Genomic DNA, 57,671 nt, shown 5'->3' with positions numbered 1-57,671 from the left:
ATGCACCGCCATCCGTTCGGAGCTGACGCTAGCTTCAAGTGGTTGGACGTCAACTAATCAGCAAGCCCTGTCACTCCTGTGGCAGGGCTTGTTTGTGCATCGACACCTATGCCAATACAAAAAAGAGGCGTGCCACGAGCGGTGGCACGCCTTTAATCTAGATGAATTACGCTTCGCGTTCAGCGCGCATATCAGCTGGCACGCGTCCGCGTTTAGAAATGATTTGCGCGATGACAAGGACCACGACAAACGTCGCGAATGCCGCGAAGAAGCCGATCCACATCGAGCCTGTGATCCCGAGGACCAAATACCCGACCGCTGACACACCAGCCGCAATCAACGCGTATGGAAGTTGTGTCAACACGTGGTCGATATGGTGCGATCCGGCACCCGTCGAACTGAGGATCGTCGTATCCGAAATCGGTGAGCAGTGGTCACCGAACACCGCACCAGCGAGCACCGCCGCGAGTGTCGGGAGCAACAGTTCCGGATCGACGGCCATAATCAAGTCTGCCCCGATTGGAAGCATGAGACCGAACGTCCCCCAGCTCGTCCCTGTCGAGAACGCCATCAGACCAGCGATCGCGAACAAGATGAGCGGCAAGTAAGACGCTGCAATCGAATCTGTGACGAAACTTGCCAAGTAATCACCCGTTCTCATATCTCCGATGACGGCAATGATCGTCCAGGCAAAGAGCAAGATGAGTACAGCGGGCCACATGGCACGGATACCGGCCCACGTCGCATGACCGTAGTCTTTAGCTGGAATTTTACGACCAATCAAGAGCAAGAGCGCAACGAGCAAGCTGATGACGGCACCGGTCACAAGTGACCGTGTCACATCTGTCGACTCGAACGCACCGAGAAGCGAGAAGCTTTGACCATCGGCAGCAAGCGCTTGTCCGCCTGTGTACAACATGGCTGAAACAGTGGCAATGATCAACACGATGATTGGGACAATCAAGTCGCGGACTTTCCCGCCATCGTGTTCTTTAATATCTTCACTCATCCCCATCGGTGCGCCTTTCGATGAATCGTAGAGTTCACCTTGAAGGGCACGTAGCTCATGTGTACGCATCGGTCCGATTGCGAGTCCCGTGTAAGCGACATATGCCGTCAACATAAGTGCGAAGATGGCATAGAAGTTCATCGGGATGATTTGGATGAACGCTGAGAATGACGAGTAGCTGTCGATTGAGTACTTCGCAAGAATTCCTGCGATGATGGCGATGATGTACGCTCCCCAACTCGAGAGCGGGCTGATGACACAGACCGGTGCGGCCGTCGAATCGATCGTATAAGCGAGTTTCGCGCGTGATACTTTTTTTCGGTCCGTCAGCGGTCGGCTAATGTTTCCGACTGCTAGGCTGTTGAAATAATCATCGATGAAAATCAAGATCCCAAGACCGAACGAGACGAGGCGAGCGCCACGAGCCGTTTTGACGTTAGAGGCCGCCCACTCTCCGAACGCACGGGCCCCGCCCGACGTTTGGATGATGGACGACAAGATGCCAAGCAAAAGCAAGAACGCGATCAACAGCACGTTCCATTCATTGATGGCCCCATCCGCCCAAAATAACGCGACGATGTTAGACCATAAATATTGAATCGATTCGAGCAGATTGAAATTGTGTAGCAGTAGCACCCCTGCGATAATCCCGACACCGAGTGATGGAATGACTTTCCGTGTTGTGATGGCCATTATGATGGCCAGTAAAGCCGGTACGAGTGAGAGTACCGATGTTGAATAATCTACCATGTTGATTTCCTCCTCTTTTGTTAGAGATGAGGCCCCCCTATGCTTAAAAAAACGCAAAGCGAGGGCATCGGCAACAAAGCCGACACCCTCGCTGGATGTTCCGTCTTTCTTAGCCGACTTGGAGCGCTCCATACGTAAATATGTATGGCAGTCTGACGGGTATTTCCCGTCAGCCCAGCACAAAGTCAGAGACATGACTTTACACTTCGGCGATCTTGCCTTTCTGTAGTCTTCACCGTTGTCATCCTCGGACTACTTACTCATCAGCATCGCACCTCTACCTCATCGATAGCACGAATATTCATTTAAAGTTACGTCTAAACTATCATAGGTCGTACTGACTAATCAATAGTTTTTTTCATCTCGGATGATTTGTTTTAACACCGCGAGCGCTGCTTGGTCGTCTGACTCGACCGCTTTAAAGAAATCACTAAAGAAATGATACAAGATGAATCGTTCCGCATGCGACGATGTATGGTCTTTAATCGTCAGCAAGACGAGACGACGCAACCGTCGTTTCGTCCGCGTCTCGTCGGGCAATTCTTGACATCGGTCTTGAAAGGCACGATATACAGAATTGATCAAATCCCCATGTTCATCATATGACCGCTTGTAAGCAACTTGTTCCATCTGTTATATCCCCCCTTTCCATTTGTACCGATGAAACTTGTCGTAACTATACCAACTTAACCAAGAGCGTTCAATGGTTTCGGGTCGTTCTTAACAAAAATCATACGTTAGACTGACTTACGACTCGATGAATGAGAACGTCGTCACATCGAATAGTCCCATATCGGTCAACTTCAAATCCGGGATGACCGGGAGCGCAAGGAATGACATCGTCAAATAGGGATTGAAATGACGATGGGCGCCGACGACGTCGAGCGCATCGTTCAACTGTTCGAGCACGTCCGCCACTTCCGCATACGGACGTTTCGTCATGAGTCCTCCAATTTCGAGCGGCAAGACCGCCAGCACCTTCCCTTCTGACACCGCGACGACACCACCGCCCACTTTTTCAAGTGTTTCGGCAGCGAGCAACATGTCGTCCGGGCTCACCCCGGCGATGACGAGGTTGTGGCTATCATGGGCGACCGTCGCCGCGAGCGCACCCCGCTTCAAGCCAAACCCTGTCACCGGGGCCAGGGCCATGTGACCCGTCCCGTGATGGCGTTCGATGACGGCGAGCGTGGCAATGTCTTGGGCGAGGTCGGCTCCGGACGCGTCAGGTGTGAAGACAAGACGCTGTCGCTTCGTCAAGAGACTGTTCGGCAATACTTGAATCACATCGACCGCTTCTTCTTTCACGGCTAGACGGAACGAGTCCGCCGTCAAATCGGGTAGTTCGAGCTCACCTTTCATCGGTTTCGGCACTTCAATCCCGTCGGCTTCGAACGTCGCCTTGCCTTCTTTGGCGACGACTTCCCCGTTCACGTAGACGGTTTCGATTTTTACCGATTGGACGTCTGACAAGATCACAAAGTTTGCTCGTTTGCCCGGAGCGACGGCACCCACATCTTTGAGTCCGTATGCCTCGGCCGCGTGCAGACTAGCGATGGCATAGGCCGTTTCTGGTTTGACACCTTGTTTGATCGCCATGCGAATGTTGTAGTCGATCCCGCCTTCGGCGACGAGGTCGTCCAAGTGTTTATCGTCCGTACAGAACAGGAAACGGTGAGCGTTGCTTTCCGTGATGGCCTGGCTGACTTTCTCCACGTTCCGCGCGACCGACCCTTCACGAATTTGAACGTAAAAGCCGCGCCGGACCCGTTCGAGCGCTTCTTCGGCCGTCGTGCATTCGTGATCGGTCATGATCCCTGCCGTCCGGTATACGTTCAGCTGGTCCGGACCGAGGCCCGAAGCATGGCCGTCGACGACTTTCCCGACGTGTTCGGTTTGTGCGATTTTTTGAAACATATCCGCACTTCCGGACTCGACAGACGGATAGTCCATCACCTCGCCGAGACCGTGGACGCCCGGGTCCCCTAAAAACGGCGCCAAGTCCTCGGCGTATAGCTTCGCCCCGGCGTGCTCGAACGGCGTCGCCGGCACACAGCTCGGGAGCATCATCCGCACGTCGAGCGGCAACCCTTTAGCGTCGGCGAGCATATACTCGATGCCGAGTGCCCCGTTCACGTTCGCAATCTCGTGCGGATCGGCGATGACCGTCGTCACCCCGAGCGGAAGCACCGCTTTGGCGAACTCGTGAGGAGGTACCATCGACGACTCGATGTGGACATGCGCATCGATGAATGACGGTGCGAGCGTCCAAGACGGGTCATGGTATTCGGTCTCCCCTTCGTAGCCGTCCCCGATGGCCATGATGTATCCCGCATCGATAGCGACATCCGTGCGAATCGTCTCACGACTGTAGACGTCGATGACCGCCACATCTTTAAAGACGACCGCTGCTTTCTTTTTCTTCGCCGCGATGTCGATCAAATGTTGTTTCTCCATCTGTGTGTCTCCTTTTTCCTACGTATTTTTACTATCTTAACAAGAATAATCTTTCAGGCGCAATTTCTTTTTCAACTTATGCGACAATGAAAGCATATCTGTTTGAAAGGGGTTACACTTATGCAGTACAAATTAGGCAAATTGATGCCGCAAGTTGACGAGACGGTTTTTCTCGCACCTGGATCCCACGTGATCGGCGATGTCACGATTGGCGCTCATTCCGGCGTCTGGTTCAACACGGTCATTCGAGGCGATGAGGGACCGATTCAAATTGGTTCTTACGTGAATATCCAAGACGGATCGATGGTCCATCAATATGAAGGGTCCCCGACCATCATCCGTGACCGGGTGTCGATTGGACACATGGCGATGATTCACGGATGCGAAATTGAAGAAGGGTGTCTCATCGGCATGCATGCGACCGTCCTCGACGGAGCCAAAATCGGCAAAGGTTCATTCATCGCAGCCGGTGCACTCGTCACACCGAACATGCAAATCCCGGAAGGCGTCATGGTCATGGGCGTGCCCGCCAAAGTCGTCCGTCCGCTCAATGACGAGGATCGCTTCATCATGGAACGGACCGTCAACAAATACGCGAAACGGGCTGAGCAGTACTTGACGACATGCGAGCCACTCACATCGACACAAAGATTGTGAAAGCGTTAACAAGATTCATAAATTGTTAACGATAATCCCGATTTTTCTTCATGTTTCCTTTGTATACTGAGGATGTAGTCAAGCCGACGTGTCGAAAGGGGCCAATTGTAATGTATCCAAACCATGCCGAACTCATGTTAGACTTGTACGCCTCGTCCGTTAACCCAAGCTATTGCCTGCATATCGAGGATTCGTTCGACGATACGCTGCAAGGAACACATCGAGAGGTTTGGGAACGATTGCAATCGGATAATACTAAAGGGGAAGAAACTAAAGTTAAGGGAACGTGAACAAAATGATTCCAACGAATGTCATTCAAGACTGGCTCGCAGCCAAGTTAAAAAAATAAACTGAGCGCTCACATGAACGGCTCAGTCGCATTGACCTATAAATACTGGTCCGATCGTAGTCACCTACGCTCGGACCTTTTCGTTCACTCAAAAATCGTCAAGCAAGCGTCAATCGATTGACGTTGCTTCGTCGGCGGTACATCTTCGTAACGACCGAGCTGGAGCAGTCCGACAAACGTCTCACCCTCAGCCCCAATCATCTCTTGAAGCCTGGCATCCTCAAAAATACCGCCCGTCCGCCAGACGAGGCCGATCTGTTGCTCACTACACAATAAATGAAAGTTTTGAATCATCGTCGCCGTCGCGAGCAGCGCATCTTTCTTCCCTTTGTCCGTCTCGAAATGCTTCGTCGTCACGTAGACGCAAGCTGCGGCGTTCCGGATGCGTCCCGCGATTTTCTCGCGCTTCGCCTCTGGTCCATCTTGAAACGCCGGTTCGAGCGCCTGAAGCAAGACGTCTTTTCCATCCCCGTTGAACAAATAAAGATTCCACGGTTCAACTTTGTTATGAAACGGTGCCTGATGCGCCGATGCCAACAACTCATAGAGTACTTTCGTCGCAATCGGTTCTTCAGTGAACATCCGAATCGTCCGCCGCGACTCAATTAACTGTTGTCCTGCTGTCTTTTCCATTGAAGTCACTTCCCCCTCTGTTATCTATTCCATCATAATTGAAAACATTTCTCATTTGAAGGAGAATGACTTCGACAAAAAGAACGCATCCCTGAGTTAGGAATGCGTTCGTTCTATCATGTCGATTGCCCAACGACCTCACAGGCGACCAAGTCTTCGAGCGTCTGTCTGCGGACGACGAGACGATGGTTGCCATCTTTCACGAAGACGACGGCCGGGCGGAGCATCTGGTTATAGTTGCTCGCCATCGAGAAATTGTACGCTCCCGTCGCTTTGACGAGGAGGAGATCGCCAGCTTCGACCGGCGGGATGAGCGAACGGTTCGAGATGATGTCTCCCGACTCGCAACACGCCCCGACGATTTTTGCTTCAATCGTCTTCGGTTCATCCATCCGTGTCGCCGCAATCACATCATACTCGGCATCATAGAGGGCGGGACGAATGTTATCCGTCATGCCTCCGTCGACCGAGACATACGTGCGGACACCGCTCACTTCTTTCACCGTCCCGACTTCATAGAGCGTCGCACCGGCGTTGGCGACGAGCCAACGGCCTGGTTCGATCCCAATTTTCAGGAGCGGCAAGCCGAAGCGTTCCACTTCCGCGACGAGCGTGTCCATCACTTGTGTCATCGTGTCGGCGAAGTCGAGCGGGTCGTCCGACTCGAGATAGGCGACACCGAAGCCGCCACCGATATTCAAGACGTCGGCCGTGTATCCTGTCTCTTGACGGATCGTCTCGATGAAGTTGACCATCGTCTTGACGGTATTGATGAACAACGTCGGTTCTTGAATCTGCGAGCCGACGTGACAGTGGATGCCTTGCAAATGCAGACGTTCCGCCTGCAGCGTCGCCTTGATCGCTTCGAGATACGTGTCGTCGTGGGTCGGGAAGCCGAACTTCGTGTCGACCCCACCCGTCTGAATCGCCTCATGGGCGCCTCCGACGACTTGTGGGACGATGCGGAGCAGGACGTCGACGTCGACATCGTGTTCGACCGCGAGGCCCGACAACAGTCCGATTTCGCGCATATTGTCAATCGTGAAATGGGTGATGCCGTTCTCGAGTGCGAACGTGATGTCCTGCACCGTCTTGTTCGACCCGTGGACGTGTATCCGGTCAGCCGGGACACCTGCGTGGAGCGCGACGAACATCTCACCGCGTGAGACGACGTCGATGCTTAAGCCCGCTGCCATCACTTTATCGTACACGGCCGCGATCGACATCGCTTTTGATGCGTAGAGCGCATATGTGTTCGGATACTTGTCGAGGAACGCGTTACGGACGAGGCCGAGGCGACGCTCGAGTTCAGGCTCGCTCATGATATAGAGCGGTGTCCCGTACGTCGCTTGAAGTTCACGGACGGACACGCCTTCGATCATACAAACTGATTGGTTGGTGGTGTACATACATTGCCTCCTTCAAAGCGATGCGGGACACGCCATGAGCGTGCGCATAATTGTTCTGAATTGTTGGCGTGCCCGGTGCGGGTCACGTCATCTATTTTTGTCGTATAGCCATAGAGCTCGACCACGTCTCCGACTTGTACGGTGTCATCGACGCGTAAAAAACTGTGGCTCATGAAGATGTTGCTGATGAACGGATAGGCCCGTCCTTCGATGTGGGCCGGTAAGAAGCGCCGGGCTCGCATAAGTCCGTCGCCATAACCGACCGAGAGCACAGCGATGCGTTCATTCGTCTCGGCCGTGTAGCCCGTACCGTAACCGACGTGGGCACCGGCCTCGATGTCATGGACGGCGACGACTTCCGCATCCCAGTGAAACGCCGGGATGAGCCAATCGACCGGTTCGACCGAAGAGTAACCATAAAGGAAGATTCCCACGCGCACATGGGTGCAATGCCCGAGGCGCGGATCCGCTTGTAGTGTCGCGGCGCTATTGGCCGCATGCACGATGTCGAACGAATGCCGTTCGATGAGACGATTCGACCAGTCGGCGAACCGTTCCACGTGCACACTGTGTTCGATTTCCGCTTTGTCGGCGTCAGCGAGCGGGAAATGAGTACATAACCCGACGAGGTCGAGCCCCTCGTCTTGGCAAAACGCGACGATGGCCAGCGCTTCTTTGAACGTCTTGGCACCGAATCGGTTCATCCCGACGTCGAGCTTTAAATGAAGGCGGACACCGTCCAACTGATCCCGTTGCGAGACGAGCCAGTCATAGGAACCGATGGCGACGTCAAGATGGTCACGATGGACGGTTGCCCAGTCATAGACCGGGTTCATGACGAGGACGCGCGCTTCCGGAGCTGATGCCCGGACCTCGCTCGCCTCGTCCAGCGTCGTCACCATGAAGTGACGCACCCCTTCTTCGTACAGTGTCGTCACAACTGGCTCCATCCCTAAGTTATAGGCGTTGTTTTTCACGACGGCGAACACCGGTCGGCCAAGCGCTTCAATCCGACGTTTGTTTTCGCGAATCGCATTCAAGTCAATTGTGACTCCCATACAAAAAACTCCTTTATTCTTTGACTCCAGCTTTGACGAACGTGATCCAATCGCGGTGTGTCGGAATTTGTCCCGTCACAGCCTCACGGTAACGCGCGAGCATGTTCGTCGCGACCGTCTGGACGCCGCCGCCGATTGAGATGTTGTCGATTTCGATGACGCTCGTCACTTCAGCCGCCGTCCCCGTTAAGAAGATTTCATCTGCGACATATAGTTCGTCACGTCCGATGTGGCGTTCGATGACCTCGAATCCTTCCTCACGGGCGAGTTCGATCACCGTTTGACGCGTGATGCCGTCGAGCACCGAGCAATCGAGTGACGGTGTGAAGATTTTGTTTCCTTTGACGAGGAAGATGTTGGCGACGCTCGCCTCGCTGACGTTTCCGTTCATGTCGAGGGCGATCGCTTCATCATATCCATCGCGCACCGCTTCTCCTTTAAGGAGTTGCGAGTTCATATAGTTCGCCGCCGCTTTCGCTTGCATCGGCATCATCGTCGAAGAAACACGACGATACGAGGCGACTTTCGCGCGGATCCCGACCGTCTTGCTGAAATATTCGCCGAGCGGCCAGCACGAGATCGCGACGTGTACTTTCGTTTCCTGCGTCGGCATGAGTGCCTGCCAAGGTGTGCCGAGGAAAACGAATGGGCGGATGTAACAAGCCTCGAAGCCGTTGCGTTCAATCAATTCGATTGTCGCTTGTTCGAGCTCATCGACCGTGTACGGCAAGTCGACGTGATAGTATGCACACGAACGAACGAGTCGCTCCAAGTGTTCACGGAGTCGGAAGATGGCCGGGCCTTCCTCTGTGTGGTATGCCCGAATCCCTTCGAAGAACCCGCTACCGTAGTGAATCGCGTGCGTCATGATACTCGTGTTCGCGTCACTCGGCTCGATCCAAGCCCCGTCTTGCCACATCCATTGTCCATACTGTTCCATTGTTCAACTCTCCCATTCATTGTTTATATTTTCTGTCTATTATACGTTACAGGGAGCGTAAGTCATCAACAAGTTGTGTTTTTTCTGCGGTTTTTTCATCTTTTTGCTTAATGACACGGGCTGGTGTTCCGGCGACGACGCTTCCTGCTGGGACGTCTTGCGTGACGACACTCCCTGCTGCGACGACTGCGTTTTCACCGACACGGACGCCTTCCAAGATGACGGCGTTCGCACCGACCATGACGCCGTCTTCGATGATGACCGGGTCTTTTGAAGGTGGCTCAAGGACACCGGCGACAACCGCGCCGGCTCCAAGATGGACGTTCTTCCCGAGCGTTCCACGGGCACCGATGACCGCGTTCATGTCGACCATCGATCCGTCACCGATGACGGCACCGATATTGATGACGGCACCCATCATGACGACGACGTTATTGCCGATTTGAACGTGGTCCCGGATGAACGAACCTGGTTCGATGCGCGCGTTCAATTTCGTCGTGTCGAGCATCGGCACGGCGCTGTTCCGGCGGTCGTATTCGAGATGCGTATCTGTGATGACCGCTGCGTTCGCTTCAACGAAAGCGGCTGCGCGTTCGGCCGTCGTGAGGAATAATTTCGATTCGTCGGTCCCGAATGCTTTCGCCCCTTCGATGTCTAGACCGGCCAACTGACCGTTGACGTATAGTTTGACAGGCGTTTCTTTCTTGGCATCTTTAATGTATTGCGCGATTTCATAAGCGTTTGTGAGTAACATGAGTGGCCTCCTCGTATAGGTTTGTTAAATTGTATAATCCGGCCGGGCGGTCGAGAATCGTTGCCGCCGCGGCGAGTGCCCCGTTCGCGAAGACGCGTTTGGACAGGGCCGTATGTTTCAATTCAAGCATTTCGTCGTCTCCGGCAAAGAGGACGGTATGTTCTCCAAAAATCGTCCCCCCGCGTACCGAATGCATGCCGAGTTCATCGGCTGCACGCGCTTCGCGGCGCGGTGTCCGGTCATATACCGGTGTCACATCGCGTTTGGCTTCGATGGCACGGGCGAGCAGTTCTGCCGTGCCGCTCGGTGCGTCGACTTTTTTACGGTGGTGCGCCTCAATCACTTCGATGTCATAACCGATCGTGAGCGGGACGAGTTGGTCGAGCAGCTGTTTCAGGAGCGCGATCCCATAAGACGTATTATACGACTGGAAAATCGGGATCTCCTGAGACGCCGCTTCAATTTTGGCAAGTTCCGCTTCCGAGAAACCCGTCGTCGCGATGACGAGCGGGATTTGCTTGGCTTTCCCGAAAGCGAGCACATCATCTAACAGTGCCGGGTTCGAGAAGTCGATGACGACATCGACGTCGGCCTCGACGTCTTGCAACGAGACGGGATGCTCTCCTCCGGCCGGTGAGACGATGGCCGCAACGTTCAAGTTTTGTGTCCGGGCGACTTCTTCGACGATCTGTCCCATCGCTCCGTAGCCATGAATGAGTAAGTTCACTGTCTCACCTCATTGAACTGCTCCATTGCCGACAACAAGCGGGCCTCGGCCGTCGCGCTCATCGGGACGAGCGGGAGACGTGGTGCACCGAACTCGAAGCCGCGTGCATTGAGTGCCGCTTTGACCGGAATCGGGTTCACTTCCGCGAACAATTCGTCGATGACCGGGAGCAGTCGGAGCTGCCATGTGCGGGCCGTCTCTAAATCTCCAGCGAGGAGCGCTTCGGTTAAAGCGACCGTCGCACCCGGATAGACGTTCGAGAGGACCGAGACGACACCTTGCGCGCCCCAAGCCATATAAGGAAGGATTTGATCGTCGTTCCCGCAATAGACTGGGAAGCCTTCCGGCACGTGCGCCATCATTTGAGCCATCACCGAGATATCCCCACTCGCTTCCTTGAGCGCAGCGATGCGTGGGTGATCGGCGAGTTCCCCAACCGTCGCCGGATCAAGGGCGACACCCGTGCGTGACGGTACGTTGTAGAGCATGAGCGGAATCGGTGACGCGTCGGCGATTGCTGTGAAGTGGGCAATCAGACCTGCTTGCGTCGACTTGTTGTAATAAGGCGTGACGACCATCGCCATCTCGGCTCCGAGTTCGGCGGCCCGTTTCGTCTTTTGGATGCTGAGCGCCGTGTTGTTCGACCCGGTTCCGGCGATGATAACGGCGCGACCGGCCGCGACTTCAATCGCTTTGACGAGAAGCGTCTCGAACTCGTCGTCCGTGATGGTCATGCCTTCACCGGTCGTTCCCCCGATCACGAGACCGCTGACACCTTCTTTAATTTGATCTTCAATCAATGCTTCCCACGCTGTGAGATTTAGCTGACCGTCTGCTTGAAACGGTGTAGCGAGTGCGGTTGCGACTCCTGTGAACATATAATCTCCCCCTTATTTCGTAGCAGTCTGCCCAATCATGCATTGGGCGATTTGGACGGCGTTCGCTGCCGCGCCTTTTCGAACGTTATCAGCGACACACCAGAGATGGAACGTGTTCGGCTGTGACTCGTCGACACGGACACGACCGACGTACACGTCGTCTGTCCCGTTCGCATCGAGCGGTGTCGGATAGACGAGTTCGCCCGGGTTGTCCATGAGGACGACACCTGGCGCGTCCGCGAGCACGGCTTTCACTTCGGCTAGCGTCGCCTCGCGGTCGAGCGTGACCGTGATGGAGACGGCGTGGCTGTTGCGGACCGGGACACGGACACATGTTGCGGTGACACCGAGGTTCGGCGCGTTTAAAATCTTGCGTGTCTCTTCAATCATCTTCTGTTCTTCTTTCGTATAACCGTTCTCTAAGAACACATCGATGTGCGGCAAGACGTTATCGTAAATCGGATACGGATAGTTTTTCGGTTCCTCGCCGCGCGCTCCGCGTTCCAAGTCTTCAATCCCTTTTTGACCCGACCCGGAGACGGCTTGATACGATGTGTAAGCGACGCGCGTCAACCCGTATACTTCCGCAAGCGGTGCGAGTGCGACGACCGATTGAATCGTCGAGCAGTTCGGATTGGCGATGAGTGTCTTGTCCGGGCTCAGTTCGACTCGGTTCACTTCCGGGACGATGAGCGGGATGTCCGCTTGCATCCGGAACGCGCTCGAGTTATCGATGACGATGACCCCTTGCTCACTCAGACGAGGTGCATATTGTTCACTGAGGCTCCCCCCGGCTGAGAAAAGCGCGATATCGATCGGGTCGGCATAAATCGTGTCCGACAGTTCCCGGATGACGACATCTTTTCCGTTCACGTTCACGGTCTTTCCGGCTGAACGGGCTGAAGCGTAAAGCAATAATTCGTTGATTGGAAACTCGTATTCGGTCAAGACTTCAATCATTTTTTGACCGACGGCTCCGGTCGCGCCGACGACGGCTACGTTATACATGGTGACTCCCCCTTATAAATGGAAACGTTCGGCGATGGCTGCGACCGCCGTTTCAACGTCTTGATCGTTAATCGTGTACGAGATGCTGATCTCGGATGTCGTGACTTGATAGAATGGGATCCCGCTCTCACGGAATGTGGCGAACAGCTCAGCGGCGACGCCGGTCGCGTCACGCATCCCGATGCCGACGACCGAAATTTTCGCATGCTCGGTATGACGGTCGATTTTGATTTGCGGGAACGTCTCGGTCAATTCCGCGAGCGCTTCTTCGAGGAACGCCTCTTCATCGAGCGGACACGTGAACGATAAGAACACTTCTCCATCGAACGCCGTCTGACTGATCATATCGATATTGACATGACGCTGTGACAACTTCTCGAAAATGTCGGCAACTCCTGCCACCGAATGTGGAATGTGTTTGATTGAGACACTGAGCACGTTTTTCACGACGCTCACGCTCGTCACCGCTTTTTGTTCCATCGCCTGTGTCATATCCATGATCCATGTTCCTCCTTCGCTTGCAAGCGTCTTCCCTACAAAGATGTTCACATCAAATTTTTTCGCGAGCTCTACGCTGCGCATCTCCATCACTTTCGACCCGAGCGCGCTCATCTCCATCATCTCGTCATACGAGACGGTATCTAATCGGCGGGCCGTCGGATGGATGCGCGGGTCAGCCGTATAGACCCCGGCGACGTCTGTATAGATTTCACAACGTTTGCTGAGCACGGCGGCCAAGGCGACGGCCGTCGTATCCGACCCACCCCGTCCGAGCGTCGTCACATCACCGAACTCGTTGACACCTTGGAAACCGGCGACGATGACGACGTCATACGTCCGAAGTTTTTCTTCTAACACTTCTTTTCGAATCGCTTTGATTTTACTTTTCGTGTGAATGCCCATCGTGTCGATGCCGGCTTGTTGTCCGGTGAGCGAGATGGCGGCCACGCCCCGAGAGTTCAAAGCGATGCTGAGCAGGCTGATCGTCTGCTCCTCACCGACCGCGAGCAAGCGGTCAAGTTCACGAATCATCGGACGTTCCGTGATTTGTTTGGCGAGTGACAAGAGTGAGTCAGTCGTTTTCCCCATCGCGGAAACGACGACGACGAGCTTTTCACCGGCGGCGGCCCGAGTCTGTAAATATTCAGCAATAGCCTGGATTTGTTCAATCGTGGCAACGGAGCTGCCTCCGAATTTCAATACGGTTGTCATCAGGTTCCCCACTTTCATGATGTCCACCAACAGAAAAAGCGGCAGACCGGTAGGAAGCACTCTCCCTACGGTCTGCCGCTTGTACGCGCAGTTGAAAAACGATTAAAGAATCGTTCCGTAGATAGCGCTCCATGGCATTTCATCCATGGCAGTGTAGGCGTTATTCACGACTACCCCAGCCTTCGTTCGTACGCATGCGAACGTCGACTTCGGCGAATTTCCCCTTTCGGCTCGATCCGGAATGCGTCCGTGTCGATCAAGCTTACTCATGTCATTCGCAACCTCTATCTGTCAGTTGTTAGTTTTAGTTATAACAAATGCTTCCCGGCTTGCCAACCTTTTTTTAGAAAAAAGGAAAATTTCAAACAATGGTCACCACGCCTTGTGCATCATCCGGTGTGGAATGTCAGCATCTAAAAATTCATCGCCGTACGCCTCGTACCCGAGTCGTTCATAGAACGGAAGTGCCGTCAGTTGCGCCCCTAGTTTGAGCTCGTGTAACTCCCTCGCCCGCGCGACAGATTCAATCGAGAGCATGATCTCCTTGGCATACCCGTTACCGCGTTTCGCGGCAAGTGTGGCGACCCGTTCGACTTTCCCGACCCCGTCACCGATTGGGCGCAGACGTGCCGTCGTGACAGGCTCAGCGTCCACCATTCCGACAAAATGGATACAGTCCGGGTCGAGTTCATCATACTCAAGTTCCGGCGCGATCCCTTGTTCGCCAATAAACACCGTTTGCCGCACAGACCGGGCCAGTTCAATCAGTTTCGAGTCGTTCCCGTGTTCAATCTTCAACATGATACCATTCCTTCCTGTAGCCGCTTCACAATCTCCGCTGTCGCTCGTTCTAACTCGAGGACAGACTCGAAGCGGGCTTGCGCTTGTTTGTGACTGCCGCCCCCTCGACCGATGCCGAGGTCGTCGAGCGTCCGTTTCAAAAACTTACCGATGGCGATGTCGTGTGTCCCGTCATGCATGAGCCACAGCTTTTGACCCGTATGATTGGCTCCGACGGCAATCCGTCCGGTCGCGGCGATCCGTTCGACGATCGTCGTCGTGAGCGTCTCTGCTTCCGTCTTGCCGATGTGGGTGATGACATAATTGTCTTCTTGCAAGAAGGCAGCGACTTTCGCTTTCGCGACGCGGGCCTCGAGCGCCTTCACTTCTTTGTCCCGCTCGAGCCGAAGATTCCGTTCTTCGATGACACGGGCGGCGACCGTCTCGTTCGTCGTCGACAACGTTTGATGAATCGTCCGTAGCGCGGTCCGGGACGAATGGACCTCGGCCAAGGCCCGAAGACCGGCGACGTACGTCAAACGGACATTACCGCGAACTTTCTTCATCGAGGTCACATGGACGATTCCGAGTTGACCCGTTGAATCCGCATGGGTCCCGCCACAGGCGTTGTAATCGAGGCCGTCGATGGCGACGATGCGGACGGTTCCGGTGCGGTCGGTCGCTTTTCGTAAACGGTCTTGTTCGACTTCTTCGGCTGGGAATTCACGCACATGGACCGGACGGTTTTCAAAGATGATGCGTTGCACGTCCCGTTCTAGCGACTCGATTTGATCCCAATCGAATGTATCCGTATCGATTTCAAGCGAAGACTCGGCTGGCCCAATCCCGAAACTGAGCGTCTGAATACCGTACTCATCCTCTAGCAAAGCCGTCAACACGTGCTGGGCCGTATGTTGAATCGAATGGTCGCGTCGGACAGCGTCGTTGACGATGCCGGTCACAAGCGTTCCAGGTTCAAGCGCACGTTCGATCAAGTGCCAGACGATCTCGTCGACCCGTTGCACATCGAGCACGGGCTCTCCGTTGAGTGTCCCGGCATCCGGTGGTTGTCCCCCGCCTTCTGCATAAAATAATGTGGATTCAAGCGAGATCCATGTCCCGCGCGCATCGGCGCGAGTCTCGGTCACCGTCGTTTCAAATTGCCATGAATTCATTACTGTCGCCGCCTTTTCTGTAGGATATGTTCAGACAACTAGTCTAATTTGGTCTATAATAAGAAACACTTACTTTCGAGGTCAGGAGCGATATGCATGTTACAGATTGATAAACAATCACCGCTACCTATTTATTATCAAATCGAAGCCTATTTAAAGCAACAAATAGATGCCGGCGAGCTTCAACCCGGAGAATCGATCCCATCCGAACGGGAGTTTTCCGAGCGCTATAATGTCAGTCGGATGACGGTCCGACAAGCGATCACGAACTTGGTCAACGCCGGTTACTTAAGTCGGCAAAAAGGCCGGGGAACGTTCGTCGCCAACAAGAAAATCACGATGGCACTGTCTGGATTGACGAGTTTCTCAGAAGAAATCAAACATCGAGGCATGCGACCGTTCAGCCGCCTGTTATCGTTCCAGACGATTCCAGCCCCAGCGAAAATCGCTCAAAAGTTGAGCGTGTCCCTCGATACCCCCGTCTATGAGATGCGACGGTTGCGTCTCGCCGATGAGAACGTGCTCGCCCTCGAGACCGCGTATATTCCGGTCGCCTTGTTGCCAGAACTGACCGAGACGGTTGCCGTCGGTTCAATCTATGAGTTTGCCGAGCAGTCCGGCCTTCGATTAAAGAACGCGACCCAAACGCTCGAGGCACGGAGTGCGGGGCCGGAAGAAGCGAAGCTGTTGACGATTTCTCCGAACGCCCCTGTCCTTTTGATTGATCAACGAACGTATCTCGAAAACGGAGACATGTTCGAATATAGCCGTTCCTTGTTCCGTGGTGACGCCTACTCGTTCACCGTCTCCATGGATCGGACGTAAAAAAATGGTTTGCCGCGGACGGCAAACCATTTTTTATTGTGCTTCGTACGTGATGCCGGCAGGGTCATACATATACGTTTCGAGCTCTGTATCGGTCATCGGCTCCACTTCATTGCCCGCATCGGCCTGTTGGACACGATAACGGACTTCTTCGAGTAACGGCTCGTTCAAGAAGTAATAGAAATGGCCGTCGTTGCCACGGGCCCCTTCACCGGTCAACTGATACTGGACCGTGTTGTTGAGGGCACCGACGTCTTCGATCAGGCGCATATAGTCGTTTGGACCGAGCGTCGTCTGCATGTTGTCACCGACCGCCCTCAACACCTTGTCATAGTTGTTGATGAGTGATGTGCCGAGCGCTTGGTCAAGGACCGCGTTGATCACTTCCATCTGGCGCTGTCCGCGTCCGATGTCACCGCGTGGGTCGTCATAGCGGTTCCGGACGTAAGCGAGTGCCTCTTCACCTGACAACTGTTGCAATCCTTCTTCGACTTGGACGACTTCACGGGAAGCGTCATAACTCTTCTGTTCCGACGAGAACGGGACATCGATTTCGACGCCGCCGACGGCATCGATGAAGTCGACGAACCCTTGGAAGTTGAGCGAGACGACGTGATCGATGTCGATGCCGACCAAGTCTTCAATTGTGTTTGTCGCTACTCGCATCCCGTTATTCGGGTTCGATTCATCCATTGAGCCGAAATAATACGCATGCGTGATCTTGTCTTGATCGAGTCCGGTCTTGCCGTACGGGATGTTGAAGCCCGTGTAATCGATGTTGACGTACGAATCACGCGGGATGCTGAGCATCGTCGTCTGCTTGTTCTTCTTGTTCAAAATGACGACGATCATGACGTCTGAACGACCGTATTCACCACGAGCTTTCTTCTGCGGGGACAAGTCCGTCCCGAGCACGAGGAAGCTCTCGGTATCCTCTTTATCGAATCGCGTCGGTTCGAGGGTCGGATCATCCTCAAGTGTCACTTGCGTACCGGACAACATGTTATGTGCTTTATAAAACGTTGTCCCATACATGCTCGAGCCAACGATGACGGCGATCAATACGAGGGCGCTGAACAGCTTATAAAACGCAGACGGGCCTTTGCGACGTCTACGAGCCTGGGTTCTTGAATTCATGAGTTTCTCCTTCACGGTCGATTGATATGAGCTTCACCTATTATAGAGGAATCCTCGACTTTTGTCGAAAACGTTTTGATTACAAATCCATTTCCATACAATTTCCCACAGTTGGCCATAAAAAAACCTGGAGACACTTGTCTCCAGGTCGTTAAGCTCGGATGGAAAAGAATCGGTCGGCCGCTTCGCTGCCACGTGCCTGTAACACGTCACTGCATCCTGAAGCCGCTTCGGCGTCGAGAACGATGGTGACGCTTGGATGCGCCTGTAAGATGGAAGCCGGCCACTCGATCGTCGGTACGCTCTCAATCATGTGGTGCACGGCTTCCGCTTTACGAGCACCTGTTGCGACGAGTACAATTTCTCGCGCGTTCATGATCGTATCGAGCCCCATCGTGATGGCATGTGTCGGCACTTCTTCAATCGTGTCAAAGAAACGACGGTTCGCTTCCCGCGTCGACTCGGTCAGTTCGGTCACGTGCGTCTTCGCATCGAGCGCGGTACCCGGCTCATTGAAGGCGATATGTCCGTTCTCTCCGATGCCAAGCAATTGAAGATCGACCCCGATCGACCGGACGAGCTGTTCGTATCGTGCCGCTTCCGCTTCCGGATTTTCCGCGTCACCACGAGGCACATGGCTCTCTTTGAACGGGACGTCATTGAACAGGCGCTCTTCCATGAAGTGATGATAACTTTGCGGATGACTCGGTGCGAGTCCGATGTACTCATCTAAATTGACGCTTGTGACATGACTGCAGTCAAGCTTGTCACGTTTGAACATCTGATACATGCCGACCGGCGTGCTCCCCGTCGCCAGCCCGAGCACGAACTCTCGTTTCCCGGCCAATCGTTCAGTGATGAGTGTATAAGCGATCGTTTCTGCATCTGTCGGTGTTTTCGCAACTAGTATGTTCATTCCATATCCTCCTTCGAATAAGCGATACGTCCTTGAAGAATCGTTGTCGTGACCGACAGCGCATCGTCCCAAATGACGAGGTCCGCATCAAAGCCGGCCGCAATCGATCCTTTGTTCGTCAATCTGAATTCACGCGCTTGGTTCGTCGACGTCATCTTCACCGCTTCAGGTAATGTGCATCCTGTGAACGTGACCACGTTTCGGAACGCAGCGTCCATCGCCAAGACGCTACCGGCCAAATTTCCGGCTTCAAGGCAGGCTGCCCCGTCCGCAACGATGACCGGTTGGCCTCCGAGTTCATAGCGACCGTCCGGAAGCCCTTTCGCCCGCATTGCGTCCGTAATGACGACGAGCCCGTCCGCCCCTTTCATGCGATAGGCGAAGTCGACCATCTCGTGACGGCTGTGAATCCCGTCTGGAATTATTTCGACCATGACGTCCCGCTCCAATAAACAATAGCCGACCGTTCCCGGCTCCCGATGGTGAAGTCCGCGCATCTGATTGTATAAGTGCGTCGCATGTTTGACGTTCGCTTCCTTGTTCTCGGCGAACGTGGCGTTCGTGTGCCCGGTCGACCCGACCGCCCCGGTCTCAAGCATCGCTCGTTCGAGTTCACGTGCCCCTGGACGTTCCGGCGCATACGTGACGAGACGGATGTGCCCGCCGGCCTCTTGTTGCCATGTCCGGAACTGCTCCGCGTCGGGGTCGATAATATATTCTGCCGGTTGCGCCCCCGCGTTATCGACGTTGACGAACGGTCCTTCTAGATGGATGCCGACGAGCGACGTGTCTCCAGCCTCGATGACAGTCCGGGCTGATTGTAGCGCCTTCGTGATGGCAGTCGGTGACTGCGTGATCGTCGTCGCAAAGAATGATGTCACCCCTTCAGCGAGCATCGACTTGGCGAGATGACGCAATCGGTCTTCATCCGCATCCATCGTGTCGACGTCATACCCGCCGTGGATATGAACGTCGATCATGCCCGGCGTCACAAGCGCCCCGTCCACATCGAGCTCCGTCTCACCTTCTGCTCTATACTCATCCATCGAACCGACGCTCTCAATCGTCGCTCCGTCGAACCGGATATATCCTCGTTCCCATGTCTTGTCCCCCGAAACGATCTGTGCGTTGATGATCACCATGATTGGTCATCCACCTTTCCTCAAGTAGCTTCATCGTCATCATAACAAAAATCAGTATAGTTGTATAGACCAATTTTGTTTTATAAAAAGGATTGATTCCCTCAATCCTTTGCCCGACTTATTCATGCCTAAAACAACAAAAGTTGACGTCAGTGACGTCAACTTTTGCAGGTTATGAGGTCTCGTTCATGAGCGGTTTCCCCTCATACCGTTTGACGATATGAATGAGACGCATGAACAACAAGACGGCGCCTGCCGCAAGACCTGCGATCAACCCGATCCAGTAACCATCCGGTCCGAAGCCGAACTGTTCGGCGAGTGTATAGCCGAGCGGGAGACCAATCACCCAATAGGCGATAAGCGACAAGACGAGCGTCACGTTCACGTCTTTGAAGCCACGCAAAATCCCTTGAATCGGTGCGGCGACCGCATCCGACAGTTGGAAAAAGACCGCGAAGATCATGAAGTGGGCCGCGAGTTCCACGACGGCCGCGTCGTTCGTATAAATCGCGGCTACCCGTTCATTTTGCCAGAACAAAAGACCACCCGAGAAGAGCGAGACGGCCAGACAGAGTACGATCCCGATTTTAGCATAGCGCACCGCATCCTTGAGTCGCCCTGCCCCGAGTTCGTACCCGACGACGATGGTGAGCGCGCTCGATGCCGACAACGGCAACATATAGACGAACGAGGCGAAGTTGATGGCCGCTTGGTGGGCCGCGACGATATTGTCACCATAGGCGCTAAGGAGCAATGTCACTGCCGCGAAGATGCTGACTTCGGCAAAAATGGCGAGACCGATCGGCGTGCCGAGCTTGAGCAACTCTTTTTGTCTCGGCCACATAAGACGTTCCACCGAGCGCAGGAAGCGATATTCGAGGAACGGTTTTCCGTTCCGGACGAACGCGAACGCCATAAAGAACAGCAACCAGTAGGTGATCGCCGAGGCAATCCCGGCCCCGACACCGCCGTATGCCGGCACACCAAGTTTTCCAAAGATGAAGATGTAGTTTAACCCGACGTTAATGGGTAACCCTAATAATATAAGCAGCATCGAAATTCGTGTTTTGCCGAGCGAGTCCATGAGTGTGCGCAGCACGTTGAACAAAAACATCGGCAATACTCCGAATCCGAGTGCGAGCAAATACCCTTTGGCAATCCGTTTGCCTTCTTCACTCAGCCCCATGCCGTCGACAGCGCTTGGGACGAGAAAGAAGCCGAGAACGAGCGTCGCGACGCTCAACCCGATCGCTAAGTAAACACCTTGATACAGCGTCCGTTGAATCTGTTGGACGTTGCGTGCCCCGAGCGCCTGCGCGACGATTGGTGCGACAGCGAGCAAAATCCCGCTTAACCCCGTATAGACGGGCATCCATAGACTCGACCCGACGCCGACGCCTGCCAAATCGACGGCACCGGCACGGCCTGACATGACCGTGTCAAAAAAGCTGATTAAGTAAAAGGACACTTGCGTCACCAAAATCGGGAAGAAGATGGTGAAGAACAGTTTAATTTTTTCATTAAGTGAATGTGTTTGATACATGGACAACCTCATCTCATTTCAGAAAGGAAAAATTAGAATGAATCAACGGAATGCGGAGAAATTAAAATACGAGCTTTTGGAGACGTGGAACACGTTCAATCATTATATGACCGAGGCGCTCACGTTCCAAAACAGCGAAGACATCCACCAAGCGCGGGTCCATCTTCGGAAACTATTGACGTTCATGCAACTGTACGACACGAAACCTTCCACGTATCGTCAGTTGAAACAGTTGATGGAGGCGCTCGGTGCAGTGCGTGACGGGGACGTTCTTCTCGAAGGGCTCGCTGTCGAGACCGAGCTCGAGCAGGCTTTCGCCGATCACGTCGAAGCGAGCCGCGCCAAAGACCGCACGATTTTAAATACGCGCGTCACGGAGAAGATGACCCCATCGCTCGACCAACAAGTTCGCCGCTTTATCGGAGGACAGTTGTTCCGTGCCTTCAAAAAGCAGGACGCCTCGTCATTTATCGATAAAGCGAGGAGCGACCGCAAACGACGGATCGACGCCCATCACGATGCGACGGAGATGTCCGACCGGCTCGAGACGCTCCACAAGGTCAGGCTCGCCGTGAAACGAGAGCGCTATTTGAACGAGTACTTATTGAACTATGAGACGAAAGCCTCAAAAGATCAAATTCAAAAACTGAAGCGGCTCCAGACCGAGCTTGGCGACATGAACGACCGACATCAACTGTTATTGCGTTGGAGCGATTTCACACCGCCCGCCGCCTTGGCCGACGATTACGAACAAGTCGTGCACGAGCTGCAATCTCGGCTCGACGAATCGGTCGACGCCATCCAGCTTTAGCGGGACGTGTAGCGTTCGACGAGCAGTTCGAGCAGTTTCATCCCGGCAATTGAGTTCCCTTTCGAGTCGAGCGCCGGTCCGAAAATCCCGAAGCCGACATCGCTCAGTCCGAGCTCGTGTTTACCGGTCGCAAGGATGGCCCCGGACACCCCGCTCTTTCCCGGGAGACCGACACGGACGGCAAATTCCCCAGACGCATCGTACATGCCGCACGTCGTCATGATCGCTTTGACGATTCGGACGACGCGACGCGGGATCAGCTCTTCGCCCGTGACCGGGTCTTCCCCGTTGCCCGACAAAATTCGGCCAATGCGGGCCAAGTCAAAGCAATCGATTTCAATCGCACACTGCTTTGTGTACACGTCGATGATTTCATCGACATCACCCTCGACAATCCCGTGATGGCGCATGAAATAGAGCAAGGCCCGGTTCAAGTCGGTCGTCTCGTATTCCGAGCGGGCGACTTTTTCGTTATACGTGATTTCCTCCACCGGCACGTCGAGCAACGTCGCCAAAAACTGGCGGAACTGATAGATTTTCAGTTCCGCCGTGTCCCCTAAAATCATGCTCGTGACAGCGAGCGCCCCTGCATTGATCATCGGATTGAGCGGCTTTGACGGCACCGTCTCTTCAAGCTTGGCAATCGAGTTGAACGCGTCGCCGGTCGGCTCCATCCCGACTTTCGAGAACACGTAATCTTCTCCAAACTCCATCAAGACGTAACAGAGCGTCAACGCCTTCGAGACGCTTTGGATTGTGAACTTATGGTGGACGTCCCCCGCATGAATATATGAACCATCAGGCAAACAAATCGCCACGCCGAGCAAATCATCCTGTACATGCGCGAGCTCAGGAATATAGTCGGCGACTTTCCCTTGTGCTGTGTACGGACGACACTCATCGACCAAATGCGCCAACTGTTGTTCCAATACGTTCATCTAATCACCCCATGTCCGATAGTTTTCAACCGGGTCATCTTATCATATTCGAAGACGGTTAACCATCAAGTGGTCCGTCTTCCTTTTCTGGCTTATACCATTCCTCATCAGCCCAAAGGACCGACGGGCTGTCTTCATCTCCGTCGAGCTTCTCCCCGTACCGATTCATCGATGCGATGAAGGCGATAATGCCGACCACGACGACTGTCGCCGTTATGCCGAACCAAACCATATGGACCCTCTCCTTCCCAATCGTGACGAATATGTCTAGAACCATGTGAGACTTATCCTATGTCTACGTCAATATTCTCGGTACCGTTAGGAAGAACACTACATAGAAATGGGTGAATGGATTGAACAAAATTGCAATTATCGGTGGAGGAATTACAGGCATGGCCTCCGCCTATTACGCGAAACAAGCCGGGGCGCACGTCACCATGTACGAAGCGAGCAATCGAATCGGTGGAAAAATCAAGACCGTCTATCAAGACGGCTTCGTCTTAGAATGCGGACCGGACGGATACATGGCCCGAAAACCGACATTGACCGAACTGATCACCGAGCTCGGACTCGACGACCATCTCGTCCGGTCGATGACCGGGACATCGTACATTTATGTCCGCCAACAGCTTCGACAAATGCCGGACGGATCGGTCATGGGCATCCCGACCAAGTTTTGGCCGATGGTCAAGACCGATTTGTTCACGTGGCGCGGTAAACTTCGGGCCGGGATGGACCTCGTGCTGCCACGCGTCTATACGGGGACAGACATCTCGCTCGACAAATTCTTCCGGACCCGGCTCGGATCAGAAGTCGTCGATGCGATGATTGAACCGCTTCTCTCGGGAATCTACAACGGGACGCTCGACGATATGAGCATCGAGTCTACTTTCCCTCAGTTTATCACGATTGAACAAAAAACACGCAGCCTGATTCTCGGTATGAAAGCATTGACACCACCTGTTCAAGCCGGCGTCAAGCCACATGAAGCCGGGAAGTTTCTATCCCTTCAGCAAGGTCTCGGTGTCCTCATCGAGGCGCTTCGCCCGTCGATTGACCGCCTCTATACAGAGACGAAAGTCGCGGCGGTCCGGCCCCATGAAGTCACCCTCGTCGACGGGACGTCCGAGTCGTTCGACGGTATCATTTTGGCCACTTCGCCGAATGCGCTCGGTCCGATCCTCGGTCTCCCGGAAGCAGAAAAATTGTCCGAGTTGAAACGGACGTCTTCCATCACCGTGCTCGCGGCGTTCGATGAAAAAGAGGTCGCGTCACTCGACGGGACCGGTTACGTCATCGCCAAAGCGGAAGGGAACGCCTTGACGGCCTGCAGTTGGATGCATAAGAAGTGGCCCCACATGGCACCAAAACATAAGGCGCTCTTACGCGTCTACATCGGATCTGAGTTCGTTCCCGATTTGTTGACGGAATCCGACGAGGCCATCGCCGACTTCGCGCTGCGTGAACTGCGGAAGATTCAACACGTCGGTACCCCGATTTTTACAAAAGTCGAACGGCACATCGATACGATGCCGCAATATGAGGTCGGTCACAAACAATACGTGCGCGCTTTCGAAGAGCAGCTGTCTACACTCGACGGGATCGAGGCATGTGGTGCCATCTTGCATGGCGTCGGTCTCCCCGACTGCGTCGACTCGGCCAAACAGGCCGTCTCCCGGGTGATGGCGAGACAGGCGGTGTCCGTATGAAACGAGTCGACTACAACGAAAATCCATTCATCGTCATCTGGGAAGTAACACGTGCCTGTGCGCTATCGTGCGTCCATTGCCGAGCCGAGGCCCAGTTCCATCGCTATCCGGGTGAACTCGATACCGAGCAAGGCAAGGCACTCATCCGAGACATCCAGGCGATGGATAATCCGATTCTCGTCTTCACCGGGGGCGATCCGCTCATGCGTGAGGACTTGTTCGAACTGACCGAATATGCCGCTTCGCTCGGCATGCGTGTGTCGATGACCCCGTCGGCGACACCTCGTGTGACCCATGACGCCGTCAAACGGGCGAAAGACGCCGGCTTGACGCGCTGGGCGTTCTCACTCGACGGTCCGGACGCCAAATCACACGACTACTTCCGCGGTACGCGTGGCAGTTTCGAACGGACGCTGCGTGGCATCTCTTACTTCCGAGAAGAAGGGATGTCATTCCAAATCAATACGACGGTCACGGAGTATAACGTCGACCAACTCCCGGAAATCGCCAAACTCGTCGGTGAACTCGGCGTCTCGGTATGGACATTGTTCTTCCTCGTGCCGACCGGTCGCGGGTCACTCCTCCAGCCAATCTCGCCAGAACGGCATGAAGATGTACTCCGTTGGGCGTTCGCGTTGCAAGAGCACGTCCCGTTCATCATCTCGACGACCGAGGCACAGTTTTATCGGCGCATCGCCCGGCAAGAGAATTTGAAACGAAAACAAGTTGGATTGCCGCCTATCGGCCATCCGCATGACGACCTCGCCAAGGCGCCTCGCGGCACGAATGACGGGAACGGCTTCGTGTTCATCTCGCATACGGGCGACGTCCAGCCGTCCGGCTTTTTGCCGATCACGTGCGGCAACGTGAAAGAGACACCGCTCGCTGAGATTTATCGGCACCACCCGGTCTTCAAATCGCTGCGTGACCCTGATACACACCACGGGAAATGCGGCTACTGTGAATATCGATACGTCTGCGGAGGGTCTCGGGCCCGCGCTTATGCCGTCACCGGCGACTATAAGGCCGAGGAACCGTACTGCGTCTATCAACCCGAACCGATTGCATAAACAAAGAGCGCCGGCGTCAGCCAGCGCTCTTTTGTTATTCAGTGAGTGACCGTCGCGGGACGAAGCGTCAACTCGTCGTTCTCGACGTCGATGACGACCGTCTGGCCGTCCTCGATGTCTCCGGCGAGAATGCTACGGGCGAGTTTCGTCTCAATCGTCCGTTGTACGTACCGGTTGATTGGACGGGCCCCGAACTGTGGCTCATACGCCTCGTCGGCGATGAATACCTTCGCGGCATCCGTGATCTCGATTTGAATCGAGCGCGCCGTCAAGCGACTGCCCATGCGTGCGACCGCTTTTTTGACGATTTGGCCGATTTGAGCCCGCGTGAGCGGATGGAACAAAATCGTCTCATCGACCCGGTTCAAAAACTCGGGACGGAAGTGGCGGCGGAGCCGCTCGATGACTTGGCGTTCTTCCGCCTCATCGATGACGCCATCTTTCGCCGCTTCGAGCAAGATGTCGGCCCCGATATTCGACGTCATGATGACGATCGTGTTTTTGAAGTCGACGACACGCCCGTGCGAGTCGGTCAAGCGACCATCATCGAGCAGTTGCAACAAGATGTTGAACACATCGGCGTGCGCTTTCTCGACCTCGTCGAGCAGGAGCACCGAGTACGGGTTGCGGCGGACCGCTTCCGTCAACTGGCCGCCTTCTTCATAGCCGATATAACCCGGAGGTGCCCCGACGAGACGCGACACGGCGTGTTTCTCCATATACTCGCTCATGTCGAGGCGAACGATATGGTCCTCCGAGTCGAACATCGCCTCGGCGAGCGCTTTCCCGAGCTCGGTCTTCCCGACACCGGTCGGTCCGAGGAACAAGAACGAGCCGATCGGACGGTTCGGATCTTTGATGCCGGCCCGAGCCCGAATGACGGCGTCGCTGACGAGCCGAATCGCATCGTCTTGTCCGAAGACGCGTTGATGGAGCACCGTCTCGAGGTTGAGCAACTTATCTCGTTCTCCTTCGGTCAATTTCGTCACAGGGATGCCCGTCCATTTCGAGACGACCTCGGCGATTTCTTCCTCGGTCACTTCTTCCCGGACGAGTTCACGTGTCACCGAACCAGCGAGCCGCTCTGCTTCTGCAAGCTCGCGCTCGAGTTCCGGGATGCGGCCATATTTGAGCTCAGAGGCCCGGTTCAAATCGTAACGGCTCTCGGCTTCTTGCAGTTCAAGTTTCACTTTTTCTAAATCCCCACGGATATGTTGGACACGATGGGTCGACTCTTTCTCGTTTTCCCAGCGGAGTCGGAGCGCGTCCGACTGTTCGCGGATCGAGGCGAGCTCTTGCTGCAACGCATCGAGTCGTTTCTTCGAGGCGTCATCGCTCTCTTTCTTCAAAGCCGCCTCTTCGATCTCGAGTTGCATGACGCGGCGCACGAGTTCATCGAGCTCGGCCGGCATCGATTCCATCTCCGTCCGAATCATCGCACACGATTCGTCGACGAGGTCGATTGCCTTGTCCGGCATGAACCGATCGGTGATATAGCGGTTCGATAACACGGCCGCTGCGACGAGCGCGTTGTCGTGAATGCGGACACCGTGGTGAATCTCGAAGCGCTCTTTTAATCCACGCAAGATCGACACCGTGTCTTCGACGTCCGGTTCGTCGACGAGCACTTGTTGGAAGCGGCGCTCGAGCGCTGGATCTTTCTCGATATATTGCCGATATTCATCGAGTGTCGTCGCACCGATACAGTGGAGTTCACCGCGGGCGAGCATCGGTTTGAGCATGTTCCCGGCGTCCATCGCGCCTTCGGACTTACCAGCCCCGACGATCGTGTGCAGTTCATCGATGAAGAGGATGATTTTCCCTTCCGCTTCTTTCACTTCGTTCAAGACGGCTTGAAGCCGCTCTTCGAACTCGCCGCGATATTTGGCCCCGGCGACGAGCGAACTCATATCGAGACTGAAAATCGTCTTGTCTTTCAAGCTCTCCGGCACGTCGCCGCGGACGATGCGTTGGGCGAGCCCTTCGACGATCGCCGTTTTCCCGACGCCTGGTTCCCCGATCAAGACCGGGTTGTTTTTCGTCTTCCGGCTCAAGATGCGGATGACACGCCGAATCTCGCTATCGCGCCCGATGACGGGATCGATTTTTCCGGTCTTCACTTCTTGGATCAAGTCGCGTCCATACTTCGTCAAGACGTCATACGTCGCTTCCGGTGATTTCGACGTAATCCGTCGATTGCCCCGGACGGCGACGAGTGCCTCACGCAATCTCTCCTCGGTCACACCTTTGCGTTCGAGCATGTTCTGTGCTTGACTCTTGTTCATGATGATCCCAAGCAGAATATGTTCGACCGAGACGTATTCATCACTCATCCCTGTCGCTTCACGTTCCGCCGTCGTCAACACGTTCAACAGCGAGGCCGAGATCATCGGCGTCGTCGGCGTTTGAAGTTTCGGTGCGTTCTTAAGCGCCATCGCGACCTCGGCCTCGATATCGGCGACGCTCAGTTCCATTTTTTGCAGTAAGAGCGGCGCGATGCCGTCCGTTTGTGAGATCATCGACGCCAAGACGTGCCATTCGTTCATCTCGCTATGGTGGTACTGTTTCGCAAGTGCCTGCGAGCTGACGATGCCTTCATGTGCTTTATCGGTAAATCGATTGAAATCCATTCTGCTTCCTCCTTAGGCTCATCGTTCGAGTTGTTCGTAAACAGATCGGTGGGCGGCGTCTAGCGGCAAATCGACTTCAAGTTGGACGAATAGATCCGATCGGACTTTCGAAGCGGTCATGAATCCACGTCCCGGGATGCGCATCCGTTGACCAGGCCGCGACCCCGGTTTGACTTTCAGCTTGACCCGACCACCATCGAGTGTCGCCACGACGACTTTCCCGCCGTCGAGGAAAGCGAGCGGACGCAACCGTTTGACGGTGATGACGTTCGCCCCTTCACGCCGGTACGTGTCGTCATCGGTGAAGTGGAGCTCGACGTACACATCGCCTCGATCGCCCGACTGTCCGACTTTACTGCTCTTGCCTTTGAGCCGCAGCTTTTGTCCTTCATGGGCGCCTTGCGGGATTTTGACGTTGACCGTCCCCGTCTGTAGGCGCAGGCTCACTTTGGCATCACTCGTCAACTGACTGAGTGGGACATTGACTCGGACCGTCTCATCGAGGTCTTCTTCGACCGCCTGGTCAAAGAAGCTGCCGAACATATCCTCAAAACCGAATGTGCGCGACGTCGTTCGTGACCCACCGCCGAATTGACGGAACAAGTCCTCGAATTGGGCCGATCCTTCCCCGTACCCATCACCACTGTACCCTCCACCGAACGTCGGCCCTTCCGGACTTCCGTAACGGTCATAGTTCGCTTTTTTGTCAGGATCGCTCAACACGTCGAAAGCCTCTTGGATTGCTTTGAACTTGTCTTGGGCACCCGGGTCTTTATTCACGTCCGGATGGTATTGTTTTGCCAACTTTCGATACGCTCGTTTTATGTCTTGGTCGGATGCCTGCTTCGGCACGCCAAGGACGTCATAATAGTTTTTTGCCATCTCGTTTCACCTCACCTATCCCTTTCCCGATTCTGTTAAGTCTATTCTACCGATTTGGTCAAAGAAGGTCAAAGAATTTCCTCGTTACTTGTCATACGAAAAAAAGAAGGCATTCGTTTCATCACGATGCCTTCTTATCGGTTAGAAATATACTTTCGGACTATCCATGCCCTCTTCAAACACGATCGTCACTTCTTGTTCGCCACCGAGCGAGGTGACGTTGATTCGGACGGGTACGTTCCGGTTGTATTCCCAGCGGTTCTCGAGCAGGCCGACGACGTGCTGCGTGAAGCCGACGAGTTCGGCCCGGCTATAGTACTGGATCGGAATATCGATCTCAATCCGTGACAATTCCCCGTTCTGATAAAAACCTTTCCCGATCATCCCGCTGAAATCTGGGAACACATCAGCGATTCGGTCGCTGAAGAGGGAGAATTTTTGAGCGTCATCGCGCACTTCCGTCGTCGCTTTGGCGGACGGGAAGTAATAATACGTCTCGTCGACATCTTTCCAATCACTCGCCGTCACCTCGCCAGCCGTGCCAACGAATGCCGATTTGACATAGTTCCCCGGCGTCGGTGACCCTTGCGACGCTTTCATATACAATGCGACGTTGATATCGAGATCTTTGAAGTCCTCGCGCTTGCGCAGTTGGGCGACGAGTTCATTCGCCATGCGCTCTCCTTCGGCGATGACTTTCTTCTCGTCAAGCTTCTCCGTATACGTCGGACCGAAGTTCGGTGCTTGGAACACGTACTCCCGGTTCAAAATCAAAGCGAACGAAACACCGCCGAGTTGATAGCCGTTATCCGTTTTCGTCATATAGTTCTGTTCGACGAGCGACGCCAAATAGAGTGGCGACTTTTTATTCTCCTCGACGAATTGGTCTTCGGCCACTTCGGCCGTGCCGTTCGCATACGCCGGGTTGAGCGGGACGAGACCTTCTGACGTTTTGTCTTTACGGCCAAGCAGACGCGAGACATCTTCACTCGTCAATAGCTGTCCTTCTTGATACGCATAGTTTTCCGGTTTGAACGCGCCGGTCGAATGGCGCATGAGGCCGAGCTCCACTTCTTCGAGCTCGAGCGACGAGCTCACTTGTCGCTGGGCCAACCCTCGGGCTGCCGCCGGTTTAAATGGAATGACCATCTGGTAATATGAATCACGCGCTTGAATCGCTTCTGTGACGCCTTCGGCTGCCGTCTCTTCACCCGTCGGTGTGACTTCCTCTTCCCCCATCGGGATTTTCATCGAGCACCCGCCGAGGAAAACCGTCGCGGCGAGAGTTGGGATAATCAATTGTTTCCATTTCATCTATGTCTGAACTCCTTTGATGATTCGATTCGTTACACTTCGTCCATTATAACAAAATCGTCCGTCGAAAAAAGTGTCGAAGCGGAATCAGTCCCGATTCAAAGAAAAGCACCCCCGACTCGTGTCGGAGGACGCCTGCGATCATACTTTTGTGGATGGACGGCGCCGATGCGTCACGAACAAGAGCCCGAGCACGATTAAAACGAGACCAATGACCGTCCCCCACGTTTCCGTCGAACCTGTCATCGGTAGCGTCGCTTGGTCAGGTGTCACCGGGGTCGTCGGTTCAGGCACATACACAGATTCGTCGCGTTCAGGTTCCGGGATGGCTTGTTTCACATGCACCGTCGCCTCGGCCGTTCGGGACACACGCGCCTCACGATTGACCTCGAACGTGAACGTCGTCCGGTTCGTCAGTACTGCGCCCGCTCGCACATCATAGGATGGTAACAACACTTTCTCCACTTCAAGCACGACTTCCTCACCTGGGATGAGTCCGTTCTCGACTTCAGCGAAAGCCTGCATGCCGTCTCGAAGCGTCTCGGTCGTCTCGCGCTGTTCTTTGGTCGTCAACGCCCCGCTCGTCCATTCATCGATGACATCGACAAAGTACAAGGTGACATTCGACGTGTTTGTGATTGTATACGTATAGCGAATCGCCTCGCCCGGGTGCACCGTCCCTGGGCTCGCCACTTTCGTGACCGTGAAATCAGCTTGGTTCAATAAGACGATTTGTTGACTCTCGGCATCGACGACCCGTCCATAGGAATCGGTCGCGCCGACCCGGAACACGTTCCCGATCTCGGGAGCGTTCGTCCGGTCATAGTCGCTCGGGATTGTTAAGTTGACCGTCGCCTCGACGCGTTCACCTGCCGCGAGGCCGTTCTCCCCGATGAGCGCCATCAACTGCTCACGCACGTCGGCATTGAATGCTTCGACCTTATCAGCATCGATGTCGCCGCTAAAGAACTCATCTTCGATGGAGGTGATCGTGAGCGCCGTCTCGCCTGTGTTCTCGATGACGAACGTATACGGAATCACTCCGCCGACGACGGCTTGATCAATATTTGCCTCTTTACCGACCTCGAGGCCAATCGTCTCATTCGGTACGACCGTGACGGTCGCCTCGGCACATTCGGCCGGAATCAATTCATCTGCTCCTTCAACACCGATACAAAACGTATTCGTCACCACCGTCTCATCTGTCACGTCTGGTGCGAACACATCGAACTGGATTGTCGTCGTCCCGACCGGTATCGTCGGAAACGTCCAATCGAAGGCGGGTGGTCCACTCACGGTCGTCGGGGGTACCGAACCTTCCGGACCGAGAACTTCAACCGAGTCCGCGACGACGGTCAACGCTTCCGGGACCGTGTTGGATACGGAAAAATTCTCGACAGGGGCGCCCTTCACATCGATGACGAGCCGATGCGTCACTAAATCTCCGCCTAACACACGCTCGATTGGCCCGTCGGCACCGAGCACCAATTGATCGATGGCAACTACTGGGGTGGCGGAGGGTGCGGTCACTTCTTCTGTGACAGGTTCTTCTGGCGATGGCTCTGATTCAACGAGCGGAGGCTCGACCGGTGTTTCAACGTCTGGAACTGTCTCTGTCCCGTCATCACCCGGCTCAGTCGACTCGCCCGCAAGTTCCTCAACATGAAATGCATAGACCGCGTCCGGGAACGAATAAGGAACGCCCTCACCATTATATAACGTGACTTGATCGATGGTCGTAACGTCAATGTCGGCCGCATCCACCATGAACCGCCAAATCGTTGACGATTCACGCGCCCCGTAGTACGTCACGTCGTCGTAAATCAGGCTTGCGTCGTCGTACGCTTCGATTTCTTCAAGGCTCAAATCAATTTGTGCATAAATTGGCGTTGGTGTCATTGTCGTGTTCGCGTAAACGCCATTCGGTGCCCACATGCCAATCAATACGAGGACGAATGTGATGAGTGCAAAGATGCGTCGGTTAGTGTTTCGCATGATGGTCCCCTCCTCTAAGGTGTCTGCCAAACTGTGACGAATGTCTGCGATGACACGCTCCGGCACGGGAGAGGGATAGAGGATGATTGTGCGCGAGTCGTGGTGTGAGTGCTTGGTGTCAAAAAGTATTTGTAGATACTATTCATTACCCTTCGCACGTTCCCACGAACCCGCCGTCATCCTAAAACAGTTGAAAATTAGGTCAATGAAAAAAGGCCTTCCACACGGAAGACCTTTCCTTCAAGATTGTTCTGCCAAGAAGGCGAGCAACGCCGCCTCGTCCCACACTTCGATACCAAGCGATTCGGCTTTCGTCAGTTTCGACCCGGCTTTCTCGCCGGCGACGAGAAGGTCGGTGTTCTTGCTGACGCTTCCCGTGACACTCGCACCGAGCAATTCGAGCTGCTTACCGGCTTCTCCGCGCGTCATCTCATGCAGTTTCCCGGTCAAAACGACTGTCTTCCCGGCGAGCGGCGCATCCGTATCGACCGGTCGTTTCGTACCTTTGAACGTCAGGTTGACACCTGCCGCGCCGAGGTCACGGACGAGGTCACGAGCTTCCGGCTTCTCAAAGTATAAGCCGATCGATTCAGCCATCTTCGTACCGATACCATCGATTGACGTCAAGTCGTCGATCGAGGCTTCCATGACCGCTTCCATCGTCTCGAACCGTTCCGCAATCAACGCGGCCGCTTTTTGTCCGACGAGGCGGATACCGAGCGCGAACAAGACGCGCTCGAGCGAGTTCTGTTTCGACTGCTCAATCGCCGCGAGCAAGTTCGTCACCGACGTTTCGCCCATCCGGTCGAGCTCGAGGAGCGCGTCCCGGTCGAGACGGTACAGGTCGGCCACGTTATGAACGAGCCCGGACGCGTGGAGTTGTGTGATCACTTTCTCGCCGAGCCCATCGATGTTCATCGCCGGGCGTGACACGAAATGAATCAACCCTTCGAGCAGTTGGGCCGGGCATTCCGGATTGACGCAGCGGTGGTCCGCCTCTCCTTCTAACCGTACGAGTTCAGATTCACAAGCTGGACAATGCGTCGGGAAGACGATTTCCGTCTCCTCCCCGGTCCGCTCACTGACGAGCGCCGAGACGACGGCTGGAATCACATCGCCGGCTTTCTTGATGACGACACGGTCCCCGATGTGAAGGTCCTTCTCTACAATGAAGTCCTCGTTATGGAGCGTCGCATACGTCACGGTCGACCCGGCGACCGAGACTGGTGCGAACCGTGCGCGTGGCGTGACTTTTCCCGTCCGCCCGACACTGAAATCGACGTCTTCAATCGTCGTCACGACTTCTTCAGCCGGGAACTTATACGCGACGGCCCAACGCGGGCTTTTCGCCGTGAAGCCGAGCTGTTCTTGCTCTTCGTAAGCTGCGACTTTGATGACGATGCCGTCAATCTCATATGGTAGCTCCGACCGCTTCGTCACATACGTTTCGATATAGTCCCATAACTCATCGGCCGTACGACATGTCGTGTATTCTTGACTGACGGCGATGCCGAGACGGCGCAAATACGCGAGCGACTCGTCATGCGAGGCGACGAGGTCGTCCGTCGAGACGAGCCCGTAGGCGAAGAACGCCAAATTCCGCGACGCCGCGATTTTCGAGTCGAGCTGCCGGAGCGAACCTGCCGCCGCATTGCGCGGGTTGGCGAATAAAGGTTCCCCAAGACGTTCTCGCTCGTCGTTCAAATGTTCGAACGACCGTTTCGGCATATATGCCTCACCGCGCACCTCGAACGTGACGTCCTCGTTCAACCGGAGCGGAATCGAGCGGATCGTCTTCAAGTTTTGCGTGATGTCTTCTCCGGTCGTCCCGTCACCGCGCGTCGCGCCACGGACGAGCCGACCGTCTTCGTATTTCAGTGACACGGCGAGCCCGTCAAACTTGAGCTCGGCGACGAAGAGCGGACTGTAACCGAGATCTTTCTCGATGCGTTCGACCCATTCGACGAGCTCTTCTTTAGAAAACACGTTCCCGAGCGAGAGCATCGGCGTATCATGCGTCACTTTGACGAACGCATCGAGCGGGGCACCGCCGACCCGTTGCGTCGGAGAGTCTGGACTCCGAAGTTCCGGATAGTCCGTCTCGATTTCAATCAATTCGTTCATGAGGCGGTCGTATTCAGAATCCGGGACACTCGGGCGGTCGAGCACATAATATTCATATCCGTATTGGTTTAACTTTTGACGAATCGCTTCAACACGTTCTGCCATCTCCATGTGATCACCTCACGCTTTTTCGATTGGGGCAAACTTGGCGAGCAGGCGCTTGATGCCGACTGCAGGGAAAGCGATATCGAGTTCGAGCTGATCGCCTTCGCCACGCGTCTGGACGACCGTGCCTTGACCCCATTTTTTATGATTGGCCTTATCCCCAACGTTCCAACCGATCGATTCGGCGCCGGACGACTGGGCGAGCTTCGGTTTTGGTTTCGAGCTGAAGCCGTTCACCGGAAGTTTCCCCGGCGACTCGACCGGATTCCATGGCATCGCCTTTTTCGCTTTGCCCGAACGCTCCAAGAGCGTCTCTGGCAACTCGTGCAAGAAGCGCGATTCCGGGTTGTTTTGGAAACGACCGTACAACATCCGAGACTGGGCCCGCGTCAAATAGAGACGTTTCTCGGCCCGTGTGATCCCGACGTAGGCGAGACGACGTTCTTCTTCCATCTCTTCCGGGTCGTTCAAGGCACGGCTGTGCGGGAACAACCCTTCTTCCATCCCAATCAAGAAGACGACTGGGAACTCGAGCCCTTTGGCCGAGTGGAGCGTCATGAGCGTCACTTGGTGCGACTCGTCGACTTCTTCGAGCGTGTCGAGGTCCGAGACGAGCGTCAAGTCGGTCAGGAAAGCGACGAGCGTTTCTTCATCGCTCTCTTTCTCGAAGTTTTGCGCGACCGAGAGGAACTCTTGCAAGTTCTCGAGGCGGCTCTCGGCTTCAAGCGTCTTCTCGATTTTGAGCATCTCTTCGTAGCCTGACTTCTTCAGCACTTCTTCAATCAATTCGGAAATCGACAAGTAGTCGGCCATTTGACGCAAATCGACCATCAATTGACGGAACTCGGCAAGCTTCGTCGCTGTGCGTGGGGCAATGCCCGACAGCTCGATGTCACGAATCGCTTCCATGAGCGACACACCCTGCATCCCGGCGAAGTTGCCGAGCTTATCGACCGTCGCGGCGCCGATGCCGCGCTTCGGTTCGTTGACGACACGGACGAATGAGATGTCCTCGTCTGGGTTGGCGATTAAGCGCAAATACGCCAAGATATCCTTGATTTCTTTTCGTTCATAGAACTTCGTCCCGCCGACCATCTTATACGGGATGTTCGACTTGAGGAGCATTTCCTCGAGTCCGCGCGATTGGGCGTTCGTCCGGTACAGGACGGCCATCTCGCCGTAATCGATACCTTCTTGGCGGAGCTCCTTCATCTGATTGATGATGAAGAACGCTTCATCCCGGTCATCCGAGGCGACATGCAAGAGGAGTTTCTCGCCTTCGACGTTCTCGGTCCATAGCTTCTTATCTTTTCGACCCGAGTTGTTTTGAATGACACCGTTCGCCGCTTCCAAAATCCGCTTCGTCGACCGATAGTTTTGTTCGAGCAAGATGACGTGCGCGCTCGGATAATCTTTCTCAAACGTCAAGATATTGGCGATGTCGGCGCCGCGCCAGCGATAAATCGACTGATCCGAGTCACCGACGACACACAGGTTCTCATGCGCCTGCGCGAGCAGCTTGACGAGCGTGTATTGGGCCCGGTTCGTATCTTGATACTCGTCGACGTGGATGTATTGGAACTTCTTCTGATAAAACGCGAGCACGTCCGGCGCTTCTTGGAACAACTGAATCGCCTTCATGATCAAGTCGTCAAAGTCGAGCACGTTGTTCTGCTTCAATTTCTTCTCATACGCCGTGTAGACGTCCGAGATGACTTTCTCGTACGGGTTGTTGCCGACGAGTGCGGCCGCATCTTGCGGCGTGCGGAGCTCGTTCTTATGGTTCGAAATCATACCGAGGAGCGTCCGCGGCTCATATTTTTTCGGGTCAAGGTTCAACTCTTTAAGCACTTGTTTGATGGCCGTCAACTGATCGGACGAGTCGAGAATCGAGAAGTTCCGGTCATAACGGATTCGATCGATGTCACGCCGCAAAATCCGGACACACATCGAGTGGAACGTCGAAATCCAAATATCGTCCGCGACGCCACCGACGAGGCGGGCGATCCGGTCTTTCATCTCGCGAGCCGCTTTGTTCGTGAACGTAATGGCGAGAATGTTCCACGGCGCGATTTGTTTCGACGCCATCAAGTAGGCGACGCGATGCGTCAAGACACGTGTTTTCCCAGACCCTGCCCCGGCCATGATGAGCAACGGGCCGTCCGTATATTTGACCGCCTCCGCTTGCGGAGGGTTCATGCCTTTGACTAATTCTTCACTCAAGTTATACATAATCGTTTCCTTTCCCTATCCAAACATTTGTTCTTATTTTATCGGAGTGCCGCGACAGTCGCAAGCGCTCCTTCGAAATTGTCATAAATCACATTGCCGACGACGATCGTATCCACGTGTTCAGCCATCACCTGGGCCGACTCGTATCCGGTGATACCGCCCCCATAAAACAGGTGGGCGTCCGGCACGGCCAGCCGCACTTCTTGGACGAGCTCGACCGATCCGAACGTGCCGCTATACTCTACATACAAGGAAGGCAGGCGGAACAAGCGATGACCGGCTTCTGCGTAAGCGACCGCCTCTTCGATGGAAAGGTCGGTTTTCGCCTCGGTCACGTGGGCCACTTTCGCATCTGGATTCAAGACGATATACCCTTGTCCGGTCACATCAGCATGAAACAAGTGTCCGTATCGTTCGAACGCCCTCGTTTGATGACCGATGATCCAGTCCACGGTGCCCGCGTTCAAGACGGTCGGAATGAAATAGTGGTCGAAGCCTCGAATCACTTGCTCGGGATGGCTCATCTCGAGCGCGAGCGGGATGCCGCATCGTTCGAGACGAGTATAGAGCGCGAACGTGTTTTCCGCGTCGACCCCGTCCGTCCCACCGATGAGGAAAGCGTCCGTGCCCGAACGGATGAGCGCTGCGAGCGCCGAATCATCGAGCGGTTTATTCGGATCAAGTTTAAAGACGTGGCGCCACGATTGAAAATCCATTCGGCTTCCCTCCCATTCGATACCTTCTCTAGTGTAGCGATTTTTCCCGTCGCTTGCATCTGTTGAACAAAAAAAGACTTGCCGAGGCAAGTCTCAAGCACGTCTGGCGTGCGTCTTTTGTTCGCGGGCCGTCATCCATTTGGCGACGACGAGTGCGAACAGCCCGTAAACCGGGATGAACCAGAGCGGATTGGCCAAAAAGAAGCCGAGCACTGGAATCTCGAGTAACGGTGAATCTGGCGAGCAGAGCGCTGTTCCGTTCACGACCGCGATGAACGGTAAGACCGGGACGGCGAACACGTAACCGAAATTGATCCAAAAAGCTTTCATATTCTGATCTCCTTATCCTAAGATGATCGATTCTTTCGGATAGTTGTACATCCGTTTCGGCTGTCTCCGCTGCAAAATCAAGATGAAGGCGATGACACCGATTCGACCGATGAACATTAAAATCGTGAGTACCCATTTTCCGACGTTACTGAACTCTGCCGACAGACCGACCGACAAGCCGGTCGTTCCGAACGCCGAGCACGCCTCGAACAAGATGCGGGTAAGCGATGCGTCTTCAAAGAAGGTGAGCACCATGACCCCCGTGAGCAGGACAGCGAGTGACACCGTGATGATAACGAACGCTTTCCAAATATCCTCGAGCACAATCTCGCGCCCGAAAATTTTGATGGACGAGTCCCCGCGAATGAATGCGACGACCCCGAGCACGGCGACGGCGAACGTCGTCGTCCGAATCCCCCCGCCGACCGAGGACGGGGACGCCCCGATGAACATCAGAATCGACAAGAGCAACATACTGCCTTCTGAGAACAAGTTGACGTCTACCGTCGTCAAGCCCCCGTTTCGCGTCGTCACGGACTGGAACAAGGAATCCGAGAGCGCGAGCCAGAGCGGTAATTCTTTGAAGGCGTTATTGTATTCAAATAGAAACAAGCCGACGGTCCCGACCGCAATCAAGATGAAAAACGTCGATACCGTCAATTTCGTAAACAACGAGAAGCGGCGCGGGAAATTCTCGCGCTTCCGAATGATTCGGTTCGTCAAATACGTGCGAATCTCGACGAGGACCGGGAACCCGATGGCACCGCCGGTCATGAGCGCGATTTGGGTGAAGATGACGAACGGGTCTTCCCGGAATGGTGCGAGCGAGCTGCCGGTGATGTCGAAGCCGGCGTTCGTCGTCGCACTGATCGAACCGAACAGGCCTTGCAGGAACGCCTCGCTGGCCGTATCGAAGTAATTTAAGTAATGGACCCCAAGCAACACCGCACCGACCGCTTCAATCGCGATAACGGTGATGACGATCTCGGTGATGTACTTGACGATCCCAGACATCGACGTCTGGTTTTGGTCACGTAAAATCAGCTGGCGCTCGCGAAAACCGATGCGCTTGCCAAGCAAGATCCACATGATGACGTGAAGACTGATCAACCCGACCCCGCTCACTTGAACGATGAACAAGATAATAAATAATCCGAACGTCGAGAACGTATCGGTCACGACGATCGGGGTCAATCCGGTAACGCTGACACAGCTGACCGCGAAAAAGACGAGATCGGTGAACGTGATCGAGACGCCCGGTTGTCGCGCAATCGGTAAAGCGAGCAAAATGACGGCCAACACGACCGCCGCGCTATAAATCAACACGAGTGTCTGGACCGGTGTCAGCTTCCGAAAGAACAGCTGTAAATTTCGCTTCATAAACTTGTCTTGCATCTCGCCCCTCCTCTCCCATCAAAAACAAGATGACTCTTACGAGTCACCTTCTGATTGTTTTAGACGTTCAAGGGCAAGATCATAACCGCCAGACCCGTAGTTCAAGCAACGCTTGACACGGGAGATGGTGGCTGTCGAAGCACCTGTCGCTTCTTCAATTTTATGATATGTGCTACCTTCACGAATTTGGCGGGCCACTTCAAGCCGTTGGGCGAGCGCCTGCACTTCGTTCACGGTCGCTAAATCTTCAAATAGTTGATAACAGTCTTCGAGTGTATCGAGCTTCAAAATCGCCTCAAACAGCTGATCGAGCTCTCGTCCTCGTAATTTATCGAGTTGCATCCGCAAGCATCCTCTCTCATCGTACTTCTTTATCATTCTAAAGCACGACCGGCTCGGACTCAACTGTTCATCGTAAAATTGCCGGAAATAGTATTTGTTTCTTCATCACTTCGTAAATCCCGAGCGGTGTGGCCCGCACATATGGCAAGTGCGTCGACGCCAAGAACAAGAGCGTATAGATTGGGTCTTCAAACTTATACCCGCGCGTGAGCAGTTCGGACCGCAACACTTCTTCTTGGACGATCAACTGTTCAATCGGCTCCTTCGACGTCATGCCACAGAGCGGGAGCGGAATTTCCGCGATAATCTCACCACGGTTGACGAGGACGATACCGCCGCCGAGCTGTTTCATCCGTTCGAACGCCGTCAGCATGTCTTGTTTGCATTTCCCTAAGATCAAGTAGTCGCCACTAATCGAATACGAGCTGACGAGCCCGCCAAAGTCGTTGGCAAATCCTTTCAGTACCGTGTTGAGGCGCCACTTTCCTTCTTTATCAAGCAACATGAGGAACGACTCGTCCCCGTCACGCGGCAATTCGTCTTGACCGGTGTCGTGCGAGATTTTGAACAGTTTCATGATGACCGAGTTGACCATGTCGAGCCCGACAGGCATGCTGAACGACAGATCGTTCGGCGTCAGTTCGATGTCGACGTCCGTCGACGGCATGAGCGCGAGCGCCGCATCGATGAGCTCGTTCGGGAACAACGATGCCCCGTCCCGGTAAATCCATTGTCCTTTGGCGATGACGGCGGACGGGCGCGGCTCGTCGATCGCATCAAGAATATTGAGATGGGCGATGCGTCCCGGCGCAATCGAACCGAGGACGTGATCGAGCCCGAAGTGTCGCGCCACGTTCAAGGTGACGATGCGGTATGCTTCAATTGGTGGCAAACCCGCCTCAATCATGATCTTGATAAGCGCGTCTTGCAGCCCGTCTTGATAAAATCCTGGCGTCGATCCGTCTGTCGTGACCATCACATGATCGAACGCCTCGAGTCCGGCGTCGAGCAGGCCACGGATGAGTCCCGGAAGGTCAGGACGAATCGAAGAATGACGGAGTGTCGTCGTATAGCCGTGTTCGAGCCGGCAGAGCGCTTCTTCGGCCGTCATCGCTTCATGGTCGCTGTGAACACCCATCAGCGCCATCTTCGTCAACGTCTTCGCCGAGGCACCCGGGAAATGTCCTTCGACCGGGAGCCCGCACGTCTCCGCGTCGAGCATCCACTGCAACATCTCGTCATCGCCTTTCAACGTGCGCGGCCATGCCGTCAATTCACCGGCCATGATGACGTCCGGATGATTGAACCAGTCGTGAATCCGCTCGGAATCGACAAGGACACTGTCCCGGTCGAGCTCGGTCTGTGTATCGAGACGCGCCCACCAATATGTGCTCGTCGGAAGCTGTTGGATCGCATCGAGTTGCGCAAACGCTTGCTCCTTGTTTTGTAAAAAAAGAAGCATGTTGTCATTCACGAGCGTCGTCGTCCCCCGCTCGCCTGCATACTTCGACAGCGTCGCCGGATTATAAAGTTGGAATGGATGCGCATGTGGCTCGATATAGCCAGGCACGATATATTTTCCGGATACGTCCACCGTCTCGACGGCCGCTTTCGGTACATCTGGCCCGACATAGACAATCCGGTCATGCTCGATCCAAATATTTGCTTGTTTCCACTGCTTCACGTACATATTCAAGTACGTGGCATTCGTCAATACGAGCGAAGGTGGCCTGACTTGGCTCACGACTTCTAGTTGTGACCGAATCATCGCTTTAGACCACGGTGCCCGCGCCGATCGTTTTGTTGGCATCGAACCCAATCCTCCCTTAATCGCCTCGCCATTATTATCAGACAATAATTTTGTAAGCGTTTTCTTTCATCTGTTTCAAGTTTACATTTTCTATGAAAGGGTCGCAAGTTATGTTGCTAATTGTAACGGAATTCACATGAAATTCACACAAATAAAGACACCTCCCGCAGGAAGTGTCTTCACCAGTCATACATCGTGACCGTTTTCTTCAAGTAATGCTCAAGTTGTGCCAGCGGAACCGGTTTGCTGTAATGGTAACCTTGGATGAGCGAACTGCTATGTTCGAGCACGAACGCGAGCTGCTCCGGACGCTCCACACCTTCCGTGACGATATCGAGACCGAGTGTATGGAACGTTTGATATAACCCTTCAAGCAAGGCCCGGTCGAACGTGTTCTCGGGAATCCCTTTGACAAAGTTTTGATCGATTTTAATAATATCGAGTTGAAGCGACTGCAAGAACGAGAGCGACGATGTCCCGACACCAAAGTCATCGAGCGAGATTTTGACGCCGATCGCTTTGAGCGCGTGAATGAACTGCTGAAGCTCATACAGATTCCCGCCGACCTCACTCTCGGTGATTTCGACATGAAGGCGATGAGGGTCAAATCCCGTTTCGGTCAGCACGTGTTCCAATGAAGCTAAAAACGACCCGTCGGCGATTTGGCGTTTCGATACGTTGATCGAGAGGAACAAGTGATGTCGTTCCACATGATCCTTCATCTCCGTGACTGCCTGTACGAGCACCCAGCGTCCCAAGTCCGAGATAAGGCCGAGCTGCTCGGCGACTGGGATGAACAGGCCAGGGGAAATCTGACCTTTGCCCGGATGATTCCAGCGAATGAGCGCCTCGACTCCCCGTACTGCAAACGGCCGTGGCGATACGATCGGCTGATAATACAGTTCAAACTCATCATGTTCGAGCGCATGGCGCAAATCGCGTTCCACCTCGAGCGTCTGCAAATAATGGCTCCCGTCCTCGATTTCTTGGAACGTCAAGACACGGTTCTTCCCTGACAGTTTCGCTTCGTGAATGACCACGTCGAGCCGCCCCATCATGACCTCATACGTGTGTTGCGGCTCGGCATAGGTGAACACATCGATGCCGATTGTCGCCGCCATCCCTTTCACACCGTTGACATGGGCCCAGTCCTTCAAGTCTTTCGTCAAGTGCCGGGCGACCGGTTGGAGCTGGTCAAGTGTCCAGCCCGGATGGACGAGCATGAACTCATCGGCACCGATGCGAGCGACGAACCCGTCTTCTTTATAGAAGTTGAGCCGTGAGGCGAGATAGATGAGAACAGAATCACCCGTCCGATGTCCGTATTGGTCGTTGATTCGTCGGAAGTCATCCAAATCCAATCCGAGCACTCCGATCCGTTCCTGCTTTCCACGCACGGTCGAGAAATAATCTTCTAGCGCGAGCCGGTTCGGAAGAAGCGTCAATGCGTCTCGGAACGCCCGGTCGATCACTTCGGCGCGCGTATCTTCGAGTGCCGCGAGCACCTCGTTCATACTCGTCGCCATCTGTTCGATTTCGTCGTGGCTGTGCGCGTCCCGACTGAGGCGGAGTCGGCTGTCCCGCTCTAGTGTGATGATCTTCAACCCACTCACGATCTCCATCAGCCGCCGAATCACGACCCGGTGAATCGTCCATAACAAAGAGAAGAACAGACCGAACCCGAGGATGACGAGCGCGAGCATGCCGAGCCGCAACATCGTGACCGTATTTTCGTAGTGCGTTTGCGCGACGGTGAACCCGACTTCATAATCGGATTGCTGAAACACCGTGTCGAGTGGGATCACCACATCGGTCCCGTCCGTCCCGCTCTTGATGATTGTCTCTTCTCGACGAACCGGCTGAATCGTCAATGGTATCTTCGTTTGGGCACTTATATCTGCCATGACCGTCGAATCGACGAACTCGAGCATGATGAGCGTTCCTTGTCGTGGTCCACTACTGTCACTTCGTAGAATCGGATGGCTGACATATAACATCGGGCCAAAATCACTCGCGTATATGCCGTTCTGTGCATCGCTCCGATTGGTCGTGCGAGAGGTGACCGCCTTGATGAGCGCTTGTTGTTCGGCTGTCGATAACGTCGTCCCCGATGAACGAAACGCCGAGTAGAACGCTTCTCCGTCCCGATTCAAATAGACGATTGCGTTGACGCTCAAGTTCTCGAGCGATTCCTCGCTAATGTTACTTTGAACATAGGAGGCGTTCCGTTTTTGCACGAACGTATACGTGTCATTCCAGACGGCCCAATCGACGAGTGTGCGCTCAAGCGTATGCTTCCGATTGGCGAGCGTCTCTGACACGCTCGCGACTTGACTCTCGACCGTCTGCCGATCTTGTTCCATGCTCTTCTCGATGAAATAAGGACGGACCCCAAAAAAGATGACTCCGACAAATACGACTATATTCACGGCCACCGCAATCATGAGCTTCGTCCGAATGCGCACGTCGACCACCTTCTTCCTTCAATCTACTTCATTATTGTAGAGCAGGAAGTGGGGATTCCCTTCTTTTCGCATGAAAAAAAGGACGGGTTGACCCATCCTTTAAAAAATCCGTGCCAACGCGCGTCCGCCGATGTCTCGACGGTAGAACGTCTGTGGCAAATCAAGTTGTTCGAGTGCCGCATAGACGGCATGTTTCGCTTCGAACAAAGTCGGTTTCGTCGACGTGAGCACGAACAAGCGTCCTCCGTTGCCGACAATGTCCGCCCCGTCACGGGTCGTGCCCGCATGGAATACGAGCACATCGTCTCGTAAGTCACCGAAGCCTGACAATACCTGTCCGGTCGTCGCTCGCTCCGGATATCCTTCTGCCGCGACGACGACTCCAATCGTATAGCCGTCCACCCATTCAATCGGATACGGTTTTTGGTCCACGACCGCCTCAATGACGTCGAGGAGCGGGGATGCCAAGTTCGGGAGAATGACCTCGGTCTCGGGATCGCCGAACCGTGCATTGAACTCGATCACTTTCGGACCATCCGCCGTCAAGATGAGGCCCGCATACAAGAACCCTTCGAACGGTGTACCCCGCTCGACCATCGTCCGCGCCAGCGGGAAGAGGACGCGTTCGACGGCTTCCTTATACACAACATCATCCAAGTGAGGCATCGGACTGTAGGCGCCCATGCCGCCCGTGTTCGGTCCTGCGTCTCCGTCATAGGCACGCTTATGATCTTGTGACGTGATCATCGGGATAACGTGCTCCCCAGAGACGAACGCCATGAGCGAAAACTCTTCTCCATCCAAAAACTCTTCGATGACGACACGTGATTGGTCCCCGAACTTATCGGTATCGAAAATGTCATGGATGGCTGCTCTCGCCTCTTCAAGTGTGAACGCGACGGTCACCCCTTTACCGGCGGCGAGTCCGTCCGCTTTGACGACGAGCGGTGCTTCGAGTTGATCGATATGTCGGAGCGCTGACTCGGCGTCGGTGAACGTGTCGTACCCTGCGGTCGGGATATTGGCTTCGCGCATCACTTCTTTCGCGAACGCTTTACTGCCTTCAAGCAACGCCGCCGCCTTCGTCGGTCCGAAGATTTTTTGTCCTTGAGCTTGAAACACATCGACGACACCGGCCATGAGGGCCGACTCTGGACCAACGATCGTCCAGTCAACCGCCTCGCTTTTCGCAAACTCGACGAGGTCAGAGACATCTGTCTCTTCGATTGGTACACACGTCACGTCGCCCATATTAAGATTACCCGGAGCGACGAACACCTCATGTCCGTCTTGTCTCAACTTCCAAGCGAGCGCGTGCTCACGCCCGCCGCGTCCAATGACGAGTACATTCATCTTATCGCTCCTCTCAATGTTTGAAGTGTCGAACTGACGTGAACACCATCGTGATGCCGTGACGGTTCGCCGCTTCAATCGACTCCTCGTCACGAATTGATCCGCCTGGTTGAATGATGGCCGTGATCCCGGCTGCGGCTGCGGCTTCGACCGTGTCCCCCATCGGGAAGAATGCATCGCTACCGAGCGCGGCACCCGTAGCACGTTCACCTGCTTGTTCGAAAGCGATTTTCGCCGCGCCGACGCGGTTCATCTGTCCCGCTCCGATGCCGATTGTCGTCTCGTCTTTGGCGACGACGATGGCGTTTGATTTCACGTGTTTAACGACACGCCACGCAAGTTTCAAGTCTTCCCATTCAGACGCCGTCGGGCGACGGTCGGTCACAATTTGGCATGACGCATCATCGAGTGTGACGTCGTCCCCATCTTGTACGAGGAGACCACCCGCGACGGCTGTCAAGCGCATCCCTGTCATCTGGCCCATATCAAGCGTCAATAACCGAAGATTCTTTTTCTCTTTCAATCGGTCAAGTGCTGCCTCACTAAAGGATGGCGCGATGATGATTTCTAGGAAGATGTTACGGAGGGCCTCTGCCGTCTCCACATCGACTTCACGGTTCAAGGCGACGATGCCACCGAAAATCGAGACCGGATCGGCCGCATGGGCTCTTGAGAACGCTTGGCTGATTGTCTGTCCGACAGCGACACCACATGGGTTCATATGTTTGACGACGACCGCTGCCGGCTCCGTCAATTCGCTGAGCGCCTCGAGCGCCGCATTCGTATCTTGGATATTGTTATATGAGAGTTCTTTGCCATGGAGCTGCTCCGCGTTCGCGAGCGTCATCCCGTGATAGAGCGGCGTCTTATAAAACGCTGCCTGCTGGTGCGGGTTTTCCCCGTAACGGAGGTCTTGTACTTTCTCATACGTGACCGTGAGCTGTTCCGGGAACGTCTCGCCGAGCTGCTGACCTAAATAGTCGGCAATCAAGGCGTCATACGCCGCCGTGTGACGGAACGCTTTTGTGGCAAGACGTTGACGTGTTTCGAACGTCGTCCCGCCGGCACGAACCGCTTCGGCCACATGACCGTAGTCGGCCGGGTCGACGACGACCGTCACGCTGGCATGGTTTTTCGCGGCCGAACGCAGCATGCTCGGTCCGCCGATATCGATATTCTCAATCGCTTCATCATACGTCGCGTTCTCTTTCGCAATCGTTTCTTTGAACGGGTACAAGTTGACGACGACATAGTCGATTGGCTCGATGTCGTGGTCTTTCATCTGTTCGACGTGCGAATCTAAATCGCGGCGTCCGAGAAGTCCGCCATGTACGAGCGGATGGAGCGTCTTCACGCGACCGTCGAGCATCTCTGGGAACGATGTCACTTCCGAGATATTTTTTACGGGAAGACCGGCCGCGATGAGCGCCGCTTCCGTCCCGCCTGTCGAAATGAGTTCGATGCCCGCTTCATGCAACGCCTGCGCGAGCTCGACGATTCCTGTTTTATCTGACACACTCAGTAATGCTCTCACTTGAAAACCTCCTGTTGGATAAACACTTGTTGTAGTACGTGCGGATAGAGCTGATGCTCGACCGCTTGGATGCGTCTTGCCGCTTCGGCCGCATCACAGCCTGCGATGGCGACGTCTTGTTGGGCGATGATTGGTCCCGTATCCATCCCGGCATCGACGTAATGAACGGTGACACCGCTCGTCGGCACGTTCGCCGCGAGCGCCTGACCGATGGCGTCTTTTCCAGGGAACGCCGGTAAGAGCGACGGATGGATGTTGATAATACGGTTCGGATATGCTGACAGCAATACGTCCCCAATCAACCGCATATACCCGGCCAAGACGATATAGTCGGCGCCGAGCGTCTGTAACAAGACGAGAATCTCTTGTTCGAATTCCGCTTTTGACGCATATGCCTTCGGTTCGAACGAGAAGCTCGCGATGTTGAACCGATTCGCCCGCTCGAGTACTTTCGCTTCTGGTTTGTCCGTGACGAGCAGGACACATTCCCCTGACAAGTCGCCTCGGTCGATGGCTTGCCAAATCGCTTCGGCGTTGCTACCGGACCCGGAGGCGAAGATGGCAAACTTTTTCACTGGTCGACCCCCATGATGCGGACGCCCGGTTTGGAATCAACTTTCCCGATACGGTGCGACGTCTCTCCAGCGCGTTCGAGTGCGGCTTCGACGACTTCGACATCTTCAGGCCGGACCGTGATCATGAAGCCGATGCCCATATTGAATACGTTGAACATCTCTTGTTTCGAGACGTGCCCGACTTGCTCGAGCCAGTCGAACACCGGCAGGCTCGGCCAATTCGAGGCATCGAATGTGACACCGAGGCCTTCCGGCAGCATGCGTGGCACGTTCTCGTAAAAACCGCCGCCCGTGATGTGGGCCATGCCTTGGACACGCCCCGTCGCGATGGCCGCTTTCGCAGCCTCGGAATAGATGCGTGTCGGCAACAAAAGGGCGTTCCCGAGCGTCGTATCGAGCATGGCGATCTCATCAGTGTAGGCGAGCCCTTGCGACTCGACGATATGGCGGACGAGCGAGAATCCGTTCGAATGGACACCTGATGATGCTAAACCTAGGACGATGTCCCCCGCTTCGATTGTCCGTCCATCGATCAGTGCTTCCTTCTCGACGACACCGACGGCGAATCCAGCGATATCGTACTCGCCGTCCGGATACATACCCGGCATCTCGGCCGTCTCGCCTCCGACGAGGGCACAGCCCGCTTGGACGCAACCTTCGGCGACCCCTGCGACGATGCGCTCAAGTTTGGCCGGTTCTGCCTTGCCGGTCGCGATATAGTCTAAGAAATAAAGCGGTTCGGCCCCGTGGACGAGACAGTCGTTGACACACATCGCCACACAGTCAATTCCAATCGTATCATGTTGGTCGAGCGCGAACGCGAGTTTGAGTTTCGTGCCGACCCCATCCGTTCCGCTGACGAGAATCGGATGTTTCAACTGCATCGAGCCAAGGTCGATCATCGCCCCGAAACTGCCGAGCCCGGTCATCACTTCTGGACGCATCGTCCGTGCAACGTGACGCTTCATGCGTGATACTGCTTCATAGCCTGCTTCTAAATTCACACCCGCTTGTTCATATCTTAAACTCATCGTCAGTCCCCCTCAAGCTTTTGTCTCTGTTACAAGTTCCGCCAGTTCAGTTGGATAAAGTCCGGTGAAGCAAGCGGCACACTGCCCGCGCAAGTTCCCTTCGAACGGTCGGTCGATCGCTTCGACCGTTCCGTCCAATGTGAGGAACGCCAGTGAATCGGCCCCAATCTCTTCTTTAATCTCTTCGATGGATTTGGTGGCCGCAATCAACTCTTCCTTTGATGATGTATCGATGCCGTAATAGCACGGATGCTTGATTGGTGGTGACGTGATGCGAACATGCACCTCGGTCGCCCCGGCTTCACGGAGCAACTTGACGATGCGTCTGCTCGTCGTACCGCGGACGATCGAATCGTCGACCATGATGACCCGTTTTCCGTTCACGACGCCTCGAAGCGCCGACAGCTTCATCTTGACACCGCGCTCCCGTAGTTCTTGCGACGGCTGAATGAACGTCCGGCCAACATAGCGGTTTTTAATGAGTCCCATCTCGTACGGAATCCCGCTCGCCTCGGCGTAACCGATGGCCGCCGAAATGCTCGAGTCCGGGACGCCGGTGACGACGTCCGCTTCGACCGGTGCCTCGTCGAACATCTTCTTCCCCATCGCCTTACGGGCCGTATGCACGTTGACGCCATCGATGATCGAGTCCGGCCGCGAGAAGTAGATGTATTCCATTGAACACATCGCGCGGACCGATGCCTCGCTGTACCGCTCCGACACGATCCCGTCTTGCGTGATCATGAGGAGTTCCCCTGGCTCGACATCGCGTACGTACGTCGCCCCCACGACGTCAAACGCACATGTCTCTGAGGCGAATACGTAGGCTCCGTCCTCGGTCTGGCCGAGCGAGAGCGGGCGCAAGCCGTGAACGTCGACGCCGACGTAGAGCGCGTCTTCCGTCAAGAAGAGGAAGGCGAATGCGCCGACGAGACGGGCCAAGCTATCTGCAATCCGCTCTTTCATCGAGTTGCCGCGGCTTCGTTTAATCAAGTGGGCGACGACTTCCGTATCGGACGTCGTCTGAAAAATCGCACCTTCCGCTTCGAGCATATGTTTCAACTCGTTGGCGTTGACGAGGTTACCGTTATGCGCCATCGCCAAGTCGCCCGTAAGCGACTTGAAGTGGAGCGGTTGGACGTTCTCGAGCGTGTTGCCGCCTGCCGTCGAATAACGGACATGACCGATGGCGTGATGCCCGGTCAATGCGTCGAGCGACGGTTCGTCGAACACTTCAGCGACGAGGCCGAGCCCGCGTTTGGCGTGCAAGCGCTCGCCGTCAGCCGTGACGATGCCTGTCCCTTCTTGTCCCCGGTGTTGCAGGCTGTGGAGGCCGTAGTAGGCGAGGTGTGACGCTTCGTGGTGATTAAAAACCCCGAATACCCCGCACTCCTCGTTCATGCCTCGGATGTCATATAACATGGAATAGCTCCTTCCCATACCCGTTCAAGTTCCGTGACATCCATTTCGATGAGGCGGTCGCTCGCACGGACAGTCAATTGTGGCGTGTCCGTCACCTGTCCGATGCGTGTCGCCTTCGTCAACTTCGCGAACGCATCAGCCTGATGTGGCGCGACTGTGACGAGGAACCGTGACTGTGATTCGCTGAAAAGTGTCGTCACGAGATCTGCGTCGACTGTGACATCTGCGCCGAAGCCCGTGCCGAACACGAGCTCAGGGAGTGCCGCGGCGAGTCCGCCTTCCGATACGTCGTGGGCCGCTGTGACAAGACATTCCCGAATCGCCGTAAGCAATACTTGTTGCTGACGGCTCTCTGTCTCGAGGTCAAGCATCGGCGCCTGTCCGCTCACTTTACCGTCTTGCAACATTTGGAGCGCACTACCGCCGAATTCTGGTTTCGTCTCCCCGAGTAGGAAGATGATGTCGCCTGCTGCTTTCGCGAACGACGTCGTGATATGTTCCGGCTTGTCAATCAAGCCGACCATGCCGACGACCGGCGTCGGATAAATCGCCGTCCCGTTCGACTCATTGTAAAGCGAGACGTTTCCACCGATGACCGGTGTATCGAGGGCACGGCACGCTTCGGCCATCCCTTCGACAGCTTGGTCGAGCTGCCAGAAGCCTTCTGGTTTGTCCGGGCTACCGAAGTTCAAGCAGTCGGTGAGAGCGAGTGGTGTGGCGCCGCTGGCGACGATGTTGCGCGCTGCCTCTGCGACCGCAATCGCACCACCGACACGTGGGTCGAGGTACACGTACTTGGCGTTGCAGTCCGTCGTCATCGCGAGTGCTTTGTCTGTATCGCGAATCCGGATGACAGCCGCATCACTTCCTGGCGCGACGACAGTTGACGTTTGGACCATATGGTCGTATTGCTCATACACCCAACGTTTCGAGGCAATCGTCGGCATGGCGAGCACGTCTTTCCATGTCGTGAGTACGTCCGTGACGACCGGTTGGACCGGTGCCATCGCTTGGAACGTCTCATAGTATGCCGGTACTTTTGACGGCTTATGGTAGACCGGTGCGTCTTCTGCGAGCGCGTCGACTGGTACTTCGGCTGCGACTTCCCCGTGATGGAGCAGACGGAGCACTTTGTCTTCGATGACTTCACCGACTTTGATCGCATGAAGTCCCCACTTCGTGACGATCGCTTCGATCTCATCTTCATGTCCTGCCTTGACGACGAGAAGCATCCGCTCTTGTGACTCCGACAACATCATCTCGTAAGGCGTCATGTCAGCCTCGCGTTGTGGGACGAGGTCGAGGTTCATCTCGATGCCCATGCCTGCCTTCGATGCCATTTCGGCCGAAGACGACGTGAGACCAGCCGCTCCCATGTCTTGGATCCCGACGAGGGCCGGGTGCTTGATGACTTCCAAACACGCCTCAATCAACAGTTTCTCCATGAACGGGTCACCGACTTGGACGGCCGGGCGTTTTTCGTCCGCGTCCTCACCGAGTTCTTCCGAGGCGAACGTCGCTCCGTGAATGCCGTCGCGTCCTGTCGTCGCCCCGACATACATCACTGAGTTACCGACGCCTTCGGCAATCCCTTTTTGAATGTCTTCATGGCGGATGAGCCCGACACACATCGCGTTGACGAGCGGGTTACCCGCATAGGCCGGATCAAACGCGACTTCCCCACCTACCGTCGGGATACCGACGCAGTTGCCGTATCCGGCGATGCCTGAGACGACATGACCGAAGAGATGTTTCACACGTGATTCGTTCAAATCTCCGAAGCGGAGCGAGTTAAGGAGTGCGACCGGTCGCGCGCCCATCGAGAAGATGTCACGGATAATCCCGCCGACACCTGTCGCCGCACCTTGGTACGGCTCAATCGCCGACGGATGGTTATGGCTCTCGATTTTGAAAGCGACGGCCTGGCCATCGCCGATATCGACGATGCCAGCACCTTCCCCAGGTCCTTGAAGGACGTGTTTCCCAGTGGTCGGGAATTTCCGGAGGACAGGCTTCGAGTTTTTGTACGAACAGTGTTCAGACCACATGACCGAGAATAACCCAATCTCGGTGTAGTTCGGCTCACGACCGAGCAGTGAGACGACGAGCGCGTATTCCTCATCGGTCAATCCCATCGTGGCGTAAAGTCGCTCTTCACGGATGTGTGTTGCTGTCGGTTCAGTTGTAAGTAGCATGTCGAGTCCCCCATTTCACCATCGAAGTGAATAATCGTTTGCCGTCTTCCCCGCCGAGCAATGCTTCGACCGCTCGCTCCGGGTGCGGCATCATTCCGAGTACGTTGCCTTGTGCGTTCGTGATTCCTGCGATATTCGCGACCGATCCATTCGGGTTGTCGGTATATGTGAAGGCGATCTGCCCATTGCTACGAAGCGTCTCAAGCGTCGCCTCGTCACAGTAGTAGTTGCCTTCCCCGTGCGCGATTGGGACTTGGATCGTTTCCCCGAGTGCATAATCGTTCGTGAACATCGTCTCGTTCGTCTCGACTTTCAATTCGACCGTCTTGCACATGAACTTCAAGTCACGGTTGCGCATCAACACACCCGGGAGAAGCCCTGCTTCGACGAGCACTTGGAATCCATTACAGACGCCGAGCACCGGACGCCCTTCTTCGGCGAACCGCTTCACTTCGTTCATGATTGGCGAGAACTGGGCGATGGCACCACAGCGCAAGTAATCCCCATATGAGAATCCGCCTGGCAGTAACACACCGTCGTAACCGTCAAGCGACGTTTCCGTATGGAACACATAGTCCGCTTCTTCGCCGAGGACATCTTTTACAGCGTGATACATGTCGAGGTCACAGTTTGATCCCGGGAAGACGATGACAGCGAATTTCATGCGAGTACCCCCATCTCGATCCGATAGTTCTCGATGACCGTGTTGACGAGCAACTTCTCACACATGTCACGCACCATCGCTTCGGTCGTCTCATCGGCGACTTGAAGCTCGATGACTTTCCCGATGCGTACCGACTCTACCCTTGCAAAACCGAGATGTTCGAGCCCACCTTTTACGGCGACGCCTTGTGGATCCAGTACACTTTCACGTAATGTCACGTACACGTTTACTTTTTTCATCGGTCCATTCCCCCTATGCGTGTTAACAGTTGGCTGTATGTGTCTGTCAGAGATCCAAGGTCTCTGCGGAAAACGTCTTTATCGAGCTTTTGTTTCGTCTCTTTGTCCCAAAGCCGGCACGTGTCTGGTGAGATTTCATCGGCAAGGATGATCGTGCCATCGACTTTACCGAACTCAAGTTTGAAATCGATTAAATCGATGCCGTGTTCGTTGAAGAAGTCGAGTAACACAACGTTGACCCATAGGCCGAGTTGTCGCAATGTTTCGACTTCTTTGTGTGTGGCGACTTTCAGTAAACGGATATGGTCCTCTGTTAAAAGTGGATCTCCGAGTGCGTCATCTTTATAGTAGAACTCGACGATTGGTGACAGGAGCGGTGTCCCTTCTTCCCAACCGAGTCGTTTGGCAAGGCTTCCGGCGGCGACGTTGCGAACGACGACCTCGAGCGGAATGATGTCGACACGGCGCACGAGCTGCTCGCGATCCGATAGTCGCTTAATGAAATGCGTCGGAATCTTGTTATCGTGCATGAGTTCGAACAAGCGTGTCGTGATAGCATTGTTTAACACGCCTTTGCCGGCGATTGATTCTTTCTTCTCCCCGTTAAATGCTGTCGCGTCGTCTTTATAATAAACGCGGAGCACACCCTGTTCTTCAGTCTCAAATAACGCTTTCGCTTTACCTTCGTAAATTGCTTCCATCTGTATCGTCCCCCTTAAAAGTGAGAGGGGCATGACGCCCCTCAACGATCACAAACCACAGCGTTCAAAAATGACATCGACACGGCGCACGTGATGGCTCGGGTCGAATAGGTCGTCGAGCTCGTCACTCGTAAAGAGCGCGCCCATCTCGGCGTCTCGTTCAATCAAAGTGCGGAACATCGTTTCTTCTTCCCACGCCTGCATCGCCTTCGGTTGAACGGCGTCATACGCTGCTTCGCGCGACCATCCTTTTTCGATCAAGGCTAGCAAGATGCGTTGGGAGAAGATGATGCCAAACGTCCGATCCATGTTCCGACGCATATTGTCCGGGAAGACCGTCAAGTTCTTCACGATATTGCCAAAGCGGTTCAACATGTAGTTGAGGAGACTCGTCGCATCCGGAAGAATGATCCGTTCGGCTGAAGAGTGTGAGATGTCACGTTCATGCCAGAGTGGGACGTTCTCATACGCCGTCACCATATGACCGCGAATGACACGGGCCAGGCCGGTCATGTTCTCTGAACCGATTGGGTTGCGTTTATGCGGCATCGCTGACGACCCTTTTTGTCCTTTGGCGAAGAATTCTTCGACCTCACGTGTCTCTGTCTTTTGGAGGCCACGAATCTCTGTCGCCATCTTCTCGATTGATGTGGCAATCAATGCGAGTGTCGACATGTATTCGGCGTGACGGTCACGTTGTAACGTCTGTGTCGAAATCGGTGCCGCTTGAATCCCTAATTTGTCACATACATACGACTCGATGAACGGATCGATGTTTGCGAACGTGCCGACCGCACCACTCATCTTGCCGAACTCAATCGTCTCACGGGCTGCCATGAACCGCTTCTTGTTTCGCTTCATTTCTTCGTACCAAAGGGCGAGTTTCAATCCGAACGTCGTCGGTTCTGCGTGAACACCGTGTGTACGGCCCATCATGATGTCATACTTATGTGCTTTCGCTTTCTCAGCGAGGATCTCGATGAAGCGGTCGATGTCAGCTTCTAAAATATCGTTTGCTTGCTTAATCAAGTACGATAAGGCCGTATCGACGACGTCTGTCGAAGTCAGTCCGTAATGCACCCACTTCTTCTCTTCTCCAAGCGTCTCTGAGACGGCACGTGTGAAGGCGATAACGTCATGGCGCGTCTCTTGCTCGATCTCCAAGATGCGTTCGACATCAAACGATGCTTTGTCCCACAGGACCGCGACATCTTCTTTTGGAATGACGCCTAGCTCGCTCCACGCCTCACATGCGTAAAGTTCTACTTGAAGCCATGCCTCAAATTTGTTTTGGTCTGTCCAAATCGCCGCCATCTCGGGACGGGTATAACGTGAAATCATAAAACGGTCTCCTTCCAGATTGCCAATTGTTCGATGGTCTGAAGCGCTTCTTCGACGGAATCGGCGAGCACGTTCAAGTGCCCCATCTTCCGACCAGTCTTCGCTTCTTCTTTTCCATACAAATGTAGTTTAACATTCGACGGTAACGTTTGCGGATTCAGCTCATCCATATGTTCGCCTAACAGGTTAACCATCACGACCGGGGTGTGGAGTGTCGTACGACCGAGCTTCATACCAGTGATTGCCCGTACATGTTGCTCGAACTGGGACGTCTCACAGGCGTCAATCGTGTAATGCCCTGAATTGTGGGGACGGGGAGCAAGTTCATTCACATACAAGGAACCATCCTCCATGATGAACAGTTCAACCGCAAGCGTTCCAATCAATCCGATGTGGTCAGCGAGTTGAAGGGCCAAATGCCGAGCCTCTTCCAAAATGTCTTGTTCCACTCGTGCTGGCACTATCGATAAGTGTAAAATATTTTGATGATGAATATTCTCGCTGATCGGGAACGTTGTCGTCGCGTGAGCCCCTCTCGTTACGATGACCGAAATTTCTTTTTTAAAAGGCAGCCAAGCTTCGGCCACGTACTCCGTCTCTTCGAACTGATCCGTAAATGTGCGAACATCTTGCTCCGTCCGCAAGACCGTTTGGCCTTTTCCGTCATATCCGAATCGGCACGTCTTGATGACGAATGGGAGGCCTAACACGTCTCTCGCTCGAGTGACGTCTCGGAGGGAACGAACTGGAACATATGGAGCGACGTGAAGGCCCGCACCTTCAATCATTTGCTTCTCATAGAGCCGATGCTGTGTCGCCTTTAAGACATCCATCCCTTGCGGACACTTGTCAGCGATAGCTTCAATCATCGCTGTGTCGATATTTTCGAATTCGTATGTGATGACGTCTGAACGCTGAGCGAGTTCACGAGCTGCTGTTACGTCGTCAAATGTAGCCACGATGCTTGGCGCGACTTGAGCGGCCGGCGCGTTTGGGTTTGGATCAAGACTTAGCGTTTCGTATCCCATAGCACTCGCGCTGAGTGACATCATCCGACCTAGCTGGCCTCCGCCTAAAATTCCGATTCTCATCAAATCAGCTCCTCTGTCGCTTTGAGTGCCATATCTCGTTTCACTTGGCGGTAAACCTCGAGACGGTCAATCAATTCAGAAGATTGGAGGCTCAAGATTTGCGCCGCGAGAAGACCTGCGTTCGTCGCCCCAGCTCGACCGATGGCGACGGTTGCGACCGGTACACCTGCAGGCATTTGAACAATCGAGAGCAATGAATCAAGTCCGTTTAACGCCTTCGATTGTACTGGTACCCCGATGACGGGTAATGTGGTCTTTGCAGCGACCATACCTGGTAAGTGAGCTGCGCCTCCCGCTCCTGCGATAATGACCTGTATGCCCCTTGCCCGAGCTCCCTCAGCGTAGTCGAACATTAAGTCCGGCGTCCGATGCGCCGAGACAACTTGTTTTTCATATGGAATACTCAACTCTTCAAGGATCTCACAAGCATGGCTCATTGTTTCCCAATCGGAAGAACTACCCATGATCACACCTACTGTTGCCTTCACTTAAATGTCCCCCTTAAAAAAAGAAATCCCTAAACCGAATAACCAGTTTAGGGTATAGACCACGACAAAAAAATGTCGACTATACCCCATAGTCTGATCAGAGTCGGCGATCAGGTAGAAACTTGCGAGCCATTTCCTCGCGATTATATGGAGCACTATTTAATTTGTTCTTAACTCACACGCCTATCGTACCTTGTTCATTCAAAACATGTCAACAAACGGCGAACAATTTAATTGTCTGAATATTCATCGTTCGTCTTTAGGTTCATTAAAACACAAAAAAACCGCCACTCATTCGTGACGGTTTGGCATTATGGTTTGAGAGCAACGCACTCAAATAAAATCGACTGATAGGAATGTACAGGTTCGTCTTTGGTTCCCGTTTGTTCAAAGACAGGCTTCTCAATCCTACGTACCGGGCGATACCCCATTTGAGCAATTCGATTTAAACACTCATCGATTGTCTCGTTTGGCTCGACGTATACTTTGATTTTTTTGGCCATCTGTTCTTCCTCTCTTTCATTTGAATCGCGATATAAATAAAAAAAGCGGCGGCCCTTGAGCGAATGCTCCAGAACCACCGTTTGCCTGGCGACGTCCTATCCTCACAGGGGGAGACCCCCAACTACTTTCGGCGCTGAAGCGCTTAACTTCCGTGTTCGGCATGGGAACGGGTGTGACCACTTCGCCATCGCCACCAGACAAGAGAGATCGTTCTCTCAAAACTGAAGACTCATCAATTCATACAAACCATTAGACTAGATCAAAGCCTCGACCGATTAGTATCATTCAGCTCCACACGTCGCCGTG

At 54.5% G+C, this 57,671-nt stretch carries 51 protein-coding genes, 1 rRNA gene, 1 pseudogene and 3 riboswitches (1 of these 56 running past the window's edge); of the genes and pseudogenes, 6 read left to right on the top strand and 47 right to left on the bottom strand.

Going from position 1 to position 57,671, the window contains the following annotated elements; translation table 11 throughout:
- On the top strand, window positions 1-57 hold the 3' end of the coding sequence (locus KNP06_RS12675) for a peptide ABC transporter substrate-binding protein (RefSeq protein ID WP_214789252.1). The gene continues 1,572 nt to the left of window position 1, outside the view; only the last 57 of its 1,629 coding nucleotides appear in the window; its start codon lies beyond the left edge, outside the window; its stop codon occupies window positions 55-57.
- A gap of 109 nt (window positions 58-166) precedes the next feature.
- Here KNP06_RS12675 and KNP06_RS12670 read toward each other — a convergent pair whose 3' ends face one another.
- From KNP06_RS12670 to ade, 3 genes are all read right to left on the bottom strand, one after another.
- Window positions 167-1,759 (bottom strand): Na+/H+ antiporter NhaC family protein, encoded by a 1,593-nt coding sequence (locus tag KNP06_RS12670; protein ID WP_214789250.1) that lies wholly within the window; start codon window positions 1,757-1,759, stop codon window positions 167-169.
- A gap of 113 nt (window positions 1,760-1,872) precedes the next feature.
- Window positions 1,873-2,047, bottom strand: a riboswitch (Lysine riboswitch).
- A gap of 57 nt (window positions 2,048-2,104) precedes the next feature.
- Window positions 2,105-2,389 (bottom strand): hypothetical protein, encoded by a 285-nt coding sequence (locus KNP06_RS12665; protein ID WP_214789248.1) that lies wholly within the window; start codon window positions 2,387-2,389, stop codon window positions 2,105-2,107.
- A gap of 117 nt (window positions 2,390-2,506) precedes the next feature.
- Window positions 2,507-4,216, bottom strand: coding sequence for an adenine deaminase (gene ade / locus KNP06_RS12660; RefSeq protein WP_214789246.1), 1,710 nt, complete (start codon window positions 4,214-4,216; stop codon window positions 2,507-2,509).
- A 120-nt stretch (window positions 4,217-4,336) separates the two neighbouring features.
- Here ade and KNP06_RS12655 point away from each other — a divergent pair, with 120 nt between their 5' ends.
- Complete coding sequence (locus KNP06_RS12655) at window positions 4,337-4,873, top strand: gamma carbonic anhydrase family protein (protein WP_214789244.1); 537 nt, start codon at window positions 4,337-4,339, stop codon at window positions 4,871-4,873.
- A 433-nt stretch (window positions 4,874-5,306) separates the two neighbouring features.
- On the opposite strand, the gene KNP06_RS12650 is transcribed toward KNP06_RS12655, so the two are convergent.
- The 12 genes and pseudogenes from KNP06_RS12650 to KNP06_RS15430 form a co-directional block, all read right to left on the bottom strand.
- The gene (locus KNP06_RS12650) at window positions 5,307-5,855 is read right to left on the bottom strand and encodes a nitroreductase family protein (RefSeq protein ID WP_034781247.1); all 549 of its coding nucleotides are present in this window, start codon (window positions 5,853-5,855) and stop codon (window positions 5,307-5,309) included.
- Window positions 5,856-5,971: 116 nt separating this feature from the next.
- Entirely contained in the window at window positions 5,972-7,264 is a 1,293-nt protein-coding gene (lysA, locus tag KNP06_RS12645) for a diaminopimelate decarboxylase (RefSeq protein WP_251131594.1), read from the bottom strand.
- A complete protein-coding gene (gene alr, locus KNP06_RS12640) occupies window positions 7,234-8,322 on the bottom strand; it encodes an alanine racemase (protein ID WP_214712250.1) in 1,089 nt (362 codons plus the stop codon). Before alr ends, lysA begins: the two co-directional genes overlap by 31 nt.
- Window positions 8,323-8,335: 13 nt before the next feature.
- A complete protein-coding gene (locus KNP06_RS12635) occupies window positions 8,336-9,262 on the bottom strand; it encodes a branched-chain amino acid transaminase (RefSeq protein WP_034781253.1) in 927 nt (308 codons plus the stop codon).
- Between the two features lie 46 nt (window positions 9,263-9,308).
- The gene (dapD, locus tag KNP06_RS12630) at window positions 9,309-10,016 is read right to left on the bottom strand and encodes a 2,3,4,5-tetrahydropyridine-2,6-dicarboxylate N-acetyltransferase (RefSeq protein ID WP_034781255.1); all 708 of its coding nucleotides are present in this window, start codon (window positions 10,014-10,016) and stop codon (window positions 9,309-9,311) included.
- Window positions 9,994-10,743 carry a 4-hydroxy-tetrahydrodipicolinate reductase gene (dapB, locus tag KNP06_RS12625; RefSeq protein ID WP_214712260.1) on the bottom strand — a complete coding sequence of 250 codons (750 nt, stop codon included), beginning with the start codon at window positions 10,741-10,743 and terminating at the stop codon, window positions 9,994-9,996. The genes dapD and dapB overlap by 23 nt, the downstream gene beginning before the upstream one ends.
- Window positions 10,740-11,621, bottom strand: coding sequence for a 4-hydroxy-tetrahydrodipicolinate synthase (dapA, locus tag KNP06_RS12620; RefSeq protein ID WP_214712261.1), 882 nt, complete (start codon window positions 11,619-11,621; stop codon window positions 10,740-10,742). The genes dapB and dapA overlap by 4 nt, the downstream gene beginning before the upstream one ends.
- A 12-nt stretch (window positions 11,622-11,633) precedes the next feature.
- Window positions 11,634-12,629 carry an aspartate-semialdehyde dehydrogenase gene (locus tag KNP06_RS12615; protein WP_214712263.1) on the bottom strand — a complete coding sequence of 332 codons (996 nt, stop codon included), beginning with the start codon at window positions 12,627-12,629 and terminating at the stop codon, window positions 11,634-11,636.
- Window positions 12,630-12,641: 12 nt separating this feature from the next.
- Window positions 12,642-13,841 carry an aspartate kinase gene (locus KNP06_RS12610; RefSeq protein WP_214789242.1) on the bottom strand — a complete coding sequence of 400 codons (1,200 nt, stop codon included), beginning with the start codon at window positions 13,839-13,841 and terminating at the stop codon, window positions 12,642-12,644.
- Between the two features lie 114 nt (window positions 13,842-13,955).
- Window positions 13,956-14,136, bottom strand: a riboswitch (Lysine riboswitch).
- 77 nt (window positions 14,137-14,213) lie between these two features.
- The gene (locus tag KNP06_RS12605) at window positions 14,214-14,642 is read right to left on the bottom strand and encodes a GNAT family N-acetyltransferase (RefSeq protein WP_214789239.1); all 429 of its coding nucleotides are present in this window, start codon (window positions 14,640-14,642) and stop codon (window positions 14,214-14,216) included.
- Window positions 14,636-15,352 (bottom strand): alanyl-tRNA editing protein, encoded by a 717-nt coding sequence (locus tag KNP06_RS12600; protein ID WP_353048614.1) that lies wholly within the window; start codon window positions 15,350-15,352, stop codon window positions 14,636-14,638. The genes KNP06_RS12605 and KNP06_RS12600 overlap by 7 nt, the downstream gene beginning before the upstream one ends.
- Window positions 15,353-15,574: 222 nt before the next feature.
- Window positions 15,575-15,802 (bottom strand): annotated as a pseudogene (locus KNP06_RS15430) (alanine--tRNA ligase-related protein); the annotation flags it as partial.
- Between the two features lie 90 nt (window positions 15,803-15,892).
- On the opposite strand from KNP06_RS15430, the gene KNP06_RS12595 reads away from it, so the two are divergent.
- Entirely contained in the window at window positions 15,893-16,621 is a 729-nt protein-coding gene (locus KNP06_RS12595; RefSeq protein WP_034781265.1) for a GntR family transcriptional regulator, read from the top strand.
- 33 nt (window positions 16,622-16,654) lie between these two features.
- Here the strand turns inward: KNP06_RS12595 and KNP06_RS12590 are convergent, their stop codons facing one another.
- The 4 genes from KNP06_RS12590 to KNP06_RS12575 all read right to left on the bottom strand — a co-directional run bounded on the left by KNP06_RS12590 (window position 16,655) and on the right by KNP06_RS12575 (window position 21,359).
- The gene (locus KNP06_RS12590; RefSeq protein WP_214789233.1) at window positions 16,655-17,758 is read right to left on the bottom strand and encodes an LCP family protein; all 1,104 of its coding nucleotides are present in this window, start codon (window positions 17,756-17,758) and stop codon (window positions 16,655-16,657) included.
- Window positions 17,759-17,909: 151 nt separating this feature from the next.
- The gene (gene nagB, locus KNP06_RS12585; RefSeq protein WP_214712270.1) at window positions 17,910-18,674 is read right to left on the bottom strand and encodes a glucosamine-6-phosphate deaminase; all 765 of its coding nucleotides are present in this window, start codon (window positions 18,672-18,674) and stop codon (window positions 17,910-17,912) included.
- The gene (gene nagA, locus KNP06_RS12580) at window positions 18,671-19,816 is read right to left on the bottom strand and encodes an N-acetylglucosamine-6-phosphate deacetylase (protein ID WP_214712273.1); all 1,146 of its coding nucleotides are present in this window, start codon (window positions 19,814-19,816) and stop codon (window positions 18,671-18,673) included. Before nagA ends, nagB begins: the two co-directional genes overlap by 4 nt.
- 172 nt (window positions 19,817-19,988) lie before the next feature.
- Window positions 19,989-21,359: an MATE family efflux transporter gene (locus KNP06_RS12575; RefSeq protein ID WP_214789231.1), complete on the bottom strand. Its 1,371-nt coding sequence runs from the start codon at window positions 21,357-21,359 to the stop codon at window positions 19,989-19,991.
- A gap of 37 nt (window positions 21,360-21,396) precedes the next feature.
- Between KNP06_RS12575 and KNP06_RS12570 the strand changes: the two genes are divergently transcribed.
- Entirely contained in the window at window positions 21,397-22,170 is a 774-nt protein-coding gene (locus tag KNP06_RS12570) for a CHAD domain-containing protein (protein ID WP_034781270.1), read from the top strand.
- Here the strand turns inward: KNP06_RS12570 and glsA are convergent.
- Window positions 22,167-23,108, bottom strand: coding sequence for a glutaminase A (gene glsA / locus KNP06_RS12565; protein ID WP_034781271.1), 942 nt, complete (start codon window positions 23,106-23,108; stop codon window positions 22,167-22,169). The two genes, KNP06_RS12570 and glsA, sit on opposite strands and share 4 nt — an antisense overlap.
- A 58-nt stretch (window positions 23,109-23,166) precedes the next feature.
- Entirely contained in the window at window positions 23,167-23,340 is a 174-nt protein-coding gene (locus KNP06_RS12560; protein ID WP_167491852.1) for a hypothetical protein, read from the bottom strand.
- 112 nt (window positions 23,341-23,452) lie between these two features.
- On the opposite strand from KNP06_RS12560, the gene hemG reads away from it, so the two are divergent.
- A complete protein-coding gene (gene hemG, locus KNP06_RS12555; protein WP_214712276.1) occupies window positions 23,453-24,817 on the top strand; it encodes a protoporphyrinogen oxidase in 1,365 nt (454 codons plus the stop codon).
- Entirely contained in the window at window positions 24,814-25,887 is a 1,074-nt protein-coding gene (locus tag KNP06_RS12550; protein ID WP_034781277.1) for a TIGR04053 family radical SAM/SPASM domain-containing protein, read from the top strand. The genes hemG and KNP06_RS12550 overlap by 4 nt, the downstream gene beginning before the upstream one ends.
- A gap of 38 nt (window positions 25,888-25,925) precedes the next feature.
- On the opposite strand, the gene clpB is transcribed toward KNP06_RS12550, so the two are convergent.
- The 26 genes from clpB to rrf form a co-directional block, all read right to left on the bottom strand.
- Entirely contained in the window at window positions 25,926-28,517 is a 2,592-nt protein-coding gene (gene clpB / locus KNP06_RS12545) for an ATP-dependent chaperone ClpB (RefSeq protein ID WP_214712282.1), read from the bottom strand.
- Window positions 28,518-28,535: 18 nt separating this feature from the next.
- Window positions 28,536-29,399: a DnaJ C-terminal domain-containing protein gene (locus tag KNP06_RS12540; RefSeq protein ID WP_214712285.1), complete on the bottom strand. Its 864-nt coding sequence runs from the start codon at window positions 29,397-29,399 to the stop codon at window positions 28,536-28,538.
- Between the two features lie 141 nt (window positions 29,400-29,540).
- Window positions 29,541-30,713: a CamS family sex pheromone protein gene (locus KNP06_RS12535; RefSeq protein WP_214712292.1), complete on the bottom strand. Its 1,173-nt coding sequence runs from the start codon at window positions 30,711-30,713 to the stop codon at window positions 29,541-29,543.
- 141 nt (window positions 30,714-30,854) lie between these two features.
- On the bottom strand, window positions 30,855-32,708 hold the full coding sequence (locus KNP06_RS12530) for a DUF7507 domain-containing protein (protein WP_214712294.1): 1,854 nt from the start codon (window positions 32,706-32,708) through the stop codon (window positions 30,855-30,857).
- Window positions 32,709-32,948: 240 nt separating this feature from the next.
- Window positions 32,949-34,943, bottom strand: a complete 1,995-nt coding sequence (gene ligA, locus KNP06_RS12525; protein WP_214712296.1) for an NAD-dependent DNA ligase LigA — start codon at window positions 34,941-34,943, stop codon at window positions 32,949-32,951.
- Window positions 34,944-34,952: 9 nt separating this feature from the next.
- The gene (pcrA, locus tag KNP06_RS12520; protein WP_214712298.1) at window positions 34,953-37,169 is read right to left on the bottom strand and encodes a DNA helicase PcrA; all 2,217 of its coding nucleotides are present in this window, start codon (window positions 37,167-37,169) and stop codon (window positions 34,953-34,955) included.
- 38 nt (window positions 37,170-37,207) lie between these two features.
- On the bottom strand, window positions 37,208-37,885 hold the full coding sequence (gene pcrB / locus KNP06_RS12515; RefSeq protein WP_214712300.1) for a heptaprenylglyceryl phosphate synthase: 678 nt from the start codon (window positions 37,883-37,885) through the stop codon (window positions 37,208-37,210).
- Between the two features lie 93 nt (window positions 37,886-37,978).
- Window positions 37,979-38,215 (bottom strand): hypothetical protein, encoded by a 237-nt coding sequence (locus tag KNP06_RS12510; RefSeq protein ID WP_021065206.1) that lies wholly within the window; start codon window positions 38,213-38,215, stop codon window positions 37,979-37,981.
- Window positions 38,216-38,227: 12 nt separating this feature from the next.
- Entirely contained in the window at window positions 38,228-39,610 is a 1,383-nt protein-coding gene (locus KNP06_RS12505) for a TrkH family potassium uptake protein (RefSeq protein ID WP_214712301.1), read from the bottom strand.
- 36 nt (window positions 39,611-39,646) lie between these two features.
- Window positions 39,647-39,952 (bottom strand): YerC/YecD family TrpR-related protein, encoded by a 306-nt coding sequence (locus tag KNP06_RS12500; RefSeq protein ID WP_021065204.1) that lies wholly within the window; start codon window positions 39,950-39,952, stop codon window positions 39,647-39,649.
- 67 nt (window positions 39,953-40,019) lie between these two features.
- The gene (locus tag KNP06_RS12495) at window positions 40,020-41,762 is read right to left on the bottom strand and encodes an adenine deaminase C-terminal domain-containing protein (RefSeq protein ID WP_214712303.1); all 1,743 of its coding nucleotides are present in this window, start codon (window positions 41,760-41,762) and stop codon (window positions 40,020-40,022) included.
- A 179-nt stretch (window positions 41,763-41,941) separates the two neighbouring features.
- Window positions 41,942-44,227: a putative bifunctional diguanylate cyclase/phosphodiesterase gene (locus KNP06_RS12490; RefSeq protein ID WP_308162319.1), complete on the bottom strand. Its 2,286-nt coding sequence runs from the start codon at window positions 44,225-44,227 to the stop codon at window positions 41,942-41,944.
- A gap of 99 nt (window positions 44,228-44,326) precedes the next feature.
- Window positions 44,327-45,580, bottom strand: coding sequence for a phosphoribosylamine--glycine ligase (purD, locus tag KNP06_RS12485; protein ID WP_214712312.1), 1,254 nt, complete (start codon window positions 45,578-45,580; stop codon window positions 44,327-44,329).
- Window positions 45,581-45,593: 13 nt separating this feature from the next.
- Window positions 45,594-47,114 (bottom strand): bifunctional phosphoribosylaminoimidazolecarboxamide formyltransferase/IMP cyclohydrolase, encoded by a 1,521-nt coding sequence (gene purH, locus KNP06_RS12480; RefSeq protein ID WP_214712313.1) that lies wholly within the window; start codon window positions 47,112-47,114, stop codon window positions 45,594-45,596.
- Window positions 47,111-47,689, bottom strand: coding sequence for a phosphoribosylglycinamide formyltransferase (gene purN, locus KNP06_RS12475; protein WP_214712314.1), 579 nt, complete (start codon window positions 47,687-47,689; stop codon window positions 47,111-47,113). The genes purH and purN overlap by 4 nt, the downstream gene beginning before the upstream one ends.
- Window positions 47,686-48,720 carry a phosphoribosylformylglycinamidine cyclo-ligase gene (purM, locus tag KNP06_RS12470; protein ID WP_214712315.1) on the bottom strand — a complete coding sequence of 345 codons (1,035 nt, stop codon included), beginning with the start codon at window positions 48,718-48,720 and terminating at the stop codon, window positions 47,686-47,688. The genes purN and purM overlap by 4 nt, the downstream gene beginning before the upstream one ends.
- Window positions 48,721-48,732: 12 nt before the next feature.
- Window positions 48,733-50,142 carry an amidophosphoribosyltransferase gene (purF, locus tag KNP06_RS12465; RefSeq protein ID WP_058765678.1) on the bottom strand — a complete coding sequence of 470 codons (1,410 nt, stop codon included), beginning with the start codon at window positions 50,140-50,142 and terminating at the stop codon, window positions 48,733-48,735.
- Window positions 50,118-52,337: a phosphoribosylformylglycinamidine synthase subunit PurL gene (purL, locus tag KNP06_RS12460; RefSeq protein WP_214712316.1), complete on the bottom strand. Its 2,220-nt coding sequence runs from the start codon at window positions 52,335-52,337 to the stop codon at window positions 50,118-50,120. Before purL ends, purF begins: the two co-directional genes overlap by 25 nt.
- Complete coding sequence (purQ, locus tag KNP06_RS12455) at window positions 52,321-53,001, bottom strand: phosphoribosylformylglycinamidine synthase subunit PurQ (protein WP_214712318.1); 681 nt, start codon at window positions 52,999-53,001, stop codon at window positions 52,321-52,323. The genes purL and purQ overlap by 17 nt, the downstream gene beginning before the upstream one ends.
- Entirely contained in the window at window positions 52,998-53,240 is a 243-nt protein-coding gene (gene purS / locus KNP06_RS12450) for a phosphoribosylformylglycinamidine synthase subunit PurS (protein ID WP_214712324.1), read from the bottom strand. The genes purQ and purS overlap by 4 nt, the downstream gene beginning before the upstream one ends.
- The gene (gene purC / locus KNP06_RS12445) at window positions 53,237-53,941 is read right to left on the bottom strand and encodes a phosphoribosylaminoimidazolesuccinocarboxamide synthase (RefSeq protein ID WP_214712326.1); all 705 of its coding nucleotides are present in this window, start codon (window positions 53,939-53,941) and stop codon (window positions 53,237-53,239) included. The genes purS and purC overlap by 4 nt, the downstream gene beginning before the upstream one ends.
- A 48-nt stretch (window positions 53,942-53,989) precedes the next feature.
- Window positions 53,990-55,282, bottom strand: coding sequence for an adenylosuccinate lyase (purB, locus tag KNP06_RS12440; protein WP_214712328.1), 1,293 nt, complete (start codon window positions 55,280-55,282; stop codon window positions 53,990-53,992).
- Window positions 55,279-56,373, bottom strand: coding sequence for a 5-(carboxyamino)imidazole ribonucleotide synthase (purK, locus tag KNP06_RS12435; RefSeq protein ID WP_200881510.1), 1,095 nt, complete (start codon window positions 56,371-56,373; stop codon window positions 55,279-55,281). The genes purB and purK overlap by 4 nt, the downstream gene beginning before the upstream one ends.
- Window positions 56,373-56,861, bottom strand: coding sequence for a 5-(carboxyamino)imidazole ribonucleotide mutase (gene purE / locus KNP06_RS12430; RefSeq protein WP_138860030.1), 489 nt, complete (start codon window positions 56,859-56,861; stop codon window positions 56,373-56,375). Before purE ends, purK begins: the two co-directional genes overlap by 1 nt.
- 69 nt (window positions 56,862-56,930) lie before the next feature.
- A riboswitch (purine riboswitch) is annotated at window positions 56,931-57,032 on the bottom strand.
- Window positions 57,033-57,172: 140 nt separating this feature from the next.
- Window positions 57,173-57,364 (bottom strand): NETI motif-containing protein, encoded by a 192-nt coding sequence (locus tag KNP06_RS12425; protein ID WP_214712330.1) that lies wholly within the window; start codon window positions 57,362-57,364, stop codon window positions 57,173-57,175.
- 83 nt (window positions 57,365-57,447) lie between these two features.
- Window positions 57,448-57,563 (bottom strand): 5S ribosomal RNA (rrf, locus tag KNP06_RS12420).
- Between the last annotated feature and the right edge of the window lie 108 nt (window positions 57,564-57,671).

Origin of the sequence: Exiguobacterium sp. s21 (genome assembly GCF_018617975.1) — a bacterium.
Classification (GTDB): domain Bacteria; phylum Bacillota; class Bacilli; order Exiguobacteriales; family Exiguobacteriaceae; genus Exiguobacterium; species Exiguobacterium mexicanum_A.
This window is presented reverse-complemented; position numbering and strand designations above follow the sequence as displayed.

What these genes read in the sequence shown, in the direction of transcription:
- KNP06_RS12670 (WP_214789250.1), bottom strand. Translation starts at nt 1,759, where the DNA reads ATGGTAGATTATTCAACATCGGTACTCTCACTCGTACCGGCTTTACTG.
- KNP06_RS12665 (WP_214789248.1), bottom strand. Translation starts at nt 2,389, where the DNA reads ATGGAACAAGTTGCTTACAAGCGGTCATATGATGAACATGGGGATTTG.
- ade (WP_214789246.1), bottom strand. Translation starts at nt 4,216, where the DNA reads ATGGAGAAACAACATTTGATCGACATCGCGGCGAAGAAAAAGAAAGCA.
- KNP06_RS12655 (WP_214789244.1), top strand. Translation starts at nt 4,337, where the DNA reads ATGCAGTACAAATTAGGCAAATTGATGCCGCAAGTTGACGAGACGGTT.
- KNP06_RS12650 (WP_034781247.1), bottom strand. Translation starts at nt 5,855, where the DNA reads ATGGAAAAGACAGCAGGACAACAGTTAATTGAGTCGCGGCGGACGATT.
- lysA (WP_251131594.1), bottom strand. Translation starts at nt 7,264, where the DNA reads ATGTACACCACCAACCAATCAGTTTGTATGATCGAAGGCGTGTCCGTC.
- alr (WP_214712250.1), bottom strand. Translation starts at nt 8,322, where the DNA reads ATGGGAGTCACAATTGACTTGAATGCGATTCGCGAAAACAAACGTCGG.
- KNP06_RS12635 (WP_034781253.1), bottom strand. Translation starts at nt 9,262, where the DNA reads ATGGAACAGTATGGACAATGGATGTGGCAAGACGGGGCTTGGATCGAG.
- dapD (WP_034781255.1), bottom strand. Translation starts at nt 10,016, where the DNA reads ATGTTACTCACAAACGCTTATGAAATCGCGCAATACATTAAAGATGCC.
- dapA (WP_214712261.1), bottom strand. Translation starts at nt 11,621, where the DNA reads ATGTTCACAGGAGTCGCAACCGCACTCGCTACACCGTTTCAAGCAGAC.
- KNP06_RS12615 (WP_214712263.1), bottom strand. Translation starts at nt 12,629, where the DNA reads ATGTATAACGTAGCCGTCGTCGGCGCGACCGGAGCCGTCGGTCAAAAA.
- KNP06_RS12610 (WP_214789242.1), bottom strand. Translation starts at nt 13,841, where the DNA reads ATGACAACCGTATTGAAATTCGGAGGCAGCTCCGTTGCCACGATTGAA.
- KNP06_RS12605 (WP_214789239.1), bottom strand. Translation starts at nt 14,642, where the DNA reads ATGTTGAAGATTGAACACGGGAACGACTCGAAACTGATTGAACTGGCC.
- KNP06_RS12595 (WP_034781265.1), top strand. Translation starts at nt 15,893, where the DNA reads ATGTTACAGATTGATAAACAATCACCGCTACCTATTTATTATCAAATC.
- KNP06_RS12590 (WP_214789233.1), bottom strand. Translation starts at nt 17,758, where the DNA reads ATGAATTCAAGAACCCAGGCTCGTAGACGTCGCAAAGGCCCGTCTGCG.
- nagB (WP_214712270.1), bottom strand. Translation starts at nt 18,674, where the DNA reads ATGAACATACTAGTTGCGAAAACACCGACAGATGCAGAAACGATCGCT.
- nagA (WP_214712273.1), bottom strand. Translation starts at nt 19,816, where the DNA reads ATGGTGATCATCAACGCACAGATCGTTTCGGGGGACAAGACATGGGAA.
- KNP06_RS12575 (WP_214789231.1), bottom strand. Translation starts at nt 21,359, where the DNA reads ATGTATCAAACACATTCACTTAATGAAAAAATTAAACTGTTCTTCACC.
- KNP06_RS12570 (WP_034781270.1), top strand. Translation starts at nt 21,397, where the DNA reads ATGAATCAACGGAATGCGGAGAAATTAAAATACGAGCTTTTGGAGACG.
- glsA (WP_034781271.1), bottom strand. Translation starts at nt 23,108, where the DNA reads ATGAACGTATTGGAACAACAGTTGGCGCATTTGGTCGATGAGTGTCGT.
- KNP06_RS12560 (WP_167491852.1), bottom strand. Translation starts at nt 23,340, where the DNA reads ATGGTTTGGTTCGGCATAACGGCGACAGTCGTCGTGGTCGGCATTATC.
- KNP06_RS12550 (WP_034781277.1), top strand. Translation starts at nt 24,814, where the DNA reads ATGAAACGAGTCGACTACAACGAAAATCCATTCATCGTCATCTGGGAA.
- clpB (WP_214712282.1), bottom strand. Translation starts at nt 28,517, where the DNA reads ATGGATTTCAATCGATTTACCGATAAAGCACATGAAGGCATCGTCAGC.
- KNP06_RS12540 (WP_214712285.1), bottom strand. Translation starts at nt 29,399, where the DNA reads ATGGCAAAAAACTATTATGACGTCCTTGGCGTGCCGAAGCAGGCATCC.
- KNP06_RS12535 (WP_214712292.1), bottom strand. Translation starts at nt 30,713, where the DNA reads ATGAAATGGAAACAATTGATTATCCCAACTCTCGCCGCGACGGTTTTC.
- KNP06_RS12530 (WP_214712294.1), bottom strand. Translation starts at nt 32,708, where the DNA reads ATGCGAAACACTAACCGACGCATCTTTGCACTCATCACATTCGTCCTC.
- ligA (WP_214712296.1), bottom strand. Translation starts at nt 34,943, where the DNA reads ATGGAGATGGCAGAACGTGTTGAAGCGATTCGTCAAAAGTTAAACCAA.
- pcrA (WP_214712298.1), bottom strand. Translation starts at nt 37,169, where the DNA reads ATGTATAACTTGAGTGAAGAATTAGTCAAAGGCATGAACCCTCCGCAA.
- pcrB (WP_214712300.1), bottom strand. Translation starts at nt 37,885, where the DNA reads ATGGATTTTCAATCGTGGCGCCACGTCTTTAAACTTGATCCGAATAAA.
- KNP06_RS12510 (WP_021065206.1), bottom strand. Translation starts at nt 38,215, where the DNA reads ATGAAAGCTTTTTGGATCAATTTCGGTTACGTGTTCGCCGTCCCGGTC.
- KNP06_RS12505 (WP_214712301.1), bottom strand. Translation starts at nt 39,610, where the DNA reads ATGCAAGACAAGTTTATGAAGCGAAATTTACAGCTGTTCTTTCGGAAG.
- KNP06_RS12500 (WP_021065204.1), bottom strand. Translation starts at nt 39,952, where the DNA reads ATGCAACTCGATAAATTACGAGGACGAGAGCTCGATCAGCTGTTTGAG.
- KNP06_RS12495 (WP_214712303.1), bottom strand. Translation starts at nt 41,762, where the DNA reads ATGCCAACAAAACGATCGGCGCGGGCACCGTGGTCTAAAGCGATGATT.
- purD (WP_214712312.1), bottom strand. Translation starts at nt 45,580, where the DNA reads ATGAATGTACTCGTCATTGGACGCGGCGGGCGTGAGCACGCGCTCGCT.
- purM (WP_214712315.1), bottom strand. Translation starts at nt 48,720, where the DNA reads ATGAGTTTAAGATATGAACAAGCGGGTGTGAATTTAGAAGCAGGCTAT.
- purF (WP_058765678.1), bottom strand. Translation starts at nt 50,142, where the DNA reads ATGTTATATGACATCCGAGGCATGAACGAGGAGTGCGGGGTATTCGGG.
- purL (WP_214712316.1), bottom strand. Translation starts at nt 52,337, where the DNA reads ATGCTACTTACAACTGAACCGACAGCAACACACATCCGTGAAGAGCGA.
- purQ (WP_214712318.1), bottom strand. Translation starts at nt 53,001, where the DNA reads ATGAAATTCGCTGTCATCGTCTTCCCGGGATCAAACTGTGACCTCGAC.
- purS (WP_214712324.1), bottom strand. Translation starts at nt 53,240, where the DNA reads ATGAAAAAAGTAAACGTGTACGTGACATTACGTGAAAGTGTACTGGAT.
- purC (WP_214712326.1), bottom strand. Translation starts at nt 53,941, where the DNA reads ATGGAAGCAATTTACGAAGGTAAAGCGAAAGCGTTATTTGAGACTGAA.
- purB (WP_214712328.1), bottom strand. Translation starts at nt 55,282, where the DNA reads ATGATTTCACGTTATACCCGTCCCGAGATGGCGGCGATTTGGACAGAC.
- purK (WP_200881510.1), bottom strand. Translation starts at nt 56,373, where the DNA reads ATGAGAATCGGAATTTTAGGCGGAGGCCAGCTAGGTCGGATGATGTCA.
- KNP06_RS12425 (WP_214712330.1), bottom strand. Translation starts at nt 57,364, where the DNA reads ATGGCCAAAAAAATCAAAGTATACGTCGAGCCAAACGAGACAATCGAT.